Below are 43,125 nucleotides of genomic sequence, written 5' to 3' on the forward strand. Positions count from 1 at the left end.
ACGTACGTGCCCGGCGTGCGCGACTCGCCGTCCGGGGTGGCGCCCCGGGTGGCGAACCTGCCGTTGCCGAGCGTGCACAACGCCTCCCTCAGTCCCTCTCGACCGAGATCGAAGCCGTCGTACACGATCTCCCAGGCGGGGCCGATGCCGCCCATATGCAGGACGCTACCCACACAAGCCCTGTCCAGCCCTCTCCGTCCGAGCGGCACCGCCTACGTGCGCGACCCGGCTTCGCGCATGATCACTTAACCGGGTTCCCGCACGTTGACCGCCTACTTGAGGAGCTGGCGGGCCATCACCAGGCGCTGGATCTGGTTGGTGCCCTCGTAGATCTGGGTGATCTTGGCGTCGCGCATCATCCGCTCGACCGGATAGTCCCGCGTGTAGCCGTACCCTCCGAGCAGTTGGACGGCGTCCGTAGTGATCTCCATGGCGGCGTCCGAGGCCGCGCACTTGGCCGCGCTGGAGAAGAAGGTCAGCTCCTTCACCGGAGTCCCGCGCATGGCCGTCTCGGACATGCCCGCGGCCGTGTACGTGAGCTGCCGGGCCGCCTCCAGTTTCATGGCCATGTCGGCGATCATGAACTGCAGACCCTGGAAGTCGGCGATCGGGCGGCCGAACTGGCGGCGCTCCTTGACGTAGCCGATCGCGTAGTCGAGGGCCCCCTGGGCGATGCCGAGGGCCTGGGCGGCGATGGTGACGCGGGTGTGGTCGAGGGTGGCCAGGGCGGTCTTGAAGCCGGTGCCCGGCTCTCCGATCATGCGCCAGGCCGGGATGCGGACGTCCTCCAGGATCACCTGGCGAGTCGGTGAGGCCTTGATGCCGAGCTTCTTCTCCTTGGGGCCGAAGGAGACGCCCTCGTCGGACTTCTCCACGACGAAGGCGGAGATGCCGCGCGCGCCGGCCGAGGGGTCCGTCACCGCCATGACCGTGTAGTACTCGGACACGCCGGCGTTGGTGATCCACATCTTGGTGCCGTTGAGGACGTAGTCGTCGCCGTCCCGGACCGCCCGGGTCTTCATCGCCGCCGCGTCCGAGCCCGCCTCCGGCTCGCTCAGCGCGTACGAGAACATGGCCTCGCCACTGGCCACCGAGGACAGGTAGCGGGACTTGAGCTCCTCCGACGCCGACAGCAGGAGCGGGACCGTGCCGAGCTTGTTGACGGCCGGGATGAGCGAGGACGAGGCGCACGCCCGCGCCACCTCCTCGATGACGATCACCGTGGCCAGCGCGTCCGCCCCGGCGCCCCCGTACTGCTCAGGGATGTGGACGGCGTGGAAGTCGGCCGCCACGAGGTCCTTGTAGACCTCCCAGGGGAACTCCTCGCTCTCGTCCGCGGCGGCGGCCTGCGGGGCGATCTTCTCCTCGGCGAGGGCCCTGATCGCCTCGCGGAGCATGGGGTACTCCTCCGCCACGTCGTGCAGGTGGCCGGCCAGGCTCATACGCTTCTCCCAACTCAAGGACAGGCACTCAGTGACTTAAGATAAGGCACTGAGTGACATGACGCCAGAGCAGGTGTACGGTGAAGCCCCCGTTGGCGGATGGAAGGGAGCAGATGTCCGCGAGGCGAGACGCGCGCCGGGAGTTGATGTCCGCGGCCATCAGCATGTCGCTCGAGGCCGGGTTCGACGCGACCACGGTGGACGAGATCGCCAAGGCCGCCGGAGTGGCCAGGCGGACGTTCTTCCGGCACTTCCGCACGAAGGAGGACGCGATCCTCCCCGACCACGACGCGTGCCTGGGGCGGGTGACGGAGTTCCTGGAGTCGGCCTCCCCGCTGCGCTCGCCGCTTCTCGTGATCGCGGACGCCGCCGGGATCGTCCTGGACATGTACGCCGAGGACCCGGAGACCGCCGTCAAGCGGTACGAGCTGACGCGTCGGGTGCCGGCGCTGCGCGAGTGGGAGATCGCCGCCACCAGCCGCTACCAGCGGGCCTTCGTCGGCTACATGAACGGCCGCCGCGCGAAGGACGAAAGGCCGGAGTTCCGGCTGCGCCACGAGGTCGCCTCCGCCGCCGTGGTGGCCGCGCACAACCACGTGCTGCGCGGCTGGCTGCGCTCGGCCGGCCGGGGGGACGTACGCGCGCGGCTCGCGGCGGCGATCTCGGAGGTGACCAAGGCCCTCGGCCCCTGGGTGGACGGCCTCGAGGCCGAGGCCGCCGCGGACGAGGTCATGGTCGTCCTCACCACCCGCCGCACGCCGCTGTGGAAGATCGCCGAGGAGATCGAGGCCGTCACCGGCCGCCCCGACGACCCCGCTACTCGATGACCAGGTTGACGGGGATGTTGCCGCGGGTGGCGTTGGAGTAGGGGCACACCTGGTGGGTGGCCTCGACGAGCTCCCTGGCCGCCTCCGGCGCGATGGAGTCGGGCAGCTCGACCCGGAGCGTGGCCTCGAGCTGGAAGCCGCCCTTGCCGTTGGGCGACAGGCCGATCTCGGCCGTGACCGACGCGTCCGAGACGTCGAGCTTCTGCTGCGCGCCCACCAGCCGCATCGCCGAGGCGAAGCAGGCGGCGTAGCCGGCGGCGAAAAGCTGCTCGGGGTTGGTGCCCTCGCCGTCGCCGCCCAGCTCCTTCTGCATGGCCAGCTTGACGTCCAGCTTTCCGTCCGAGGAGACCGCGCGGGCGTCGCGTCCGGCGGAGGTGGCGATGGCGGTGTAGATGCTCATGTCGTTGCCCTTCGTTAGACAGACCTGTCTGTCTGCCACTAGGCATGAGAATAGACAGGTCTGTCTGGTACCGTCAACTCGTGAGCGCAGAAACGTTGGAGGGCCGTCGCCCCAGTCCGGCGCGCGAGCGCGTCCTCGAGACCGCGACGCGCCTGTTCTACACGGACGGCGTCCACACGGTCGGGATCGACCGGATCATCGCCGAGGCGGGCGTCGCCAAGGCGACCTTCTACCACCACTTCCCGGGCAAGGACGACCTCGTCCGCGCCTACGTGGTCCACCAGACCTCGCTGCAGCGCACCCTGGTCACGACCCTGCGGGCCACCTCGCCGCGCGAGAAGCTGCTGGAGATCTTCGCCTACATGTGCGAGTTCGGCGCGGGCACCAGCTATCGCGGCTGCCCGTTCGTCAACACGGCGGCCGAGTATCCCGACCCCGCCCACCCCGTACGGCAGGCCATCAGCGAATATCGCCGCTGGGTCCGCGACCTCTACCGCGACCTCCTGGCCGCCGACGGCCACCCCGACCCGGAGCGGACCGCCGACATCGTCCTGCTGCTCAGGGACGGGCTCGTGGTCGGCTTCGACCTCGACGATCCCGCCACGGTCCGCGCCGCCGTCCAGGAGGCTCTCACCAGGGTGCTGGCCACCTGAGCCTCCCGGCCGGCGGGCTCAGGGCTCAGCCAGCGAGCAGGTTCGCCGTGGGGATGATCTGCCGCTGTACGGTGGGGCTGGACCAGTGGAGCTGGGCGATGGCGTCGTAGCCGCTGTCGTAGAACTCCATCTTGATGTCGTGCGCCCCGGCGCTCAGCGCGATCTGGCCGCTGTCGTCGCGCTTGGAGTGGTCCGTCCAGTTGTTCACGAGGAGCGTGCCGTCCACCCAGAGCCGCACGCCGTCGTCGCTCGTGGTGATGAACGTGTACGTCTCGGCGCGCTCGGCGATCACCTTGCCGGTCCACCGCACGCTGAACGTGTCGGCGGACACGGCCGGGTCGGGGGCGTTCGCGCCCCAGTCGAAGTCCACCGCCGGGTCGATCCGGGTCAGCTTGGGCGCGGTCAGGTCGGCGTTGTCGAAGTAGGTCGCCGACAGGCCCTGCTGGTCGATGACCAGGGTCGTGGCCGAGCGCGCGGGGAGCGTGAGCGTCGCGGCGCCGCCCGCGACGGCGGCCGTGCCGGTGCGGTGCGGGGCCCACGCGTCGGAGGTGCTCTGCCAGATCGCGGCCGTGCCCGCCGTCAGGCCGGTGAACGCGAGCCTGGTCTCCAGCGGCTGGGCGCCGACGTTGACCAGGACGACGTTCTTGGACCCGTCCGAGGCGAACGCGTACAGCTGGTCGGTGTCGGCCGCCGCCTGCACCATGGTCGTGCCGAACGGGCGGAACAGGCCCTCGCCGGTGAACATGCCGATGCCGTGGTAGATGGGCAGCGGCTCGCTGCGCGGGATGCCGCCCTCACCCTTCGTGCTGGTCAGGCCGAGCTGGCCGTTCTTGTCGCCGTACTGGTAGGCGGCGGCTCCGGCGTGCAGGATCTGGCCCAGCGCCGCCGCGCCCCAGAGCGTGTTGAAGTGGGTCAGCGTACGGTGGCCGTCGGGGTCGTCGAAGTCGGAGTTGAACTCGCCGATCTGGAGGTCGATCTTGCGGCCGAGCACGGACTCGGCCAGCGCGCCGACCTCCTTCAGGTCCGTCTCGTAGCTGCGGATGGCGGCGCCCAGCAGGTCCTCGTCGCTGATCGGGTCCGTGCCGTTGCCGTAGTCGTGGTAGTCGAGGAAGTCGACCCGGTCCCGCGAGCCCTCCAGGAACGTCCTGATGTACGACAGGTCGTTCCAGGCCGTGGCGGGGCCGCCGACGCGGACCGCGGAGTCCACGGCATCGAGGGCGTCGGTGATCAGGTTGAAGCGCCGACTGTACTCAGATGCCGACATTTCCGGCTTTTCTGGGGTGCAGGTGCAGTTGAGTTCGTTGCCCAGAATGAAGCGGCGCACCGGCGTGCCCGAGGCGGCGAAGTGCCGGTAGAGGGCGACCGCGTCGTCCCGGTTCACCTCGGCGGTCTGGCGGCCGTCCACCTGGAGGATGACGACCGGCTCGGCGCCCAGGTCGCGGATGGCCGCGATCCAGGCGTCGCCCGTGATGGTCGTATCGCATTTGTACCCGCCGCACACGATCGGGCTGGAGTGGTTGCCCGGCTCCTGGTAGTGCAGCTCTATGCGCATCCGGCCCGCTTTGAGGTTGCGCAGGTTTTCGCGGTGCCGGGAGTCGTTCGTGATGTACGAGCCCTCGCCGTACCCGGTGATGCCGACGCCGTAGTCGCCGGCGGACAGCGTACGAACCGGCTTGGTGAAGTCCACCGACACGGCGGCGGACACAGCCGCCTCCGCGGGTGCCGCCACCGGCCAGATCGCCACGGCCGCGGCCAGGCCGCCCGCGAGAGCGGCGCGGAGCGCGCGGCGCGCTAATGCAGTCATCCTTCTCCTGTCACAAGATCCGTGAGAACCCGTGGATCATGACATATGCGGATGACAGTCGAGTGAACGCCGCCGTGGCGGTTCATACTCGAACGCGTGGATCTCGTGGCGGAGGGATGAGCGTGGTCACGGAGCTGGTCGCGTACGTGCGCGAGGCGTTCGGGTGGGATGCCGACGTCGTGGTGTCGGCCGGGCCGCGCGGCGCGCTGGGGCAGATCTGGCGGCTGGAGGTGGGCCCGGCGCGCTACGCGCTGAAGGAGATCTTCGGCGAGCCGCCGTCGGAGGCGTTGATCGAGGCGGAGCTGGCGTTCGCGCGACGGGCGGCCGAGGCGGGAGTGCGGCTGCCGGCCAGCCACCCCGACTGCGAGGGCCGCCACCTGCTCAGCGCGCCCGGCGGCGGGCCGTGGCTGCGCCTTTACGACTGGATCGACCTGCGGCCGGTCGATCTCGCGGCGCGGGCCACGCCGCGGGAGCTCGGAACGCTGCTGGCGCGCCTGCACCGATGCGCTCCCGCCGCGACGGCGGAGGCGGACGGCGGGCCACCCGCCGCCTGGTACCACCAGGTCCCCGCCGAGCGGGAATGGGTGCGAGGGGGCCCGGCCTGGGCCGGGCGGCTGGCCGAGCGGCTGGCCACGCTGCCCGAGCTGTGCGCGGCGGTCGCGCCGGCCGATCCCGCCGAGCTGATCGTCTGCCACCGCGACCTGCACCCGGAGAACGTCCTGGCCGACCCCGCGGGCGCCCTGGTGGTCGTCGACTGGGACAACCTCGGCCCGGCCGCGCCGGGGCGGGAGCTGGCCAGGGCGCTGTTCGACTGGTTCTGCGACGGCCCGGACGCGGACCTCGACGCCATGCGGGCCATGTACGAGGCCTACGTGCGCGACGGCGGGCCGGGGCGCATCACGGAGGCGGCCGACTTCTCGATGCTGCTGGCGACCCGGCTGAACTTCCTGCTGGTCCAGACCCGCATCGCGCTGGACCCGGGGGCCGAGCGGCGGCACCGCGAGTGGGCGGAACGCGAGATCGACGAGTCCCTGCGCATCCTGCCGACGCCGCGCCAGCTCGCGGACGTGCTGGCGCTGACAGCCTCCCGCTGACCCGCGGGGCGGTTGGTGTGGCTATGACCGCAATGGGTATGCCACCCATGATTACTCACAGTAATCACCACACTACGTGTCGAAGAGGGCGAACCAGATGAGAGTCGTCGTTGATCTCACCCGTTGCGAGGGCTACGGGCAGTGCGCCTTCCTCGCGCCGGATGTCTTCGCGATGCGCCGTTCCGAAGCCCTCATGTACGAGCTCCACCCGGACGACTCGGAGCGCACCCGCGTCCTGCGCGCCGCCGCGGCCTGCCCGGTCCAGGCCCTGGTGGTCGACCAGGTCCACACGCTCGGAAGGCCCGCCAAGGCCGCCCCGCCCAGGCCGGTGAACGGGAAGAGGCCCGTGGAGGTCGGCCGCGTCGTCATCGTGGGCGCCTCGCTGGCCGGGCTGCGGGCGGCGACGACGCTGCGCCGGGAGGGCTACGCCGGGTCGCTGACCCTGATCAGCGCGGAGCCGTACGAGCCGTACGACCGGCCGCCGCTGTCCAAGCAGGTCCTGACCGGGCAGGTGGCCGCCGACGACACCGCGCTGCCCCGGCGGGCCGAGTTCGAGGCGGAATGGCTGCTGGGGCAGGCGGCGACCGGGCTGGACCTGGCGGCCAGGCAGGTCCACCTCGCGGACGGCCGGAAGGTGGACTTCGACCGTCTGCTGATCGCCACGGGAGCGCGCGCCCGGCCCTGGCCGAACGCGGCGGAGGCCGCCCTCGACGGGGTGTTCGTGCTGCGAACCAACGAGGACGCGGCCCGGCTGCGGGAGCGGCTGACCGCGGGCCCTCGCCGCGTGCTGATCATCGGCGCCGGCTTCACCGGGTCGGAGATCGCCTCCGTCTGCCGCGAACTGGGCCTGGACGTCACCGTCACCGAGCGCGGGAAGGCGCCGCTGTCGGGCGCGCTGGGCGGGACGATCGGGGCGATCGCGGCGGACATGCAGCGCGACCACGGCGTGGACCTGCGCTGCGGGGTCACCGTCGAGGCGCTCGAAGGGGACGGCGACGGGCGCCTGCGCCGCGCCCGCCTGTCCGACGGCAACACGCTCGACGTGGACGTGGCGGTGGCGGCGCTCGGCGCGGAGCGCAACGTCGAATGGCTGGAGGGCTCGGGGCTGGCCGCCGGGGTGTGGGGAGTCGCCTGTGACGCGGGCTGCCGCGCGTTCGACGTCAACGCCCTGGTCACCGACAACGTCTTCGTCGCCGGCGACGTGGCGCGCTTCCCGCACCCGGTGTACGAGTACCAGTTCCTGTCCCTCGAACACTGGGGCAACGCGGTGACCCAGGCCCAGGTCGCGGCGCACAACATGATCAGCGCCGAGAGCGACCGCTGGCCGCACGTGTCCCTGCCGGTCTTCTGGTCCGCCCAGTTCGGTGTCAACATCAAGTCCGTCGGCGTGCCGACCTTCGCCGACGAGGTCGTCGTCGCGCAGGGCTCGGTCGCCGATCGCCGGTTCGTCGCCGTCTATGGCAACCGGGGCCGCATCACGGCCGCCGTCGCCTTCGACCAGGCGATGTGGCTCGACTTCTACCAGGCGCAGATCGAGCGGGCCGCGCCGTTCCCGCCCGGCCCCGGCATGGTCGGGCAGCCCGACGGCCTCCAGGTCATGCCGGCCGACGTACCGCAGCGGATCTCCCCCACCTACGGCGCGACCGTGGTGCTGACCGGCCACAACCCGGACGAGCGCCGCGTGACGCTGCAGCGGCGGCAGTGAACCACACCGAGCGAGCACATCAGGGAGCCGTCACAGTGGCAGAGGAAGTGACAGGGGCAGGCGTCTACGAGCGGATCCTCGACTACGCCAACCGCGCCGATCCGTACCCGCTCTACGCCGAGCTCCGCAGGACCCCGGTGGCGCGGCAGGCGGACGGCAGCTATGCGGTCAGCGGCTACCGGGAGATCGTCGCGCTGCTGCACGACCCGCGCGTCAGCTCCGACGTCCGCAACATTCCCGACATCGCCGCCGAGCAGGAGTCGGGGACCGCGCTGCCGTCGTCCTTCATCAGGACCGACCCGCCGGACCACGACCGGATCCGCTCCATGATGATGCGGCACTTCGGGCCGCCCCACTCCCCCGGCCGGGTCGACGGCATGGAACCACGGATGATGCGGATCGTCACGGACCTGATCGACCGGTTCGCCGGAAAGACCCAGGTCGACATCGTCGAGGACTTCGCCTATCCGTTGCCGGTCACGGTGATCTGCGACCTGCTGGGCGTGCCCCGCGAGGACGAGCCCCGCTTCCACCGGTGGTCGCAGGCCATCATCGAGACCATCGACCCGACGACCGGGACCGTCGCCGAGCGGGAGCGGCGGAACATGGAGGTCAGGACGGAGCTCGGCGCGTACATGAAGGAGCTGATGGACGCCCACCGGCGGCGGCCGGGCGACGACCTGCTCTCGGCCATCGTCACCGACCCGGCCATCGACCTGCGACTGGAGGAGCTGCTGAGCGCCGCCGCGACGCTGCTCGTCGCCGGCCACGAGACCACCGTCAACCTCGTCACCAACGGCATGCTCACCCTGCTGCGCAACCCCCGCGTGCTGGACCGGCTGCGCCACGAGCCCGACCTGGTCGTCGGCACGGTCGAGGAGCTGCTCCGCTTCGAGCCGCCGGTGCAGATGCTCAGCCTGCGCCGCTCCGCGCTGGCCGACATCGACATCGCGGGCACGACGATCCCGAAAGGCGCCATCATCAGCCTCGTGCTCGCCGCCGGCAGCCGTGATCCCGCGCGTTTCCCCGATCCCGACCGTTTCGACCCCGACCGGCAGGACAACCAGCACCTCGGCTTCGGCAGCGGCATCCACTACTGCTTCGGGGCCCCGCTGGCGCGGCTGGAGACGCAGCTCGCGCTGGGCGAGCTCGCGCGGCGGCTGGTCAATCCGCGCCTGGTCGCCGACCCGCCGCCGTACCGGCCGAACCCGGGGCTGCGCGGGCCCCGGCACCTCTACGTGGAGTTCGACGACGTCCTTCCCGCATGAGCGATCCGCGCCTCGCCGACGGGGTGATTCAGTCGGGGCCGTTCTCGTTGCAGACTGGCCCGATGGGGGTGCGGGTCCGGGTCGAGGGCGTCGTTCAGGGGGTGGGGTTCCGGCCGTTCGTGCACGGGCTGGCCACGCGGCTCGGGCTGGCGGGCCGGGTGGGCAACGACGCGCACGGCGTCTTCGTCGAGCTGGAGGGCGGGCACGGCCAGATCGCGGAGTTCCTGGTACGGCTGGAGCGCGACGCTCCCCCGCTGGCCGCGATCGAGCGGGTGACCGTCACCTCGCGTGCGGTGCGCGCCGACGGCCGGTTCCGGATCGTCGCGAGCGACCCGTCGGGGGCCTCACGCACACTGGTGTCGCCCGACATCGCCACCTGCGCCGACTGCCTGGCGGAGCTGGCCGACCCCGGCGACCGGCGCTACCGCTACCCGTTCGTCAACTGCGTCAACTGCGGGCCGCGGCTGACGATCGTGCGGGCGATGCCGTACGACCGGCCGCTGACCACGATGGCGGGGTTCGCCATGTGCGACGGCTGCCTGGCCGAGTACCACGATCCGGCCGACCGGCGCTTCCACGCGCAGCCCATCTGCTGCCCGGCCTGCGGCCCCGCGCTGAGGCTCATCCGTACGACGGGCGAGCAGCCGGCAGAGCTCGTCGGCGCGGCGGGCGACCCGCTGGCCGGGGCCGTGCGGGTGCTGCGGCGGGGCGGGGTGCTGGCGGTGAAGGGGCTCGGCGGCTACCACCTGTCGGTGCCGGCCGCCGACGAGGACGCCGCCGCCGGGCTGCGGCGGCGCAAGCAGCGCGAGGACAAGCCGTTCGCGGTCATGGTCGCCGACCTGGCCGCGGCCCGGCGGCTGTGCGAGGTGGACGAGGCCGGCGCCGCGCTCCTGACCGACCGCGCGCGACCGGTCGTCCTGCTGCCGCGCCGCCCGGACGCGGCGGTGGCCGGGGCGGTCGCGCCGGGGAGCCGCGAGCTCGGGCTGATGCTGCCGTACACGCCGCTGCATCACCTGCTGCTCGCCGACCTGGGCGCCCCGATCGTGCTGACCAGCGGCAACCGCTCGGACGAGCCGATCGCGTACGACGACCGCGACACCCTGGAGCGGCTCGGCGGCATCGCGGACGCATTCCTCACGCATGACCGCCCGATCCACCTGCGCGCCGACGACTCGGTGGTGCGGCCCTTCCGGGGGAAGGGGATGGCCGTGCGGCGCTCGCGCGGCCACGCCCCGCGCCCGTTCACGCTGGCCTGGGAGGCGTCCCGGCGGATCCTCGGCTGCGGCGCCGAGCTGAAGAACACCTTCTGCCTGGTGAAGGGGCGGCACGCGTTCGTCTCCCCGCACATAGGCGACCTGGAGGACTACGAGACCTTCCGGTCGTACGTGGAGGGGATCGAGCATTTCGCCGCGCTGTTCGACGTGCGTCCCGAGGTGGTGGCCCACGACCTGCACCCGGAGTACCTGTCCACCAAGCACGCCCTGAGCCTGCCGGACGTGGAGCTGGTCGCCGTCCAGCACCACCACGCGCACGTCGCCGCCTGCCTGGCCGACAACGGCGAGCACGGCCGGGTGATCGGTGTCGCGTTCGACGGGCTCGGCTACGGGCTCGACGGGACCCTGTGGGGCGGCGAGTTCCTGCTGGCCGACCTGGTCGCGTTCGAGCGGGCCGGGCATCTGGCGCCCGTGCCGATGCCGGGCGGCAGCGCGGCGATCAGGCAGCCGTGGCGGATGGCCGCCGCGTACCTGGACGGCGAGGGCGAGACGTCGGCCGTGGCCCGGCGCAACGAGCGGCGGTGGGGGCAGGTGAGCGCGCTGGCCCGGCGCGGCGGGACGGCCGCGCCGCTGACGTCGAGCGCGGGCCGGCTGTTCGACGCGGTGGCGGCGCTGCTCGGCGTGCGCGACGCCATCACGTACGAGGGGCAGGCCGCGATCGAGCTGGAGCAGCTCGCCGACCCCGCCGAGCGCGGCGGCTACCCGGCGACCGTCTCCCGTGACGGCGGCGTGCTGGTGGTGGCGGGCTCGGACCTGGTACGGGCCGCCCTGGCGGATCTGGCCGCGGGCGTCGGCGTGCCGGTCATCTCCGCCCGCTTCCACAACGGCGTGAGCGATCTCATCGTGCGCTGCTGCCGGATGCTGCGCGACGGGACGGGGCTGACGACGGTCGCGCTGTCCGGCGGCGTCTTCCAGAACGTGCTGCTGCTGCGGCGCACGGTGGACCGGCTGGGCGGGGCCGGATTCCGGGTGCTCACCCACTCCGGCGTGCCGGCCAACGACGGCGGCATCAGCCTCGGCCAGGTGGCCGTCGCCGCCGCCCGGGACCGGCTCGGCCCGGTCAGTCCATAGGGCGCTCCATGGGGCTTTCCGGCACGTCCCGGTGAGGCCACGGGGAGGCGCCGACCACGACCCCGTACAGCAGGTGGTCGGCCAGCAGCGCCAGGCGCTCCCTCGTGGTGCGGGGATGGCGCGGCAGGCCGAGGGCGGGCGCGATGGCCGCCTCGAAGGCGAGCCAGAACGCGACGCCGTAGGCAGGTCCCGCCCACGCGCGGCGGCGCAGCCGGTGCGGCAGCAGCCCGTACAGCGCCCCTCCGGCCGTACCGTACCCCCAGTGCGCCAGCTCTACCATCGCGGGTCGCCGCCGGTGGTGCACCCGGCGGAACAACCGCGGGACGGTGCGCTCCAGCACGGCCTCGGGCGGCACCTTCGCCACGAGGCCGATCGCCGTCGTGAACTGCCGCAATCCGGACATCGCCATGGAGCCGATCGCTCCCCGCGCGGCGGCCCGCACGAGGGCCTGCGCAGGCCGGGTTGAGACGCGTTCGCGCAGCTCATCGCGGGTGCCGGTACGGGTCGGCAGGGTCTGCGTCATGGTTTACAACCTCCGTCATCACGGTATGTCCGCTACGTAGAGTCGCAGGTCGGATACCAAGTGATATGGGGGCCTAAACCTCTACGCGGGCCAAGAAGGGGGCTTGGGCCATGACAACCACACAAACACCGAAAGCTCTGGACGAGGTGCACATCCTGTGGACCTCGGAGGGCATGAGCTGCGACGGCGACACGGTCTCGGTCACCGCCGCCACACTGCCGAGCCTGGAGGACGTCCTGCTCGGGCTCGTACCGGGACTGCCCAAGGTGCACCTGCACAACAAGGTGCTGGCCGCGGAGACGGGCGACGCCTTCATGGCCCCGTTCCACCGGGCCCACGAGGGCGAGCTCGGCCCGTTCATCTTCGTGGTCGAGGGTTCCATCCCGAACGAGAAGATCAACGGTGACGGCTACTGGACGTCCATGGGCAACGACCCGGCCACCGGCCAGCCCATCACGGTCAACCAGTGGATCGACCGGCTCGCGCCCAAGGCCTGGGCCGTGGTCGCGATCGGCACCTGCGCGGCGTACGGCGGCATCCACGCCATGGCCGGCAACCCGACCGGATGCATGGGGCTGGCCGACTACCTGGGCCGCGACTTCCGCTCCGCGGGCGGGCTGCCCATCGTCAACGTGCCCGGCTGTCCCGTCCAGCCGGACAACTTCACCGAGACGCTGACCTGGCTGCTGTACCAGGCGGCGGGCATGGCGCCGACGATCCCGCTCGACGACATGCTGCGCCCCACCTGGCTGTTCGGCAAGACCGTGCACGAGGGCTGCGACCGGGCCGGCTACTACGAGCAGGGCGACTTCGCCCTCGACTACAACTCCCCCAAGTGCCTCGTGCGCGTCGGCTGCTGGGGGCCGGTGGTCAACTGCAACGTCACCAAGCGCGGCTGGATGGACGGCGTCGGCGGCTGCCCGAACGTGGGCGGCATCTGCATCGCCTGCACCATGCCCGGCTTCCCCGACAAGTTCATGCCCTTCATGGACGAGCCTCCGGGAGCGTCCGTCTCGGTCGCGATGAGCGGCGCGTACGGCGCGATGATCCGCAGGCTTCGCGCGATCACGAACAAGGCAGCGAACAAGGAGCCGAAGTGGCGCCACAACCGCCGCCGGCTGACGAGCGGGTTCGACCCGCGCTGGGGAAACGGCTGAGAGGGAGAGCGGCGAGGTGGCCATCCGTACGGCAGGTGAGAAGAAGCTCAAGGGCGAGGCCCGCGAGCTGGTGGAGATGTCCTGGGACCCGATCACCAGGATCATCGGGAACCTGGGCATCTACACGAAGATCGATTTCAAGAACCGCGAGGTCGTCGAGTGCAAGAGCACCTCGTCGCTGTTCCGCGGCTACAGCGTGTTCATGAGGGGCAAGGACCCGCGCGACGCCCACTTCATCACCAGCCGCATCTGCGGCATCTGCGGTGACAACCACGCGGTCTGCTCGATCTACGCGCAGAACATGGCGTACGGCATCAAGCCCCCTCCACTCGGTGAGTGGATCATCAACCTGGGCGAAGCCGCCGAGTACATGTTCGACCACACGCTCTTCCAGGACAACCTCGTCTTCGTCGACTATTGCGAGCAGATGGTCAAGGAGACGAACCCGAGCCTGCTGCGCCGGGCCGAGACGACCCAGGCGCCCAACTCCGCGATCCACGGCTACCGGACGATCGCCGACATCATGCGCGCGTGCAACCCGTTCACCGGTGACCTGTACCGCGAGGCGCTGCAGGTGAGCCGGGTCACCAGGGAGATGTGCTGCCTGATGGAGGGCCGGCACGTGCACCCGTCCACGCTGTACCCCGGCGGCGTGGGCACGGTGGCCACCCCTCAGGTGTTCACCGACTACATGGTGCGGCTGCTGCGCGTCCTCGACTTCGTCAAGCGGTCCGTCCCGATGAACGACGACCTCTTCGACTTCTTCTACGAGGCCATGCCCGGCTACGAGGAGGTCGGCCGCCGGCGCGTGATGCTCGGCTGCTGGGGCGCGTTCCAGGACCCGGCGGTGGTCGACTACGACTACCGGAACATGAACGACTGGGGCCGCCGGATGTTCGTCACGCCGGGCATCGTGGTGGACAACGAGCTGGTCACGACGAACCTGGTGGACATCAACCTCGGCATCAGGATCCTGCTGGGCAGCTCGTACTATGACGACTGGCAGGCCGAGGAGACGTTCGTCACCCACGACCCGCTGGGCAACCCGGTGGACCAGCGCCACCCGTGGAACCAGACGACCCTGCCCAAGCCGCAGAAGCGCGACCTGGAGAACGGCAACTACAGCTGGGTGATGAGCCCGCGCTGGTACGACAAGCGCACCGGCGACCACCTGGCGCTCGACACCGGCGGCGGCCCGCTGGCCCGGCTGTGGACCACGGCGCTGGCCGGGCTCGTCGACACCGGCACGGTGCGGGCCACCGGCCAGAGCGTGGAGATCAACCTGCCCAAGAGCGCCGCCTTCCCGGAGACGCGGCTGGAGTGGAAGATCCCGCGCTGGGCGAACACCATCGAGCGCAACCGCGCCCGCGTCTACTTCGTGGCGTACGCGGCGGCGATGGCCGTCCACTTCTACGAGCAGGCGATGGGCGAGGTCAGGGCCGGGCGCACGCAGGTGTTCACCGACTTCGAGGTACCGGACGAGGCGATCGGCTGCGGCTTCCACGAGGCGGTGCGCGGCGTGCTGTCGCACCACGTGGTGATCCGCGACGGGAAGATCGCCAACTACCACCCGTACCCGCCGACGCCGTGGAACGCCAGCCCGCGCGACAGGTACGGCACGCCGGGCCCGTATGAGGACGCGGTGCAGGGGCTGCCGATCTTCGAGGAGAACGGCGCCGAGTCGTTCAAGGGCATCGACATCATGCGTACCGTGCGCAGCTTCGACCCGTGCCTGCCCTGCGGGGTGCACATGTACCTGGGCGGCGGCAAGGTGCTCAAGCAGGTGCACTCGCCCACGTTCGGCGCGAGCGTCTCCGGCTGATGAACGAGCGCGTCCGCAGGATCGAATCCCTGCTCGACAAGGCCGACGGGGCCGCCACGGAGCTCGTCGCGGAGGTGCTCGGCCTGTACGGCGAGGGCCTGGCACGGGTCATGACACTCGTGGGCGACGAGGCGGCGGCCCGCCTGGGCGCCGACGAGCTGGTCTCGCCCCTGCTCCTGCTGCACGATCTGCACCCGCTGGACACCCGGACCCGGGTGGAGCAGGCGCTGGCCGGCGCCGCCGACCTGCTCTCCGTCGAGGGCGACCTGGTACGGCTGCGCTTCCGCCCGACCGGCTGCCGCTCCTCGGCGGCCGGGGCGGCCTCGGCCCTCCGGGACGCGGTGCGCGAGGCGGCCCCGGAGATCGAGCGGGTCGAGATCGAGGTCGCGGACGCGGCCCTGATCCCGGTCGAGAGCCTGACCGTCCGCCCCATCTCGCGGGCCCCGGTGCCATGACGGGCCTGCTGCGCCGCCTCGCCGCGCAGTCGGTCGAGCCCACTCGGCGTGAACCGCGCACGCAGCGCTGCGAGCTGTGCGCCGAGCCGCTGCCGGCCGTCCACCGCCACCTGCTCGAGCTGGCCGGGCGCGAGCTGCGCTGCGCGTGCCGCGCCTGCCAGGTGCTGTTCGACCACGCGGCGGCCGGCGGCGGGCACTACCGGCTGGTGCCCGAGCGCCGCTGGCGGCTGAGCGGCTTCCGCCTGGAGGAGGGGGCCTGGGCCCGGCTGCGGGCCCCGGTGCGCACGGTGTTCCTGATCCACGACTCGGACACCGGCGACCCGGTCCTGTACTACCCGAGCCCGGCCGGGGCCGTGCGGGCGCCCGCCGACCGGACCGCCTGGGAGCTGCTGCGGCGCGACAACCCGGTGCTGCGGCGGCTGGAGCCGGACGTCGAGGCCCTGCTCGTCGACCAGGAGGCCTGGATCGTGCCGGTGGACGACTGCTACGCGCTCGTCGGAGCCATCCGCGCGCACTGGCGGGGCCTGACGGGCGGCAAGGACGTACGCGAGCACATCACCCGATTCTTCACCGACCTCGGCGGCCGGTCCGTCACCGTACCGGCCACCGGCAACGACAGGAGTCCCGCGTGAACAAGAAGTCGACGATCAAGACCGGGCGGCGCGACGTGCGCCCCGACGCCCCCTCCCACGTCAAGGGCGTGGCCGAGGGCAACGCGCCGGGCGGCTACGGCAGGCAGAAGGGCCACCTGCCCGACGGCCGTTCCACGGCCCGGCGCTCGACCGGCGTCAACCCGCGCATGCACGACCCGATCGACCCCGACATGCCCAACCTGTCGCCCGCGTGATGCCGCCGACCACACCGGTTCTGCGGATCGAGGTGCGCGACGTCGAGCCCGCCACGCCCGCCGTCGCGCCCGCTCTGTGTTTCCGGCTCGACCTGCGGGCGGACGCTCCGGTCCAGGCGATCACGCTGGCCACGCAGATCCGCATCGACGCCACCGCACGCGGCTACGACGGGCACGCGCCGGAGCGGCTCAAGGAGCTGTTCGGCCCGCCCGAGGACTGGGGACGCAACCTGTCCAGCCTGCTGTGGACGCAGACCGTCACCCACGTCCCGGCCTTCACCGGCGGCACGACCACGCCGGTCACGGTCGCGTGCACCTACGACTTCGACGTGGCCGCGGCCAAGTACCTGCACGGCCTGCCGGACGGCGAGGTGCCGCTGCGGTTCCTGTTCACCGGGACCGTCTTCTACCTCGACGACGGGCGCCTGCAGGCGGCCTGCCTGCCGTGGAACACCGAGGCGGACTTCCGCATGCCGGTGACGGTCTGGAAGGACCTCATGGACCGCCATTTCCCGGACACCGCCTGGATCCGGCTGGAGCGCGGCACGTTCGACCGCCTGTACGCGCACCGGGTCCGGCACACCCTGCCCGGCTGGGACGACGCGGTGCGGTCGCTGCTGGAGACGGGCGGAGGCTGATCCCACATGGACCCTGTCAGGCAGATCGCGCAGGCCGTGCTGTACGAGGGCTACCTGCTGTGGCCGTACCGGGAGTCGTCGCTGAAGAACCGGCACCGCTGGACGATCGGCGGCGTCCACCCCGAGGCGTACGGGCGCGCCAATGACGGCAACCCGTGGCTGACGCGTACCGAGTGCCTGCTCGAAGCCGGGCCCCGCGACCTCGTCGACGTGTCCGTACGCTTCCTGCACGTCGTCACCCGGCTCCGCGCCGGAGAGCCGGAGGCGACCGGCGAGGAGGCCCAGGAGCGTGAGGTGAGCATGCCGGGCCTGGTCCTGGAGGACCTGCTGCACGGCCCGGTCATCGAGAAGATCGACATCCCGGCACGAGATCAGTCTCCCGAAGGCGGCTGGCGGGAGCTGAACGGCCGGATCGAGGCGAGCGCGCGGCGGCTGCGCCCGGACCTGTTCCGGATCACGGTGGAGGTGGTCAACACCACGCCCTGGCCCGGGGGCGGCCGCGAGGAGGCCATGCGGCGCACGCTGGTCTCCGCGCACACCGTGCTGCGCGCGCCGCGGGCGAGGTTCGTCTCCCTCATGGACCCGCCGGAGGAGTTGCGGGCGGAGGCGGCGGGCTGCGACAACGCCGGCGTCTGGCCGGTGCTCGCCGGGCCGGAGGGCGACCGGCACATCGTGCTGTCCGCGCCGATCATCCTCTACGACCACCCGCGGATCTCGCCGGAGAGCCCCGGCGACCTCTTCGACGCGACCGAGATCGACCAGCTCCTCACGCTGAGCGTGCTCGCCCTCAGTGACCGGGAACGCGAGGAGATCCGCCACGGGGACCCGCGCGCCCGCGCGATCCTCGAGCGCTGCGACTCCCTCACACCCGACGAGCTGATGCGGTTGCACGGCATCATGCGCAGGACGGAGCCACACGAATGACTGGATTCTGGACCCGGATGGCGGGCCGCGGCCCGGCCGAGATCGTCATCGCCGGCGTGCCGATCGGGCCGGGCAGCCGGGTACGGCTGCGGCCCCGCGCGCAGGCCGACGTCTTCGACCTCGTGCTGGACGGCCGCGTGGCCGTCGTGGAGAGCGTGGAGCAGGACGACGAGGGCACCTTCCACATCGCGGTCACGCTCGACGACGATCCCGGGCGCGACCTGGGCGAGGCCCGGCTGCCCGGGCACCGGTTCTTCTACTCCGCCGAGGAGATCGAGCCCTTCGGGGAGCAGGACGGCCGCCCGGCCCCCGGCCGCGTCCTGGTGGCCGGGATCGGCAACGTGTTCCTGGGGGACGACGGGTTCGGCGTCGAGGTGGCCCGCCACCTGGCCGGGCAGGCGGGCGTGCCGGGCATGGAGGTCGTCGACTTCGGCATCCGCGGCATGGACCTGGCCTACGCCCTGCAGCGGGACTACACGGGCGTGGTCTTCGTGGACGCCGCCCCGCGCGGCCTGGCTCCCGGCACGCTCACCGTCCTCGAACCCGAGCTGCCCGATGGAAACGACGCGTCGGTGGAGACGCACGGCATGGACCCGGTCCGGGTCCTGCGGCTGGCCCGGCAGCTCGGCCGGCTCCCCGCGCGGGTGCGGGTCGTCTGCTGCGAGCCGGCGTCGGTCGAGGAGGACCCGTTCGAGCTGAGCGCGCCGGTGCGCGCGATGGTCGGCGAGGCGGCCGGCCTAGTGAAGTCCCTGGTTATGTACATGATTGCGGAAAGTGCCACTCCGGACGCCCGCGATCCGGCACCCACGGTGAGGTGATGTGAGATGTGGAAGTCGCGCACGGTGAAGCTGGTCGTGCTCTGCGGGATGGCGCTGGTCGTCATCCGCCTGTGGCCGGACATCCGGCGATACATCAAGATGGAGCGAATGTAGGGGCAGCATGCATGAGATCGGGATGTGCGAGGGGCTCGTCGAGCTGATCGAGCAGCAGGCGGGAGGCAGGGCGGTCGCGGCCGCCCGGGTACGCGTCGGCGCCCGGCACGCCGTCGTCGACGAGGCCTTCGGGCAGGCGTTCACGCTGGCCGCGGCCGGCACGGCCGTGCAGGACGCGGTGGTGGAGCTCGTCATCACGCCGATGACGGTCGGCTGCCGCAACTGCGGCGAGCGCTCCGAGTCCGTCGACACGCTGGCCGTCTGCCCGGGCTGCGGCGACGACGGCGTCGACATCAGCGGCGGCGAGGAGCTGGTCCTGGAGTCGCTCACCTTCGCCACGTCAGGCGCCTCCGGCGGGGAGGTGTCCGGTGTGCCTTGGCATTCCAGGTGAGCTCGTCGAGCGCCTGCCCGAACACGAAGACCTCGCCGTGGTGGACGTCAGCGGCGTGCGCCGGCGCATCAACGTCGGCCTGCTCGCCGACGAGGCGCTCGCGCCCGGCGACTGGGTGCTCGTACACGTCGGGTTCGCGCTGTCCAAGATCTCCGAGCAGGAGGCGCAGGCGGTGCTCGACTACCTCAACGGGCTCGGGCAGGCGTACGAGGACGAACTCGACGCGCTGCGCACCTCGGACATCGCCTAGGAAGGACCTCTGATGCGGTTCGTCGATGAGTACCGCGACGCGGGCACGGCGCGGGCGCTCGCCGCGCAGATCGCCGCCCGCTGCCGGCCGGGGCGCCGATACACGTTCATGGAGGTGTGCGGCGGTCACACGCACACCATCTACAAGCACGGCCTGGAGGACCACCTGCCGGCCGAGGTGAACCTCGTGCACGGCCCCGGCTGCCCGGTCTGCGTGATCCCGATGGGCCGGGTGGACGACGCCATCCACATCGCCCGCCGGCCGGACGTGATCATGACGTCGTTCGGCGACATGATGCGGGTGCCCGGTGGGGAGGGCTCGTTCCTGGACGCCAAGGCGGCCGGGGCCGACATCCGGATGGTGTACTCGCCGCTGGACGCGCTCAAGATCGCGCGGGCCAACCCGGATCGCAAGGTCGTCTTCATGGCCATCGGCTTCGAGACCACGGCGCCGTCCACGGCCATGACCGTGCTGCGCGCGGAGGCCGAAGGGCTGGCCAACTTCTCCGTCTTCTGCAACCACGTCATGATCATTCCGGCGATCAAGGCCATCCTCGACTCGCCGGACCTGCGACTTGATGGGTTCATCGGGCCCGGCCACGTGTCGGCGGTGATCGGCTGCCAGCCGTACGAGTTCATCGCCCGCGACCACGGCAAGCCGCTGGTGGTCGCCGGGTTCGAGCCGCTGGACATCCTCGACGCGGTGCACCGCCTGCTGACGCAGCTCGCCGAGGGCCGCTGCGAGGTGGAGAACCAGTACTCCCGCGTCGTGCCGTGGCAGGGCAACCGCATCGCGCTGTCGGCCATGGGCCGGGTGATGCGGCTGCGGCCGCACTTCGAGTGGCGCGGGCTGGGGTTCATCGCGCACTCCGCCCTCGCCATGTCGGACGAGTACGCCCGCTTCGACGCCGAACGCGTCTTCGACCTGCCCGGGGTCCGCGTCGCCGACCCGCGGTCGTGCCAGTGCGGCGAGGTGCTGAAGGGCGTGCTCAAGCCGTGGGAGTGCAAGGTGTTCGGCACCGCGTGCACCCCGGAGACGCCGATCGGCACCTGCATGGTCTCCTCGGAGGGCGCGTGTGCCGCGTACTACAACTTCGGGCGCTTCAGCCGGGAGGAGATGCGCGCGACCTCCGCCGGCGGGCCGCTGGCCGAGGAGGCGAGCCGAACGTGAACCGCGAACAGCAGGTGCTCGCCCGCATCGAGCGGATCCGGCGGCGCAAGCCCGTCGTCAGGGAGGAGCGCATCACGCTCGCCCACGGCGCCGGGGGCAAGGCCACCCACACGTTGATCGAGGCCGTCTTCCTGGAGGCGTTCCGCAATCCGCTGCTCGCGCCGCTGGACGACGGCGCGCTCCTGCGGGTGGGCGGCGAGCGCCTGGCCTTCACCACCGACTCCTTCGTGGTCTCGCCGCTGTTCTTCCCCGGCGGGGACATCGGTGACCTGGCCGTCAACGGCACCGTGAACGACCTGGCCATGTGCGGGGCCCGACCGGCCCACCTGTCGGCCGGCTTCGTCCTGGAGGAGGGCTTCCCCGTCGCCGACCTGCGGCGCATCACCGACTCGATGGCCGCCGCCGCGGCGGCGGCCGACGTCACGATCGTGACCGGCGACACCAAGGTCGTCCAGCGCGGCAAGGCCGACGGCTGCTTCATCACCACCGCCGGGGTCGGGCTCGTCGAGCTGCCGGTCACGCTGTCGGCCTCGCACGCGCGGCCGGGGGACGCGGTCATCGTCTCGGGCCCGATCGGGGAGCACGGCGCCGCCATCATGCTGGCCAGGGACGACTTCGGCATCGAAGCGCCGATCGTCTCCGACACGGCGCCGCTGCACGCCATCGTCGCCGAACTGCTGGCCGCGATGCCGCAGCACGTCCGTACGCTGAGGGACGCCACCCGGGGAGGGGTGGCCACCGTCGTCAACGAGGTGGCCAACGCGTCGGAGGTGGCCGTCGTCCTGCGGGAGGACGACATCCCGGTGCGGGCGGAGGTCACCGGCGTCTGCGAGTTGCTCGGCCTCGACCCTCTCTACGTCGCCTGCGAGGGCCGGTTCGTCACGGTGGTGGACGGCGAGCACGCCGGGCGGGCCCTCGAGGTGCTGCGCTCCCATCCGCTGGGCGCCGAGGCCGCGATCATCGGGACCGTCGCCGCGGCGCCGGCCGGGCTGGTCCTGCTCCGCACCGCCTTCGGCGGCACCCGGGTGGTCGACGTCCTGGTGGGCGACCCGCTACCCCGCATCTGCTGAACCCTGGTGTGAGGAGGTCTCGCGGGCGGCCGACACCAGCTCGGCCAGCACGTGGTAGAGGGTCGCCTGCGCCTCCTGGATGCGGTGCACCGACGACGACGGGACCACGAACAGGTGCTCGGCCAGCCGTTCCTCCGCCATGCGGCCGCCTCCGGAGCCGGCGAACCCGACGGTCACCATCCGCAGGCCCGCGGCCCGCTCCAGGCCGCGCAGCACGTTGGCCGAGCCGCCGCTGGTGGACAGGGCACAGGCGATGTCGCCCTCGCCGCCGAGCGCGGCGAGCTGGCGGGCGAACACCACCTCGAAGCCGACGTCGTTGCCGAGCGCCGTCACGAGCGCCGTGTCGGCCGCCAGTGACACCGCGGGCAGGCCGCGTCCGGTGAACAGGTCCGCCACCGACTGCGCGTCGGTGCTGCTGCCGCCGTTCCCGAACGTGAACAGCCGCCCGCCGCCGTGGAAGGCGGCGGCCAGCGCCGCCGCGCACGCCACCAGCGGGCCCTCCATCTCGTCGAGCACCCGCCGCCGCAGCTCCAGGCTCTCGCGGGCCTTCTCCGCGGTGGACGCCGTCACGTCGAGCGGGTCGCGCCGCAGGAACGGGTAGAGCGTCTCGGTCATCGGGCGTCCTTTCCGAGTACGGCGATCGCCTCGCCCGCGTGCACCAGCACGGTGTCCCCGACCTGTGCCTCCACCAGCGCCACGCTGATCTCCTCGGTGCCTGCGCCGGTGTCGGCACGCGCCAGCCCGTCGGGCAGCAGCCCCACGACCCGCACGGCCACGGCCACATCGCCACACGTCACGCAGGAGTCGCAGACCTCCTCGTCCGCCGGCTCGCCGTTCACGCGGGGCACTCCGATTCCTGGAACACGTGGACCAGCTCCCACAGCAGGTGGTACATCGTGATGTGGATCTCCCTCGCGACCAGCGGATCCGTGCTCCGCGCGGTCAGCACGTGCTCCGCCTGCGCGCACTCCTCGTCCGCCGTCAGGGCGACGGTCAGCATGCCGAGCCCGCGGGCGGCGGCCAGGTCGCCGTCGAGCGGCCGGATCCCCACGGCGATGTCCTGGGGGCGTCCCAGCACCGGCAGCGAGGAGGGCTCGGCGCCCAGGTTGAGCGCCGGAAGGGCGCGCTTGCCCACGATCACCGGGTGGGTGAACTCCACGGCCACGTGCGCCGCGTCCGAGGCGGCCTCGCCCCGGCCGAAAGCCAGCAGCCTGCCACCGCGCCGGAACCGCCCGGACATGGCGGCCGCCGCCGCGACGACCGCGCCGACGTCTTCCACCAGCGCCGTTCCGGCGGCCTCACGGACCCGATCGAGCACTTCGGCATCCCGTCTTCCTGCGCTGCACGACATCGCCCATTCCACCGTGGTCCACCACGAACGGCGCGGCTTTCCCCGCCACCGATTCGGCAAGGTCCCGGCAAGATTCGCCCTCCCGTGGCGGCGTGCCGAGCCTCTAGACTCACCGATCATGACTCAACTGGACGAGCAGGGCCGCCCGGAGCCCCCTTTCGCAGCCGACGAGACCGCGACCCTCCTGGGCTTCCTCGACTATCAGCGCGCGACCCTGGAGTGGAAGTGCTCAGGCCTGGACGCGGGCGGGCTGAAGGCGACCGTCGGCGTGTCGTCGATGACGTTGGGCGGGATGCTCAAGCACCTGGCCTACGTCGAGAGCTACTGGTTCAGCCGGGCGCTGCGCGACGGAGAGTGGCCGCCTCCGTGGGACACGGTGGACTGGAAGTCCGACGGCGACTGGGACTGGAGTTCGGCCGCCGACGACTCCCCCGAACAGCTCTTCGCGCTCTGGCAGGAGGCGGTGTCCCGCTCGCGGTCCGCGGTGGCGGAGGCGCTGGCCGACGGCGATCTCGGCCAGCCGGCCAAGCGCAGCTGGCCCGACGGCAAGACGCCCAGCCTGCGGTGGATCCTGTGCCACATGATCGAGGAGTACGCGCGGCACAACGGCCACGCGGACCTCATCCGGGAGTCGGTGGACGGGCTGACCGGGGAGTAATCGAATATTGTCGGTGAGCTGCTCTAACCTCGGGGCGATGGACATCATCCTGATTCCCGGCCTCTGGCTCGACGGCTCGTCCTGGGACGAGGTCGTCCCCGCGCTCGTGCGGGCCGGCCACCGCCCGCATGCGCTCACGCTGCCCGGCATGGAGTCGAAGGACGCCGACCGCTCCCAGATCACCCTGCGCGACCACGTCGACGCGGTCGTCAAGGTGATCGACTCCTTCGACCCCGCCGGCGGCAAGGTGGTGCTGGTCGGCCACTCCGGCGGGGGCGCCATCGCGCACGTCGCCACCGACGCGCGTCCCGACCGGGTGGCCCGGGTCGTCTACGTCGACAGCGTGCCTCCCGGCGAGGGCGGGCTCATCAACGACGAGCTCCCGGTCGAGAACGGCGAGATCCCGCTGCCCGACTGGGGGCTCTTCGAGGCGGAAGACCTCGTCGACCTCGACGACGAGCTGCGCGCGGCCTTCCGCGAGCGGGCGATCCCCTCGCCGGCTCGGGTCGCGAGCGACCGGGTGCGGCTGTCCGACGAGCGCCGCTACGAGGTGCCCGCCACCGTCATCGCCTGCGAGTTCTCGACCGCGACGATCCAGAAATGGATGGAGCAGTCGCTCGCGTTCACGCGGGAGCTCGCCCAGATCCGCCACGTCGACTACGTCGACCTGCCCACGGGCCACTGGCCGCAGTTCACCCGTCCGGAGGAGCTGGGCCGCGCGATCGCGACCAGCGTCGGCCCCGCCTGACGGCCCGGTCGTGGTGGCGCGGTCGTGACGTCGCGGTCCTGGTGCCCGGCGGGCGGGGGTCAGCCCGCCGGGGCGCGGCCGGTGGCGGCGTCCTTTGGGCAGGGCGGGTCGTAGGGCACGTCGGGCAGATACTGCCGCCACTCCGCCGGGGTGATCGGCGGAAAGGCCAGCGCGCAGATGCGCCGGGCGGCGGCGCCTGGGTCGACCGGCCACAGGCGGGCGGTCGAGTCGCCGGACACCGTGGCCAGGGTGGCGCCGTCCGGGCTGAAGACCGCCTTGTTGACCTGCCCGAGGTGGCCGGTCAGGGTGGCCAGCGCGGTCGCTCCGGCCGGGTCGGCGATGTCCCAGAGCATCGCGGTCCGGTCGTCACTGGCGGTGGCCAGCGTGCGGCCGTCGCGGCTGAAGGCCACCGACTGCACGCTGTCGGCGTGGCCCCGCAGGACGGCGATCGGCCGGTCGAGGGAGCGCACGTTCCAGAGCCGGGCCGTGCGGTCGCCGCTGCCGCTGGCCAGCAGCGTGCCCGTGCGGTCGAAGGCGAGGTAGTAGATCGTGCCGCCGTGGCCTGTGGCGACTCCGAGCGGGGCCAGGTCGGCGGTGCGCCACAGGCGGATGGTCCGGTCGCCGCCGCCGGTGGCCAGCAGCCGGCCGTCGGGGCTGAAGGCCACGGCGTTGACGGCGGCCTCGTGGCCCTTGGCGACGGCCCGGCGTACCGGATGCGCGGGGTCGGAGATGTCCCAGACGTACACGTCGAACTTCTCGCCCGCCACCACCAGGCTCCTGCCGTCGGGGCTGATGGCCGCGGCGAAGATGTTGCCGATGCCGGCCGCCGTCTCGGACAGGAGCCGGGGGCGGGCCGGGTCGGTGAGGTCCCACAGGCGTACCGAGCTGTCCAGGTCGGCACTGGCCAGGAGCGTGCCGTTGCGGGCGAAGGCGACGGCGGTGACGCCGTTGGCGTGCCCGGTGAGCGTGGCCAGCGGGCGGGGATCGGCCGACACGTCCCAGATCTTGATCACCGGATGGCCGGCCGTGGCGAGCAGGCGGCCGTCGGGGCTGTAGGCGAGCGCATAGACCGTGCCGCGGTGGCCGCCGAGCAGGGGCCGGCCCAGGTCCCACACGCGTACGGTGTCGTCGCGCCCGCCGGACGCGAGCACGCGGCTGTCGGGGCTGTAGCGGACGGTGTAGACGGTGTTCGAGTGCCCCATCATCACGATCGGGTCGGCGCGGAAATCGGTCAGGTCCCACAGCCGGATCGTGCGGTCGTAGCTGCCGGTGGCCAGGGAGCGGCCGTCCGGGCTGAAGTCGATGGCGACCACGCCGTTCTCGTGCCCGGAGAGCGTGGCCAGGGCCCTGCCGTGCCGGGGATCGCGCAGATCCCACAGCCGTACCGTGTTGTCGAAGCCGCCCGTGGCCAGGGTGTCGCCGTGGAAGGCGGCCGCCAGCACAGCCCCGGTGTGACCGCGCAGGTCGGGCAGGCGTTCGGGGTGGCGCGGGTCGCCGACGTCCCAGAGCATGACGTCGTTGGAGAAGGCGGTGACGACCAGCGTCCTGCCGTCCGGGCTGAAGGTGACGTCCGACAGCTCCTTGGGAGCACCTTTGAGCGTGCTCTGCAGGTACGGTTTGCTGGGATTCGTAACGTTCCATAACAGCGTGGTGGCGTCGTAGGAGGCGGTCGCCAGCATCGTCCCGTCGGGGCTGAAGGCCACCCCGATGATCCCCATGCTGTGCCCGCCCATCGTGGCCAGCGCCACGGGGTGCCGGGGGTCGCGCACGTCCCACAGGTCGGCCGTGTTGTCATTGCCGGCGGTGGCCACCAGCTCTCCACTCGGCGCGAACGCGGCCGCGGCGAGGCCCTTCGCGTCGCCCATCACCGACGACAGCGCGCCCGGCCGCAGCGGATCGGTCACGTCCCACATCCGCAGCGTGCCGTCGAGCGCCACCGTGGCCAGCCGCCTGCCGTCGGGGCTGTAGTTCACCGCGTAGACCGCGCCGGCGTGGGCGGTGAGCACGTTGGCGTACGGGTTGGCCGGCGTGCTGAGCACCGCGCCGCGTGACTCGGTGGTCGGCGTGAGCCGCTGGGCGGCCAAAGCGAGCTGCGCGGCCAGTGCCGGGTTGCCCGCCCGCAGCGCGACCGACTCGTTGGCGACCTTGCCGGACAGCGCCGCGTTGCGCTGGTCGCCGATGTCGCGCTGCCCGCGTACGGCGACCACGACCGCCACCGTGGTCAGCAGCAGCAGCGCCGCCAGCACGGCCACCAGCCGACGCAGCCGCCGGGTGCCGCGCCGCCGCGCCGCGGCCTCCGCCTCCTGGCGTTCGACGGACGCCGCCAGGAACCGCCTGGCCTGCGGTCCGGGAGCGGCGTGCGGTCCGGCGCCCTCGGCCCAGAGGCGGGCCACGGCCAGCCGCGAGCCGCGGTAGAGCGCGCCGGGGTCGTCCCCTTCCTTCGCCCACCGCGCCGCGGCCTCGGCCAGGTCGCGGCCGACGACCAGCCCCGCCCGGTCGCTCTCCAGCCAGCCGGCCAGCCGGGGCCAGGCGGTGAGCAGGGCCTCATGGCTGATCTGCACCTTGTCGAGGTCGACAGTGATCAGGCGCTCGGCCACGAAGCCGTCGAGCACGTCCTCCGCCTCGGCCGCCACGGCGGGGTCGTGGTCGGCGAGGACCTCGGCGATCGTCATGCTCCTGCGGGTGGCGGCGGTGCCGGACGCCACGTGGACGAGCGTCAGGAACAGCCTCCTGGCCAGCTCCTGGCGGTGCTCGCTCAGGCCCAGGTAGACCTTCTCCGCGCTGTCGGCCACGGCCCTGCCGATGCCGCCGACCTTGCGGTAGTCGGCGATGGTCAGCCGCCTGCCCTGGCTTTCGCGCCACATCGCGTAGAGAGCGTGGGAGACCAGCGGCAGCGTGCCGGCCTCGTGCGCCTCGCCGTCGGCGCCTGCCGGGGCGACCTCGCGCAGGAGCAGCTCGACCAGGCCGTTCTCGATCTCTATGCCGGCCTTGCGGGCGGGCTCGACGACGGCGGCGCGCAGTTCGTCCTCGCACATCGGGCCGACCACGAGCTGGCCGGAGCGCATCGCCGCGAGCAGCTCGGGGTGGCGCATGGCCTGGCCGTAGAAGTCGGCGCGCAGGCCGGCCACGACCACCGCCCGCTCCGCCGCCTCGCTCAGCGCCGCGACGAACCTCGTACGCTCGTCCTGATCCTCGCAGACCGTGAAGACCTCCTCGAACTGGTCCACGATCAGCACCTCACCCCGCTGCCGCGCCAGCGCGGTCATCGGGTGCGGCCCCGGCGTGAACACGGCGGCGCTCCGGCCCAGCGCGGGGACCACCCCCGCGCGCAGCAGCGAGGACTTGCCCGAGCCCGAGGCGCCCACCACGAGCCGGAGGCCCGGCTCGGTCAGGCGGGCGACGAGCTGCCCGGTCAGGGCCGTACGGCCGAAGAACCACTCGGCGTGCTCGGTCTCGAAAGCCGCCAGCCCCCGGTACGGCTCCGGCCCCGCCGGCCGCCGGCCGGGCGCGCGGCGTACCCGGTGCCAGGCGTTGAGCCACTCTTCCACGGCCGCGTCGTCGCTCACCCCGCACACCCGCAGGACCTCGACCAGCAGGTCGCGCGAGGAGAGGGAGGGCAGGCCGCGCCCGGCGAACCAGTCGCCCAGCGTACTGGAGGCGATGTCGGCCCCCACCTTGGCCGCCACCTGGCGCACCGACACCCCGGCCGATTCGCGCAGCCGGGTCAGCGCCTGGCCGAACTCCTCGCGGGTCGTGATGAGTGCCTGCTCCTGCACGAGCGCCTCCTCAGGCCCGGCTCGCCGTCATGGTAACGGGCTGCATACGGACTTGTACGGATAATCGCGGACCACTCCCCCGGCGCTGGTCGAAGGCGCTGACGTTGATCGACGTACTCGCCCGCTGCTCCCTCCCGAGCGGGACAGCTTCGTGCTCTGCCACATCGGTGCGGACCACGACTACGCATTGCGGCTGGTCCTGCAGCTTCGCGGCGCGGGCCTGCCGGCGTGGTGGCTGGGCAGCCAGGAGACGCGCGGCCTGCTGCCCGCCCCGCCGGCCAGCCCGCCCGTGCGCGCGCTGCGGCTGCCGGCCGCCTCCTCGCCGGCCAGGCCGGACGGCCTGCTCAAGACCGGCGACCACCGGCACGCCGGCCTGCTGACGACGTTGACCCTGCTGGAGGCGGCCGACCGGCTGGAGGAGTGCCGGCCGGCCGAGCGCGACGGCGCGGCATCCCATGACCGATGCCCTAGACGACAATCTCACACTATGCGAATATGTGTTCGATTAACGAAGATCGTCAGCGCTTGCGTTTTAAGGGATCATGCGGTGGCCTTCTTGGGTACGGGGTGGCGCCGAGCTGGGGTGCTGGTGTGGCCTTTGGGACGGCCTGGACCGGCCTTGGAGGATTTCGGTGGCCTGGCTGGAGTTCCCAGGATGGGCAATAGTCGGGCGAAATCGCGGCGGACCCGGCCGGGCGATAGGCGGCGTCGTCGTCGTTCCCAAGCGTAGTGTTGATCTTGGGCGAGGTGCCGGGCGAGGCCGAGTTGGGTGTAGGCGGTCAGCAGGATCCAGGTCCAGCGTTCCGCCTGGGCGGGATGGCGCAGGGCGGGGGCGACCCAGCCCAGCACGCTTTTGAGGAACTTGATGAAGTGCTCGATGTCGAAGCGGCGTAGGTAAGATCGCCAGCATCGTTCCAGGTCGGGCTCGCCATCTCCGGACCAGAACAACCACATCGGCTTGGGCGTGGGCCGTCGCCCGCCAGGCAGTCGCTCCACCTGGACGCGGATGAGGGTGCCGGTCAGGATCGGCGCCTCGGCTCGGTCGGCGAAATAATCCTTGCCCGCCAGTTTGGGGTGGAGACCTGCCCAGACGTGAACGCTAACCTGCCCGTACTGGTCATCATGTGTCTCCAGGCGCCGGCCGGGTTCGCCCCAGGTGCCGGGGCGGGCGCAGGAGAGCTCGCTGCCGTGCCGCCGGGGCCGGCCCGGTCTGCCGCCGTTGCCCGCTGGACGAGGCGGTGGATCACGGTAGAGCATCCGGTCGTTGCGGACGCGCACGAGCAGTTCGAGGTCGTGGTTGCCCTCCACGATGTGCACCCCGCACAGTTGATGGTGCGCGCCCGCGGGCAAGGTGGCGCAGTGCGCCTCATGCTCGCCGGTGACATCGGCCTCGCCGTGCAGTTCGTCGGCCAAGACCGCCAGGTCGTATCCGGCGTCGAAGACGAACAGCTTGCGGGCGCCTTCCCCGCGCTCGCGCAGCCGTGTGGCCATACCGCGCACCTGGTCGAGCGCGGCCAGGGTCTGGGCCGGGCCGCCGGCGGCCACGCGCACCACATCCATCGGCGCCACCCACGAGTCGTGATCGAGGTTGAGCTGGGTCAGGTGCTGCCAGGCCCAGCCCGGCACTGCGCCATCCACGCCGCCCGGCCCCGACAGGTGATGCCATTCACGCTCCGGGCTGGTGGCGGCATACGGGCGCGGATGGGTGCTCGCGTCGATGGCGAACGTCAACGGCCAGTCGGCGAACCGATATGTGACCAGCAGGTCTCGTACCTTCTCGGCGGTGACCACACCGTCGGCCAGTGCCCCGTACAGGCTGCCCCAGCCACGGCGAAACACTGGCTCCAGGCTCAGGTAGGGCAACGTGGTGATGGCCGGCGCGGACAACGCCGCGTCGGTGAGCTCGAACAACGCGTCGGCTCGCGCGCCCAGGCAGGCATACCAGCCGGCCCGGAAGTCGCGTAGCGCTTCCTCTCTGGCAGGCGAACTCGTCCCTGCCAGGACTCCCGCTGCACGCAGGACACCTGTCATGCTGGGCTCCACGGCCGTTGTAGATCTTGGTTCTTCGCAGAAATGAAGATCCATGACGGCCGTTCCCGTGCCCAGCGGCTCCGCCGCGTGCCGCTCGAACGTGATCAAACAGTGACGGGCGCGCCATGGATGCTCCGCCGTCCCGCCCGGTCTCGATTACGCCGAGACCTATCTTGATCACCAATGGTGATCGTAGAGAGCGACTCTCAACCGCTGTCGATCACGAGGTCGTAAAGCGCAAGGGCTGATCGCCGATTGCGTCTTATTCGGGCGTGGGAGGCACGAGCCCACCCCTGGTCAGGGCCGGAAGCTGGCTCGGTACTCCGTGGGCGTGCGGGCGGTCAGCTGTCGGAACGCGGCGTTGAACGCCGACAGTGAGGTGTAGCCGACCGTGAATGCGATCTTGGTGATCGGAGTGTCGCCCGCAGCCAGTTCTTCGATCGCACGCAGCACCCTCATCCGGCGCAGGACTGCCCGCCACGTCATGCCGGTCTCATCCTCGAAGCGCCGCGCCAGCGACCGTGGCGCCAGGCCCACCTCCTCTGCCACGTCCTCGAAGCGGATCTCGCCGCCGAGCCGTTGCTCGGTCAGCTGCAGGGCTCGGCGTAGCTCCGGTGACCGCCCCGCCGGCACGACGACTGGACTCGGCCGCTCGGCGAGTCGCCAGCTCACTGCGGCGAGCGCGGTGAACAGCGTCTCGGCGTACGCCGTAAGAGGTTCGTCACTCTCGCCCCAGGTGCCGCACTCGTTGACCAGTGCGCGTGCCAGAGGGCTGAGGTCGAATACGGTCAACGGTGCTGGCGGGGCCGGGGTGAACCCGGTGTCGAACAGCACCGACGCGGTCGTGACCGGCTGCGGAATGCTCACTTGTATCGCCTGGCCCGCCTCGATCAGGGCGGCTCGTGCTGGCGGCAGCAGCCACGCCTGGCCCTGCGCCTCGAGCCGGAGGGCACCGGCCGAGGCGCAGAGCAGGTAGTGGCGGTCCACCTTGAGCGCGCGAACGGGCTCCTGCGGGAACGTGCGGATGAAGCTGTACGCCTTCCGGGTCATCCGCAGCCTCGCATGAACCAATCGTAGGGAGTCGCCATGACACCGATCAGGCGACGGTCTCCAGCAACTCCGCGCGAAAGCGTCGGCTCACCGGCGACCCGACCATCATCGGCCGAAGCACCTCGTCAGAGCGTGCGAAGGAGTCCGACTTCAGGTAGCCGACAAACGACTCCTCGTCGTCCCACTCGTGGATCACGGTTACCCAGGTCTCGTCCTCCCGGGAGGCGTACGCCCGAAAGGCAACGTTACCTGGCATCGCGCGCACCTCGTCGCGTACGCTGTCGAGCTGGGCCAGGGCAGCCGCACGGTCGGTCGTGGCGGTATTGAAGTCGACAATGGCAATGATCACGAGGACCTCCTGGATCGGGGCAGTTACTGCCGCTCGGGGATGTCCCGATCCTCACACCGACACGGTTCGGTCAGCTTCCGCGAGCCGGACGCGTTCACGCTTCCAACGGACACACCCACTCGCAACATCCAGGCCCTCGGCGGCCTGCTTGCCGGGTACACGGCGACGCTGACGACGGATCCCATCGCACGCTCTGGCGAGGTGCTTCGGCCGACGAACCCCAGCCGCTGTCGATCACGAGGTCGTTAAATCACAAGCAGCGGGAGCGGGCCCCGTAGTCATGCCGGGGTGCTCGACTCTCCCCTTCTCCTCCAGAACGGAGTGCCTGTGCGCCCATCAACCTCTGCGCGTGCTCCCCTGTCCCGCCGATTAGTCGCCTGGGCCGGGACCCTGCTCCTGACGGCGGCCCTGCTCGTCACTCAGGCGCCCGTCGCCGCGACCGCCGCGACCGCCGCGACGGTCACCGACCTCGGCGTCGCCGGGAAGGGCGGAGACGTGGTCGCGCGCAGCGGCAAGGTCTTCGTCGCCGCCGGCGACCAGATCGTGGTCACGTCCATCGACGGCAAGGTCATCAACACGATCCCCGGCCTGTCCGGTGCTGTCGCCCTGGCCTCGCCGGAGACCGGCAGGAAGGTGTACGCGGCGCTGCGCGATTCGCATGAAGTGATCGAGATCGACACCACCACGCTCGCCATCACCAAGCGCATCGACCTCACCGCGTACCCGTGCCCGTCGAGCCTGGCGCAGTCGTACGATCGGCTGTGGATCGGATTCGGTTGCGGTGAAGCGGGAGGGGGAGGCGTTCTCGGCCTCATTCCGGCGGCGGCAACACCCACCCCCGTCCGGGTCGGGCCGGCCACGACCCAGGCTCCGCTCGTCGCCGTCGCCGGGAGCACGCTGGTGGCCGGGGAACCGGGAGTCAGCCCCGCCACAGTCAAGGTGTACGACATCAGCACCACGCCTGCCACTTCGCGCGGCGAGATCCGCGACGAGAACGGGCTGCCGGCCCTGCGGGATCTCGCACTCGCCGAGTACGGGTCGGCGGCGCTGTCGGCGTTGGACGACACCCGCCAGTTCGACGCCTGGGACACGACAGCCCTGACGCAGGGCCGCGCCTACGACAGCAGCGGATTCGGCGAGCACGGTCTCCCCACCGCTGTCGCGGCCAGCCCGAACGGCGCCTACGTCGTGGGCGGCTGGAACTCTTCCGCGGGCGACGCGGCGGAGCTCGTGGTGTACGACGCGACCAACGCGGAGGTCATCTACACAGCCGCCCACCAGGGGAAGGCTGTAGTGGCGGGCAGCATCGAGTTCTACGGCACGCTCACCTTCGCGGTTCTGAAAGAGCCCGGCACCGGGCGGATGCACCTCTGGCGGCTGCCACCCTCGCCCTACCACTCCTCCACGCTGACCTTGACGGCTCCCTCCAAGGTGACCGCGCTCAAGCAGTCGACCCTCAGCGGACGACTCACGCTGAGCAGCGGACTGCCGCCCGGCGTACAGACGCTCGAACTGTACCGCTGGCTCCCCGACGGCACCTCCAGGCCGTTCCAGGAGATCACCACGGCGGCGGACGGGACCTACCAATTCACCGACGCCCCGCCGTCCATCGGGGCGTTCAAGTATCAGGTGTACTGGCCGGGCAACTCATGGTTCCGGGGTAGCGGCTCCTCGGTGACCGTCACGGTGGCCTTGTACGAGCCGACGCTCACCGTGACCGGACCGGCGACGGGCAGCGTCGGCGAGCGACTCGAATTCAGCGGCACCTTCGGCGCCGACGGCATCACCTTCCCGCGGACGATCGTCACCGTCTTGCGCAAGGTCGTCAGCCCGGATGGCACCGTCACCTCGAAGGGCCTGGCGAAGTTGGCCCCCGCCGCCGACGGGTCGTTCAGCTTCTCCGATACGCCGACCACGGCCGGCGAACACACGTACACCGTCAACTTGCTCGGCAACTCGACCATCGAGTCAGCGAGCACCACCCACGTGGTCACCGTCCTCCAGCCGCACGCGTAGCATCCCGACGCCCGGGCGACGGCGACCCGACTCGCCGTCACCCGGGCCGCCTCATCCGGCTGACCGTCGACCCGCCGCTCGATGCCGGGGCTTACACGCCAGACGCAGGCTCGCCGTTCCGCATGAGGACGTCAACGGCGTCATCGCCGCCCCGCCCCGATCCGGGCGGCCCGCAGCGGTTGGTGTCCACTGTCTGCGATCGATTCCGGCGACAACCGATGCCTTGCCGTCCTGCGAATTGTTGGAGTGCTGCAATTGCTGCGACAGTCCGAGGCGGGCTCGATGTGGGCACTGATCGAAAGATTCCGCTGGTCCGTTGAATCCCCGTCGCAAGTTCCTGACCTGCGGATTCGATTGTCCTAATAGCTCTGGACAATGTTTGGATGATTGGACGGGGCAGATCGCTTGCCGGTGCCGGGCATTGGCGGTCAGAGTGGTGCCGTTCCCGGCGACAGTGTTCGGCATCGACGCCATTGGCAGGTGTTCGGATATTCCGCTGAATCTCTGTGCGCGGTTGATCGGGGACTCCCGAGTCGGAAAGTGCAGAGGATTTCTTTGAAAGGAGATCCGATGATCGGACGAAAAGGGATTACAGGAGCGGCTCTCGTCATCGGGCTGACGGCCGGGCTCATGGCGGGGTCGTCCGCGTCGGCGCAGGCGGGGCTGGGCGTCACCGCCGCCTCGGGCAGCTCGGCTGTCCTGGCGCCGGGCTGGTCGGCGAAGTCCTACCTGGGGATCGGGTACCACGACCGCTGCAAGGGCTGGCAGCGGATAAAGACCCCGTACAGGACCGGCGCCTACATCACGACCAGCAGGCAGGTCCACTGCGAGAAGGGCGAGTGGGGCCGCCGGGCCGTGGTCAAGACGAGCGTCCAGCAGTATCGCGGGCTCGGTTTCTGGCGGACGAAGGCCACCTCGGAGGTGAAGAAGGGAAGGGCGGCGTTCACCGTGACGACGACCCCTTCGTGGAAGTGCTCCGGCGGCAGTCAGCTCTACCGCAACCAGACGAAGGTGCACCTCTACTCTGTCCTGCGCGGCAGCGAAGTGGCCACCCTGTACAAGCGGTCGCAGGAGCGCCGGATCCGGTGTTGATCCCGAGCTGGGACGGGGACGTAGCTCGGCCGGACTTCGGCCCTTGGCGCTCACGCGAGCGCCAAGGGCGTTTTCTTCCGAAGGAGTGAGCGGCGGATGAGATCGCGTGAGAGAAGGCATGTCGCGGGGTGGCGCGTGATCGTCGGCGGGGTCGTGCCGGCCCTTGCCATCGTGCTGTGGGCGACGGTCTCGGTGGCGGAGGAGGAACCGTACGAGGACGTCAAAAGGCAATACATCGCCGCCGTGGACGCGGTGTGTGAGGAAGCGTCCCGGCAGCCGGATCTCCGCGAGGAGCCACCTGCCAACCTGCGCGAGGAGGTGGACGAGCTGCGCCGCGCGTCGGAGTCGATGACCGGCACCATCGCCGCGATAGAAGCGATCGCGCCGCCCGATGGTGACGTCCCGCAGGTGCGGAACAGGTTCTTCGTGCCCGCCAGGGCGCTGGCCGCGAGCCTGCGCGAGCTCAGCGGACGCGCGGAGGCGGCGATGCGCGCGGGCAGGGAGGGCGAGGCGAAGAAGGCGGTGGAACAGTCCTTGGAACCGGACGAGAACGAGAAGGCATTGCGATCCTTCGCGGCGGGGTACGGCTTCCGAGCATGCGCGGGTGAATGACCAGGGCGTCCGGGCAACCCGCAGAATTCCGGACTTATTCGGACAATTCAGGTAATCTCATTTGCTCTCAGGCGTCACAGGCCATGCCGGGTCGTCGGCACGGCCGGATGACGGCGCCGGATAGGGCAGGTGAAGATGCCGGAATTACCGGGGACGTCAGGCTCGCAGGAAGACGAGCCTGACCCGCAGTGGACGGGCAGAGGAGCTCGGCCCGGGCGAAAGCCGGTCCGGCCAGAACCGGCCGCGGGCCCGGTGGCCGCCCTCGCGTACCGCCTGTGGGAGCTCAAGGCGGAGGCGGGCGACCCGTCCTTCGCGGAGATGTCGACCCGTATGGGCGCGGCGGCCTCGAAGTCCTCGCTGGCAGCCGCCGCCCGGGGGCAGGTCCTGCCGACCTGGGAGACGACGTGGGAGTTCGTCCGGGTCCTCGCCGTCGACCGGTTGAGGCAGGACGCCGAGGAGGCCAGGCGCGAGTGGCGAGCCCACTGGGAGCGGGCCGCGAGCGCCGCCGCACGTAGCGAGACCACCGAGGGCCGTACGGGTCACGACGAGACCCGCGCCGGACCCGCCGAGGCCCGTGCCGGGCACATCGAGACAGAGGTCCGTATGGCGGAGCATCCCGAACGCCGAACCCGACCTCCCCTTGCCAGGAGGCCGGCCATGATCGCGGCGGTCGCGACCGCCGCTGCCGCCGCCGGTGCCGCCCTCTTCACCTGGTTCGCCCCGCTCTCCGGAAAGAACGAGCCCACCGCGCCGAACACCTCGGCACGGGCCACCTCCCCCTACGACGATTCCGCCTTCGAACAGGACGTCACCCATCCGGACGGCACGATGGTGAAAACGGGGACGGAGTTCACGAAGATCTGGCGGATCAGGAACACCGGCACCATCCCGTGGCGGGGACGCTATCTCACCCGGCTGAACGACACCCCGTGCCGCGCCCCCAAACGGGTCGAGATACGCCCGGTCCGACCGGGCGAGCCCGTCGACATCGCGGTACGCGTCCGCGCATCGGACTCCCCCGGCAGATGCAAGATCTACTGGAAGATGACCGACGAGGCCGGGACCCAGTTGCTGTCCGCCAAGAAGCCGATCTTCCTGGACGTGGTCGTCGGCTGATCAGCTCTCGAAGCGTGTCTTGGAGCCTGCTGACGATGGCTCAAGTCCAGTTCGCTTCCTCTCCAGGCCCGCCAGGGCTGAGCGGCCGGCAGTTGCAGGACCTTGCCGCGCCGGTCGGGGCTGGTCAGGACCGGTAGCGGTGGCGGGTCGATCCAGCGGCCCTGGGGTGGCCGGCCTGCCAGTTCGCGCGTGAGGCGGCAGGTCATCCGGTGCACGGTGACCCACCAGATCATGGCCTCGTGGTGTCCGGGCTTGCGTTCATGGATGCGCACGCACGATCTTGCACCGACGCTGCGGGTGCCGATTATTCAACCGGCCAGGTCAGGCGGCATCCTGAGAGCACGGTGCGGCCGGTGCTCGCCGTAGAAGGTCCGCAGCACGTGAAGGAGAGGGCGCTCGTTCCAGATCAAGGTCCGGTCCAGCAGGGACCTGGCTGTGGTGCCCACATCCTGCAGGTCCATGACAAGGTATGGCCGAGTGACGCCGAGGAGACGGACACGGCGGGTGGCATGCTCGATGACCGCCAGAACGTACGGGCGAGCGCCGGTGAGAGTACGGACCTCGAAGAAGTCGCACGCCGGCAAGACATCTGTCTGGCTGCGCAGGAACGCGGCCCAGGTCGTAGCGGTCCGCTCGGGAGTCGGGTCGATGCCGTGCGCTTTGAGGATCTCCCAGACCGTAGAGGTGGCGACCTTGATACCGAGCGCGCCCGGCTCACCGTGAATGCGACGAGCCGTTCTCCGGTGCCGGCCGCAACACCAGCAATCGGATGGACCGGACGGTACGCGGACGTCCGCGCCGGCGAGGCGAACTGGCTCCGGCGTGACGGCGCCGCAGCAGATCGCGGTGCCGGCGCAGGACGGTGTCCGGGCGGACCAGCAGCACAAGGCGCCGAAGCTTGTCCTTCGGCAGGCGGTGAAGCAGCCCAGCAAGGAGCCGATCAACTCGCATGAATACGGGCTTGGCCACCTGCCGCTGCAGCACCATCGTGAGGTAGGCCAAGCGCAGTAACACGATCGGCCATCATGCCGTGCGGGCGCCCAGCGGGAGCACAAGAAAGCGCATCACCTCCACGACCTGTACGGATGAATATTCGGCACCCGCAACGTTCTGGAGCTGCTGCCGCACGCGTACCGCACCGAAGGGCACAACGTGGCCGACGCACAGGTCCTGCAGCACCCCGGCGGCGAGACCGGGCTGAACACCAGGGACGTACGCACTGTCCTGAACGGCGACGACTACGCCGACGAGGTCCACGCCGACCGGCGCCGCACGGCCGAACACGGCGTCACCGGCGTGCCCAGCCTGGTGATCGACGGCCGCCCGCCGGTCTCCGGAGTCCTGCCCGTCGCCGATCTCCAAGCGCTCCTGCGGTACGACCCGACCGGCTCACACGGCGTCCCGATCAAGCCTGACCGGCCAGGCTGACGGACGATCCGGTCACGCCCATCGCACCATCCCTTTTCTGAAGGAATCGGTGACCGTCTGGCCTGGTCGACGCCGGAGCCTTTCACCACGTCGGCCGCCGCAGCCGGCGCCACCTCGCGCATCCGGCTCCTGACCAGCGTGCTTCCCGCGCCCCAACCATGCCCTGTTCGCCAAGGCCTTCACCACCCTGGACCAGCTCGCCGGGCCCGGCTGCCTGCGGCTGGGGCTCGCCCCGCCTCGTGGCACTCGGTGATGTACGCGCAATACGGCATCTCCACCGCCTACACCGAACCAGAACAGCTCACCGCCGCGATCGCCACCTTGACCAGATCGGCTGTGACGAACTGATCTTCATGAGCAACGATCCCGACCCCGCCTGGCGGACGCCACCGGCGTTGCTCGTCTGGCCCAGGCGCAAGGCCCGCCACGCGGGGGTTCCACCGATCCAGGTCTTCCTCGATCCCTCCGCTGGGGCTTTCGCGGGGAAGGTCAGGAGCCGACGTTCCAGTAGGTGCAGTGCCAGGAGCCGCGCGTCTTGACGCAGGCGCGGAAGCTCCGGTAGCCGCCCGGGTCGTCGATGGCCCACGTCTGGGCGCCGGTGCGGCCGCGGTGGACCGTGCCGTGGCAGGCGTGGTAGGTGCGGCCCTTGGTGTCGGACCAGTCGAGCGAGACCTTGTCGCCCGGGCGCAGGCCGTAGCCCTTGACGAAGTAGATGTCGCGTCCGCCGTAGGCGTTGGCCTTCATGAAGAGCCTGACGTTGTAGCCGCTGACGCGGTCGACCTGCCGACCGGAGCGCGGGGTGTCGATGTGAGGTCCGCAGGAGTAGTTGATCGGGCCCGCCGCTGCCTGGGCGGGTACGCTCGCCACCGCCAGGCCACCCGCCAGCACCGCAGCCCCCACCAACACCTTCATCGTAGAGATCATGGTGTCCCTCCCCTGATCCGAAGTTGATGATCGAAAGGTAGGGGAGCGCGTGTTGAGGAACCGTTGAGATCTTGCTCAGTCGCGGCCGACCCTGGCCTACTGCCGATGCCCTTTCGCTGCGGATGCGGATGCGGGCGCGTTCGCGGCGTTGGGCGGCCAGCACGTCGGGATGGCGAGCGTGGGTGTCGCGCCAGGCCAAGTAGGCGTGCAGAGCTCGGGTCTGGATGGTGGGAGTTGGCCAGGGTGAGCTGACTCAACGGTCCGAAATGTGCCTCGATCGGGTTGGCCCAGGAGGCGCAGGTCGGCGTGAACAGCAGTCGGATCTTGTGCTGGGCGTCATCCCCGTTTCGGCCCGTGGACGTGATCGGGGGCGCCCGGGAGCGGCGCCCCCTGTCCGGTGCTGACCCGATCGTGGATGAAGGGCAGGTAGGCCCCCAAGAACGCACCGTGTTCCAGCAGTTCTCCGAGTTGTCCCGGTTCGAATTCCGCCGAAACGAGCGGGACCTCACGGTTCAGGGCGCGGGGGCCGATGAGCACCAAGATCCTTCCACGGGTGCCCGCTGCCGGCAGAGCTTCAGCCCAAGCCGTAGGGAGATCGAGCGCTCCCAGGTAGAGGTGGCCGGGCGGCTCATCTTCCTCGAACGGTTCGGCGACCCGTATGGCCACCCAGTTCGGAACGAGGCTGCTCTGATACCCCTGCACGAGCCGCACCGACCAGCCAGGTTTGACGGTTGCCTCCGTGAAGCGTTCGCCGAATCCGGCGGGGAGCCAGAAAACTCGCTCCAGCTCCGACAGCCACGGTGCCGTACCACGACCGCGATCCTCGGTCACCTCGACGGTGATGAACAGGGCCGGTTCTGGGGCGCCTTGCGGGTCGAGGCCGAAATCGGGCGGCAGCATGACCGGCCGGGGAGTGATGGCGAACGTGCCTTCCGACAGAGACTGGTCGCGCAGACACATCGTTGTATGAGCAGGCGCGCGCGAGATGTCTCTCTGGTTCACCCAGAGCAGCTGGGACGGCGCGCAGCGGGCGTGGTTGCGTCGGAGCTCGAGCAGCTTGGTCGCTGGGCTGAGGTCGGGGTCGTAGCTGGTGACGACGATTTGTACGGTGATGTCCTCGGCGCTGACGTCACCAGGGTCCCCGCACGTGTAGCACTCGGATACCCCATTGCGCAGAGAAGCGAGCAAGAACTCCTTGTCCTCGGCCTCCTCGTGCGGGATACCCCGCCGCCCCTCCCCGGCGAGGAATCGATCCACGTCATCGGCGAAGATGTAGCGTCGGCCATCACGAATGGCGGCGAGGGCCTCCTGGTACTTCTCGCCCGTACGCTTGACACGGTCCCGGACCTCGCGGCCGAGATCTCGGTTGTCGTGCGGCATGTCTCATTCCAGTCCGGCGGCTGGCCGTCCACGCCTGGCCCCGCCTGGTTGAGATCCGCAGACGCGCGTCGGCGCCAAACTCAAGGGACGGAGATAATCGCTCGTCGTCATCGCCACTACCCCGGGGTGGTATGTCGCCCCCGCGTGGAGGGGCAGCCCAGAGTCCCCGCGTACCGGGGGCTGGAGCGCCAGCACCTGCACCCTACACCAGCGGCGAGCGCTCAGAGAGCGGCCTCGCCAGGGTCATGAAGCGTACCCGGCCTGACAGGCGATTTGGATCGCGATCACTCCTGTTCCACCAGCCGCGCCACGGATGACGACTCGACGAACTGGTGCTCTTCGACCTTTCCGGTCCGGCCTCCACCGAGATCGCTTTCCATCATGGCGTCCTGTTGGTCCACAACACGGATCCCCCGGATAACACTCTCTATCCCCGGAAATCCGCTCAGATTCTCTTGATGTGGACCATCCGTCGGCTAAATCCGCGACTGCGTGCCCGAACTCGGCGCCGCGGTGGAGCAATTCCTGACCACGATCGACAAGGCCGACACCAAGAAGGCGTACACGATCGCGCTGCGCGCTCTCGCCCCCGAGCTCTGTGCGCGGGTCCCGCTGACGGGCCTGGAGGGCGGGACCGGTACCCGGCAGCCACACCGACGTCGTCGCGCGGGCGCGTCCTCGTCCATTCCTGACCGCCAAGCGCATCCCAAGTTGATGACAAGAGCATCGCGGCATCCTCGATCATTACCGACGTCGAAGGAAGGCTTGAACATGAATTCCCATGCATTCGACCTGCTGTGCCGTGCCGTGGAAGAGACGGACGCGGGCCGCGCCGACATGGCGGGGCGCTGGCTGGAAAAGCTCCGCAGTGTGATCAACCCCGAGAAAGCAGGCGGCGACGACTTCCTCTATCTGCTCTATCACGACGCTCTGGCCGCCCGGCATGGAACGTGCCAAGACGAGCGGGACAATCTCTATCTCCGCAGCTTCGAGCTTCCGCAGATCCAGCTGTTCGACCTGGTGGCCGCACACCTGCCGATCGTGAATCTGGCAGGTCGCATTGGCGGCGCGCTCCTCGCCGGACACCTCGCCGGTCAGGACGAGGCCACCATGCTGTCGGTGGGGATCGGCTCAGGCGGCCAGGAGGCGGCGGTGCTGCGGACGCTCGCGAACCGCGATCAGGCCCCCGGACGGCTGACGGTCATCGGGGTGGACCCCGCGGCGGCCAGCCTCCGCCAGGCCGAACAAGCCATCCGCGACACCGGTGTCACGCTGGACTTCCACGGAGTGCCCCGACTCGCCGAACACATGACCGGCGAGGACTGGGACCTGGTACGCCGTGCGCCACGTCCGCTGGTCATGAACGCCGCGTTCGCGCTGCACCACCTCCGAGACAGTACGTCCGGCGTGGACGAGCGGAACACGTTCTTCGAAAGCCTGCGCGCGGCCGAACCGGACGTCGTGGTGCTGTGCGAGCCGGACTCCGACCATCATCGGGTGGCGCTCCCCGAGCGTTTCCACAACTCGTGGGAGCACTTCCACGCCGTCTTCCGGCTTATAGACGCGCTGGAGGTGACGGCCGCCGACCGCAACGCGATGAAGCTGTTCTTCCGCCGCGAGGTGGCCGACATCGTCGGCACAGCCGACGACAAGGAGCGCTACGAACGTCACGAGCCGACCGCCACCTGGCTCGCCCGGCTGCGTGAGGCCGGGTTCCACCCGATGCCGGTGCCCCCGTCTGCGGTGCCGGAAGCCGCTACTCCCGCCGCCATCCGTCAGGATCCGGACAGCGTGCGCATCGGATTCGAGGGCGAGTCACTCGTCGCCGTCCTGTACGCGGTGCCCGCGCGGAAGTAGCCGGCGACCTCGCGGGAATCCGGGCGGCCAACACCGCATCACGGCCGCCCAGGAACTCATCAGCGAGGCGCACACCGACCACCCCGGACTCGATCTCAGCCCCGACACCGTCTACCTGCCCCAGCGCCGACGCCACGAATGCCACGGCCGAGGGCGCGCTGTCCGGCGTCGAACCACTGGTCAACGAGTGGTTCCACCTGGCCGGGGTGTGCGGCCCAGTCTAGGAAGCTCGACGGATTCTCAACATATCCTCAACACCTGTAGGCCTACTTTTCCGGACATGAGATCCGTAGGAAAGATCGCCACACTGGCCATGGCGGCCGCGCTCACCTCCGGCGTGCCGGCCTCCTCAGCGCACGCCACCAGCGCCACCGAGGTCACCACCCAGGCCTCGGCCGCTCTCTGGCCCTGCATCGTCCAGGCGAAGTGGGCGGTCAAAGTGCACAAGCGCGAGAGCCTCAGCTCCGGCTACCGGGTGGCCAAGAAGGGCACCAAGTTCCACGGCTATTGCTGGGACAACAAGCCCACCTGGAAGTGGACCGAAGTCTGGAACCTGAACGGCGGGGGACACGGGTACGTCTGGCACACCGGGCTCAAGATGGTCCGCTAGGCCGAATCGCGTAGAGCAGCGATCGCGGGAGCCGACGAACCGGTGCATACCGATCCACCATAGGCGTGTCCGGCTCCGGTATTCCCCGAGGCCCTACTGGCTAGGGGCACATCGTGAACGGTTCGATGCCAGGCAGGTGGCGGGACCATTCACCGGCGGTGAGCGTACGACCGGCGCGCGCGCACAAGGTCGCGGCCACGTGCCGCTCGTCCACGTCGAACACACGGATCGTGCCGTCGGGGGCGGCGGTGTGGAGTTTCGTGCCATCCGCAGAGAATGCCACCCACCCGCTGTGGGCGCTGTCCGCCGCCTGCCTGCCGTCGAAGACGAGGCCCAGCGGTCGCCGGCTCGGCACGTCCCACAGACGTACGCGCGAGCCCTGCTCGTACGTCGCGATCGTGCGCCCATCA

45 protein-coding genes and 1 pseudogene are annotated in these 43,125 nt (G+C 70.7%); 28 read left to right on the top strand and 18 right to left on the bottom strand.

Features of this window, described 5'->3' with window-relative positions; all coding sequences use genetic code 11:
- Nucleotides 1–155: hypothetical protein (locus ACIHFD_RS63295; protein ID WP_397375224.1), on the bottom strand; the 155-nt coding region annotated here is incomplete at its 3' end.
- Between the two features lie 117 nt (nucleotides 156–272).
- Nucleotides 273–1,442, bottom strand: coding sequence for an acyl-CoA dehydrogenase family protein (locus tag ACIHFD_RS63300; protein WP_397375188.1), 1,170 nt, complete (start codon nucleotides 1,440–1,442; stop codon nucleotides 273–275).
- Between the two features lie 113 nt (nucleotides 1,443–1,555).
- Between ACIHFD_RS63300 and ACIHFD_RS63305 the strand changes: the two genes are divergently transcribed.
- Nucleotides 1,556–2,269, top strand: a complete 714-nt coding sequence (locus ACIHFD_RS63305) for a TetR family transcriptional regulator (RefSeq protein WP_397375189.1) — start codon at nucleotides 1,556–1,558, stop codon at nucleotides 2,267–2,269.
- On the opposite strand, the gene ACIHFD_RS63310 is transcribed toward ACIHFD_RS63305, so the two are convergent.
- Nucleotides 2,259–2,669, bottom strand: coding sequence for an organic hydroperoxide resistance protein (locus ACIHFD_RS63310; protein ID WP_192785113.1), 411 nt, complete (start codon nucleotides 2,667–2,669; stop codon nucleotides 2,259–2,261). The two genes, ACIHFD_RS63305 and ACIHFD_RS63310, sit on opposite strands and share 11 nt — an antisense overlap.
- 80 nt (nucleotides 2,670–2,749) lie before the next feature.
- Here ACIHFD_RS63310 and ACIHFD_RS63315 point away from each other — a divergent pair, with 80 nt between their 5' ends.
- The gene (locus ACIHFD_RS63315) at nucleotides 2,750–3,322 is read left to right on the top strand and encodes a TetR/AcrR family transcriptional regulator (protein ID WP_397375190.1); all 573 of its coding nucleotides are present in this window, start codon (nucleotides 2,750–2,752) and stop codon (nucleotides 3,320–3,322) included.
- A 25-nt stretch (nucleotides 3,323–3,347) separates the two neighbouring features.
- Here the strand turns inward: ACIHFD_RS63315 and ACIHFD_RS63320 are convergent, their stop codons facing one another.
- The gene (locus ACIHFD_RS63320) at nucleotides 3,348–5,126 is read right to left on the bottom strand and encodes a PA14 domain-containing protein (RefSeq protein WP_397375191.1); all 1,779 of its coding nucleotides are present in this window, start codon (nucleotides 5,124–5,126) and stop codon (nucleotides 3,348–3,350) included.
- 116 nt (nucleotides 5,127–5,242) lie between these two features.
- On the opposite strand from ACIHFD_RS63320, the gene ACIHFD_RS63325 reads away from it, so the two are divergent.
- From ACIHFD_RS63325 to hypF, 4 genes are all read left to right on the top strand, one after another.
- On the top strand, nucleotides 5,243–6,220 hold the full coding sequence (locus ACIHFD_RS63325; RefSeq protein ID WP_397375192.1) for a phosphotransferase enzyme family protein: 978 nt from the start codon (nucleotides 5,243–5,245) through the stop codon (nucleotides 6,218–6,220).
- Nucleotides 6,221–6,317: 97 nt separating this feature from the next.
- On the top strand, nucleotides 6,318–7,925 hold the full coding sequence (locus ACIHFD_RS63330) for an FAD-dependent oxidoreductase (protein ID WP_397375193.1): 1,608 nt from the start codon (nucleotides 6,318–6,320) through the stop codon (nucleotides 7,923–7,925).
- 35 nt (nucleotides 7,926–7,960) lie between these two features.
- Nucleotides 7,961–9,193: a cytochrome P450 gene (locus ACIHFD_RS63335; RefSeq protein WP_397375194.1), complete on the top strand. Its 1,233-nt coding sequence runs from the start codon at nucleotides 7,961–7,963 to the stop codon at nucleotides 9,191–9,193.
- Nucleotides 9,190–11,538, top strand: a complete 2,349-nt coding sequence (hypF, locus tag ACIHFD_RS63340) for a carbamoyltransferase HypF (RefSeq protein WP_397375195.1) — start codon at nucleotides 9,190–9,192, stop codon at nucleotides 11,536–11,538. Before ACIHFD_RS63335 ends, hypF begins: the two co-directional genes overlap by 4 nt.
- Here hypF and ACIHFD_RS63345 read toward each other — a convergent pair.
- Entirely contained in the window at nucleotides 11,528–12,061 is a 534-nt protein-coding gene (locus ACIHFD_RS63345) for a hypothetical protein (protein ID WP_397375196.1), read from the bottom strand. The genes hypF and ACIHFD_RS63345 overlap by 11 nt on opposite strands.
- Before the next feature lie 110 nt (nucleotides 12,062–12,171).
- Between ACIHFD_RS63345 and ACIHFD_RS63350 the strand changes: the two genes are divergently transcribed.
- From ACIHFD_RS63350 to hypE, 13 genes are read left to right on the top strand one after another with little or no spacing between them, the layout of a single operon-like run.
- Nucleotides 12,172–13,218 (top strand): hydrogenase expression protein HypE, encoded by a 1,047-nt coding sequence (locus tag ACIHFD_RS63350; protein WP_350737770.1) that lies wholly within the window; start codon nucleotides 12,172–12,174, stop codon nucleotides 13,216–13,218.
- A gap of 16 nt (nucleotides 13,219–13,234) precedes the next feature.
- On the top strand, nucleotides 13,235–15,040 hold the full coding sequence (locus ACIHFD_RS63355) for a nickel-dependent hydrogenase large subunit (RefSeq protein WP_397375197.1): 1,806 nt from the start codon (nucleotides 13,235–13,237) through the stop codon (nucleotides 15,038–15,040).
- Nucleotides 15,040–15,495: a hypothetical protein gene (locus ACIHFD_RS63360; protein ID WP_397375198.1), complete on the top strand. Its 456-nt coding sequence runs from the start codon at nucleotides 15,040–15,042 to the stop codon at nucleotides 15,493–15,495. The genes ACIHFD_RS63355 and ACIHFD_RS63360 overlap by 1 nt, the downstream gene beginning before the upstream one ends.
- Nucleotides 15,492–16,127 (top strand): DUF5947 family protein, encoded by a 636-nt coding sequence (locus tag ACIHFD_RS63365; protein WP_397375199.1) that lies wholly within the window; start codon nucleotides 15,492–15,494, stop codon nucleotides 16,125–16,127. The genes ACIHFD_RS63360 and ACIHFD_RS63365 overlap by 4 nt, the downstream gene beginning before the upstream one ends.
- Entirely contained in the window at nucleotides 16,124–16,342 is a 219-nt protein-coding gene (locus ACIHFD_RS63370; protein ID WP_350737782.1) for a hypothetical protein, read from the top strand. Before ACIHFD_RS63365 ends, ACIHFD_RS63370 begins: the two co-directional genes overlap by 4 nt.
- Complete coding sequence (locus tag ACIHFD_RS63375; RefSeq protein WP_397375200.1) at nucleotides 16,342–16,980, top strand: DUF6084 family protein; 639 nt, start codon at nucleotides 16,342–16,344, stop codon at nucleotides 16,978–16,980. Before ACIHFD_RS63370 ends, ACIHFD_RS63375 begins: the two co-directional genes overlap by 1 nt.
- Before the next feature lie 6 nt (nucleotides 16,981–16,986).
- Nucleotides 16,987–17,904: a hypothetical protein gene (locus tag ACIHFD_RS63380; RefSeq protein ID WP_397375201.1), complete on the top strand. Its 918-nt coding sequence runs from the start codon at nucleotides 16,987–16,989 to the stop codon at nucleotides 17,902–17,904.
- On the top strand, nucleotides 17,901–18,722 hold the full coding sequence (locus ACIHFD_RS63385) for a hydrogenase maturation protease (protein ID WP_397375202.1): 822 nt from the start codon (nucleotides 17,901–17,903) through the stop codon (nucleotides 18,720–18,722). Before ACIHFD_RS63380 ends, ACIHFD_RS63385 begins: the two co-directional genes overlap by 4 nt.
- A gap of 6 nt (nucleotides 18,723–18,728) precedes the next feature.
- Nucleotides 18,729–18,836, top strand: coding sequence for a DUF6893 family small protein (locus ACIHFD_RS63390; RefSeq protein ID WP_397375203.1), 108 nt, complete (start codon nucleotides 18,729–18,731; stop codon nucleotides 18,834–18,836).
- Between the two features lie 7 nt (nucleotides 18,837–18,843).
- Nucleotides 18,844–19,227 carry a hydrogenase maturation nickel metallochaperone HypA gene (locus ACIHFD_RS63395; RefSeq protein ID WP_350737794.1) on the top strand — a complete coding sequence of 128 codons (384 nt, stop codon included), beginning with the start codon at nucleotides 18,844–18,846 and terminating at the stop codon, nucleotides 19,225–19,227.
- Nucleotides 19,205–19,477 carry a HypC/HybG/HupF family hydrogenase formation chaperone gene (locus tag ACIHFD_RS63400; RefSeq protein ID WP_397375204.1) on the top strand — a complete coding sequence of 91 codons (273 nt, stop codon included), beginning with the start codon at nucleotides 19,205–19,207 and terminating at the stop codon, nucleotides 19,475–19,477. Before ACIHFD_RS63395 ends, ACIHFD_RS63400 begins: the two co-directional genes overlap by 23 nt.
- A gap of 12 nt (nucleotides 19,478–19,489) precedes the next feature.
- Nucleotides 19,490–20,647, top strand: coding sequence for a hydrogenase formation protein HypD (gene hypD, locus ACIHFD_RS63405; protein WP_397375205.1), 1,158 nt, complete (start codon nucleotides 19,490–19,492; stop codon nucleotides 20,645–20,647).
- Nucleotides 20,644–21,717: a hydrogenase expression/formation protein HypE gene (gene hypE / locus ACIHFD_RS63410; protein WP_355211270.1), complete on the top strand. Its 1,074-nt coding sequence runs from the start codon at nucleotides 20,644–20,646 to the stop codon at nucleotides 21,715–21,717. The genes hypD and hypE overlap by 4 nt, the downstream gene beginning before the upstream one ends.
- On the opposite strand, the gene ACIHFD_RS63415 is transcribed toward hypE, so the two are convergent.
- Genes ACIHFD_RS63415 through ACIHFD_RS63425 form a run of 3 tightly spaced genes read right to left on the bottom strand, consistent with a single transcriptional unit; the run spans nucleotide 21,700 to nucleotide 23,035 of the window.
- The gene (locus ACIHFD_RS63415) at nucleotides 21,700–22,332 is read right to left on the bottom strand and encodes an SIS domain-containing protein (RefSeq protein ID WP_397375206.1); all 633 of its coding nucleotides are present in this window, start codon (nucleotides 22,330–22,332) and stop codon (nucleotides 21,700–21,702) included. The genes hypE and ACIHFD_RS63415 overlap by 18 nt on opposite strands.
- Nucleotides 22,329–22,556: a HypC/HybG/HupF family hydrogenase formation chaperone gene (locus ACIHFD_RS63420; protein WP_355211264.1), complete on the bottom strand. Its 228-nt coding sequence runs from the start codon at nucleotides 22,554–22,556 to the stop codon at nucleotides 22,329–22,331. The genes ACIHFD_RS63415 and ACIHFD_RS63420 overlap by 4 nt, the downstream gene beginning before the upstream one ends.
- Nucleotides 22,553–23,035, bottom strand: coding sequence for a phosphoheptose isomerase (locus ACIHFD_RS63425; RefSeq protein ID WP_397375207.1), 483 nt, complete (start codon nucleotides 23,033–23,035; stop codon nucleotides 22,553–22,555). Before ACIHFD_RS63425 ends, ACIHFD_RS63420 begins: the two co-directional genes overlap by 4 nt.
- Before the next feature lie 151 nt (nucleotides 23,036–23,186).
- On the opposite strand from ACIHFD_RS63425, the gene ACIHFD_RS63430 reads away from it, so the two are divergent.
- Nucleotides 23,187–23,726: a DinB family protein gene (locus ACIHFD_RS63430; protein ID WP_397375208.1), complete on the top strand. Its 540-nt coding sequence runs from the start codon at nucleotides 23,187–23,189 to the stop codon at nucleotides 23,724–23,726.
- Nucleotides 23,727–23,763: 37 nt separating this feature from the next.
- A complete protein-coding gene (locus ACIHFD_RS63435; RefSeq protein ID WP_397375209.1) occupies nucleotides 23,764–24,474 on the top strand; it encodes an alpha/beta fold hydrolase in 711 nt (236 codons plus the stop codon).
- A 59-nt stretch (nucleotides 24,475–24,533) separates the two neighbouring features.
- Here ACIHFD_RS63435 and ACIHFD_RS63440 read toward each other — a convergent pair whose 3' ends face one another.
- The 5 genes from ACIHFD_RS63440 to ACIHFD_RS63460 form a co-directional block, all read right to left on the bottom strand.
- Nucleotides 24,534–28,250: a helix-turn-helix domain-containing protein gene (locus tag ACIHFD_RS63440; protein ID WP_397375210.1), complete on the bottom strand. Its 3,717-nt coding sequence runs from the start codon at nucleotides 28,248–28,250 to the stop codon at nucleotides 24,534–24,536.
- 180 nt (nucleotides 28,251–28,430) lie between these two features.
- Nucleotides 28,431–28,598, bottom strand: coding sequence for a hypothetical protein (locus ACIHFD_RS63445; protein ID WP_397375211.1), 168 nt, complete (start codon nucleotides 28,596–28,598; stop codon nucleotides 28,431–28,433).
- Between the two features lie 192 nt (nucleotides 28,599–28,790).
- A complete protein-coding gene (locus ACIHFD_RS63450; protein WP_397375212.1) occupies nucleotides 28,791–30,389 on the bottom strand; it encodes a hypothetical protein in 1,599 nt (532 codons plus the stop codon).
- A 189-nt stretch (nucleotides 30,390–30,578) separates the two neighbouring features.
- Nucleotides 30,579–31,331 carry an AraC family transcriptional regulator gene (locus ACIHFD_RS63455; RefSeq protein WP_397375213.1) on the bottom strand — a complete coding sequence of 251 codons (753 nt, stop codon included), beginning with the start codon at nucleotides 31,329–31,331 and terminating at the stop codon, nucleotides 30,579–30,581.
- A gap of 46 nt (nucleotides 31,332–31,377) precedes the next feature.
- Nucleotides 31,378–31,680: a putative quinol monooxygenase gene (locus ACIHFD_RS63460; RefSeq protein WP_397375214.1), complete on the bottom strand. Its 303-nt coding sequence runs from the start codon at nucleotides 31,678–31,680 to the stop codon at nucleotides 31,378–31,380.
- A gap of 327 nt (nucleotides 31,681–32,007) precedes the next feature.
- On the opposite strand from ACIHFD_RS63460, the gene ACIHFD_RS63465 reads away from it, so the two are divergent.
- The 4 genes from ACIHFD_RS63465 to ACIHFD_RS63480 all read left to right on the top strand — a co-directional run bounded on the left by ACIHFD_RS63465 (nucleotide 32,008) and on the right by ACIHFD_RS63480 (nucleotide 36,516).
- A complete protein-coding gene (locus ACIHFD_RS63465; protein WP_397375215.1) occupies nucleotides 32,008–33,696 on the top strand; it encodes a YncE family protein in 1,689 nt (562 codons plus the stop codon).
- Between the two features lie 570 nt (nucleotides 33,697–34,266).
- A complete protein-coding gene (locus tag ACIHFD_RS63470; protein ID WP_397375216.1) occupies nucleotides 34,267–34,788 on the top strand; it encodes a hypothetical protein in 522 nt (173 codons plus the stop codon).
- Between the two features lie 96 nt (nucleotides 34,789–34,884).
- A complete protein-coding gene (locus ACIHFD_RS63475; RefSeq protein WP_397375217.1) occupies nucleotides 34,885–35,400 on the top strand; it encodes a hypothetical protein in 516 nt (171 codons plus the stop codon).
- Nucleotides 35,401–35,652: 252 nt separating this feature from the next.
- On the top strand, nucleotides 35,653–36,516 hold the full coding sequence (locus ACIHFD_RS63480) for an NBR1-Ig-like domain-containing protein (RefSeq protein ID WP_397375218.1): 864 nt from the start codon (nucleotides 35,653–35,655) through the stop codon (nucleotides 36,514–36,516).
- A gap of 308 nt (nucleotides 36,517–36,824) precedes the next feature.
- Here ACIHFD_RS63480 and ACIHFD_RS63485 read toward each other — a convergent pair whose 3' ends face one another.
- Entirely contained in the window at nucleotides 36,825–37,460 is a 636-nt protein-coding gene (locus ACIHFD_RS63485; protein WP_397375219.1) for a hypothetical protein, read from the bottom strand.
- A gap of 172 nt (nucleotides 37,461–37,632) precedes the next feature.
- On the opposite strand from ACIHFD_RS63485, the gene ACIHFD_RS63490 reads away from it, so the two are divergent.
- Nucleotides 37,633–37,944: a DsbA family protein gene (locus tag ACIHFD_RS63490; RefSeq protein WP_397375225.1), complete on the top strand. Its 312-nt coding sequence runs from the start codon at nucleotides 37,633–37,635 to the stop codon at nucleotides 37,942–37,944.
- Nucleotides 37,945–38,433: 489 nt separating this feature from the next.
- Here ACIHFD_RS63490 and ACIHFD_RS63495 read toward each other — a convergent pair whose 3' ends face one another.
- The 3 genes and pseudogenes from ACIHFD_RS63495 to ACIHFD_RS63505 form a co-directional block, all read right to left on the bottom strand.
- Nucleotides 38,434–38,856 (bottom strand): hypothetical protein, encoded by a 423-nt coding sequence (locus tag ACIHFD_RS63495; RefSeq protein ID WP_355211232.1) that lies wholly within the window; start codon nucleotides 38,854–38,856, stop codon nucleotides 38,434–38,436.
- Nucleotides 38,857–38,950: 94 nt separating this feature from the next.
- Nucleotides 38,951–39,200: pseudogene (locus ACIHFD_RS63500) on the bottom strand (IS630 family transposase); the annotation flags it as partial.
- Nucleotides 39,201–39,204: 4 nt separating this feature from the next.
- Nucleotides 39,205–40,248, bottom strand: a complete 1,044-nt coding sequence (locus ACIHFD_RS63505) for a hypothetical protein (protein ID WP_397375220.1) — start codon at nucleotides 40,246–40,248, stop codon at nucleotides 39,205–39,207.
- Nucleotides 40,249–40,740: 492 nt separating this feature from the next.
- Here ACIHFD_RS63505 and ACIHFD_RS63510 point away from each other — a divergent pair, with 492 nt between their 5' ends.
- Together ACIHFD_RS63510 and ACIHFD_RS63515 are read left to right on the top strand one after the other, a co-directional pair.
- Nucleotides 40,741–42,105 carry a GRAS family protein gene (locus ACIHFD_RS63510; RefSeq protein WP_397375221.1) on the top strand — a complete coding sequence of 455 codons (1,365 nt, stop codon included), beginning with the start codon at nucleotides 40,741–40,743 and terminating at the stop codon, nucleotides 42,103–42,105.
- A gap of 280 nt (nucleotides 42,106–42,385) precedes the next feature.
- Nucleotides 42,386–42,715: a hypothetical protein gene (locus ACIHFD_RS63515; RefSeq protein ID WP_397375222.1), complete on the top strand. Its 330-nt coding sequence runs from the start codon at nucleotides 42,386–42,388 to the stop codon at nucleotides 42,713–42,715.
- 100 nt (nucleotides 42,716–42,815) lie between these two features.
- On the opposite strand, the gene ACIHFD_RS63520 is transcribed toward ACIHFD_RS63515, so the two are convergent.
- Nucleotides 42,816–43,125, bottom strand: a 310-nt coding sequence (locus ACIHFD_RS63520) for a WD40 repeat domain-containing protein (RefSeq protein WP_397375223.1), incomplete at its 5' end; no start/stop codon positions are given.

The sequence above is a fragment of the Nonomuraea sp. NPDC051941 genome (genome assembly GCF_044593615.1).

Bases quoted from the DNA above. Each gene is read 5' to 3' on its own strand.
- ACIHFD_RS63300 (WP_397375188.1), bottom strand. From the start codon at position 1,442: ATGAGCCTGGCCGGCCACCTGCACGACGTGGCGGAGGAGTACCCCATG.
- ACIHFD_RS63305 (WP_397375189.1), top strand. From the start codon at position 1,556: ATGTCCGCGAGGCGAGACGCGCGCCGGGAGTTGATGTCCGCGGCCATC.
- ACIHFD_RS63310 (WP_192785113.1), bottom strand. From the start codon at position 2,669: ATGAGCATCTACACCGCCATCGCCACCTCCGCCGGACGCGACGCCCGC.
- ACIHFD_RS63320 (WP_397375191.1), bottom strand. From the start codon at position 5,126: ATGACTGCATTAGCGCGCCGCGCGCTCCGCGCCGCTCTCGCGGGCGGC.
- ACIHFD_RS63325 (WP_397375192.1), top strand. From the start codon at position 5,243: ATGAGCGTGGTCACGGAGCTGGTCGCGTACGTGCGCGAGGCGTTCGGG.
- ACIHFD_RS63330 (WP_397375193.1), top strand. From the start codon at position 6,318: ATGAGAGTCGTCGTTGATCTCACCCGTTGCGAGGGCTACGGGCAGTGC.
- hypF (WP_397375195.1), top strand. From the start codon at position 9,190: ATGAGCGATCCGCGCCTCGCCGACGGGGTGATTCAGTCGGGGCCGTTC.
- ACIHFD_RS63345 (WP_397375196.1), bottom strand. From the start codon at position 12,061: ATGACGCAGACCCTGCCGACCCGTACCGGCACCCGCGATGAGCTGCGC.
- ACIHFD_RS63350 (WP_350737770.1), top strand. From the start codon at position 12,172: ATGACAACCACACAAACACCGAAAGCTCTGGACGAGGTGCACATCCTG.
- ACIHFD_RS63360 (WP_397375198.1), top strand. From the start codon at position 15,040: ATGAACGAGCGCGTCCGCAGGATCGAATCCCTGCTCGACAAGGCCGAC.
- ACIHFD_RS63365 (WP_397375199.1), top strand. From the start codon at position 15,492: ATGACGGGCCTGCTGCGCCGCCTCGCCGCGCAGTCGGTCGAGCCCACT.
- ACIHFD_RS63375 (WP_397375200.1), top strand. From the start codon at position 16,342: ATGCCGCCGACCACACCGGTTCTGCGGATCGAGGTGCGCGACGTCGAG.
- ACIHFD_RS63380 (WP_397375201.1), top strand. From the start codon at position 16,987: ATGGACCCTGTCAGGCAGATCGCGCAGGCCGTGCTGTACGAGGGCTAC.
- ACIHFD_RS63385 (WP_397375202.1), top strand. From the start codon at position 17,901: ATGACTGGATTCTGGACCCGGATGGCGGGCCGCGGCCCGGCCGAGATC.
- ACIHFD_RS63390 (WP_397375203.1), top strand. From the start codon at position 18,729: ATGTGGAAGTCGCGCACGGTGAAGCTGGTCGTGCTCTGCGGGATGGCG.
- ACIHFD_RS63395 (WP_350737794.1), top strand. From the start codon at position 18,844: ATGCATGAGATCGGGATGTGCGAGGGGCTCGTCGAGCTGATCGAGCAG.
- hypD (WP_397375205.1), top strand. From the start codon at position 19,490: ATGCGGTTCGTCGATGAGTACCGCGACGCGGGCACGGCGCGGGCGCTC.
- ACIHFD_RS63415 (WP_397375206.1), bottom strand. From the start codon at position 22,332: ATGACCGAGACGCTCTACCCGTTCCTGCGGCGCGACCCGCTCGACGTG.
- ACIHFD_RS63430 (WP_397375208.1), top strand. From the start codon at position 23,187: ATGACTCAACTGGACGAGCAGGGCCGCCCGGAGCCCCCTTTCGCAGCC.
- ACIHFD_RS63435 (WP_397375209.1), top strand. From the start codon at position 23,764: ATGGACATCATCCTGATTCCCGGCCTCTGGCTCGACGGCTCGTCCTGG.
- ACIHFD_RS63455 (WP_397375213.1), bottom strand. From the start codon at position 31,331: ATGACCCGGAAGGCGTACAGCTTCATCCGCACGTTCCCGCAGGAGCCC.
- ACIHFD_RS63470 (WP_397375216.1), top strand. From the start codon at position 34,267: ATGATCGGACGAAAAGGGATTACAGGAGCGGCTCTCGTCATCGGGCTG.
- ACIHFD_RS63475 (WP_397375217.1), top strand. From the start codon at position 34,885: ATGAGATCGCGTGAGAGAAGGCATGTCGCGGGGTGGCGCGTGATCGTC.
- ACIHFD_RS63495 (WP_355211232.1), bottom strand. From the start codon at position 38,856: ATGAAGGTGTTGGTGGGGGCTGCGGTGCTGGCGGGTGGCCTGGCGGTG.
- ACIHFD_RS63505 (WP_397375220.1), bottom strand. From the start codon at position 40,248: ATGCCGCACGACAACCGAGATCTCGGCCGCGAGGTCCGGGACCGTGTC.
- ACIHFD_RS63515 (WP_397375222.1), top strand. From the start codon at position 42,386: ATGAGATCCGTAGGAAAGATCGCCACACTGGCCATGGCGGCCGCGCTC.